We start from the raw sequence: 57,671 nt of genomic DNA on the forward strand, positions 1-57,671 counted from the left end.
CTACCGACAAATACTGACTGTAGCCTCCAGCGTCAAGAGGGAAGCCAATTAAACCCGCAACAGCATCTCCCACGGAGAGCTCTTCAACACCGGATCCAACAGAGACTATTTTTCCAGAGATGTCATAACCTGGGGTCCATGGCAAATTGTCTTTGTTGCTCTCTGCCGCCCAACCTAAGCCCGCTCGCGTTTTTACGTCGATTGGGTTTACTCCAGCAAAATAGACTTTAACTACGACCTGTCCTTCTTTAGGCTCAGGTATCGAGGTCGATTCTATGCTTAGTACTTCTGCGTCTCCAAACGTAGGGATAACCACCCTATAATTTTCTGTCATACAAATATCCCTATAGCTGGCAAAAAAAGGGATGCCGCAGCATCCCTTTGACTATAAACTATTTTGTCTAATTCTCAAATTAACCAGACCTCACTATGCGCTTTAACCTGCTAATGCTAACAAGATACCAGCCGCAACTGCAGAGCCAAGTACACCTGCAACGTTAGGTCCCATAGCATGCATCAGTAAGAAGTTTTGTGGATTAGCTTGTAACCCAACTTTATTCACTACTCGTGCCGCCATTGGTACAGCCGAAACACCCGCGGCACCAATTAATGGGTTAATATCTTCCTTCGAGTACTTGTTCAGAAGCTTAGCCATAAGAACACCCGCTGCGGTACCAATACTGAATGCCACAGCTCCAAGTGCCAAAATACCTAACGTTTCAACATTTAGGAATTTGTCAGCCTGCAATTTAGAACCGACACCCAAGCCAAGGAAAATGGTAACGATATTAATCAGCTCGTTTTGCGCCGTCTTAGATAAGCGATCAACAACACCAGCCTCACGCATTAAGTTACCAAGACAGAACATACCAACCAGAGGCGTTGCCGGTGGCAAGAACAGAATGGTCATTACCAATACCGCTAATGGGAAGAGTATTTTTTCTGTTTTACTCACATGCCTAAGTTGGGCCATTTTAATCTGGCGCTCTTCAGGTGACGTTAACGCTTTCATAATTGGTGGCTGAATAATCGGTACTAAGGCCATATAGCTATACGCAGCAACAGCAATAGCACCAAGCAGATCAGGAGATAGACGACTGGATAAAAATATCGCAGTAGGGCCATCAGCTCCACCAATGATTGCGATTGAAGAGGCATCAGCTAATGAGAACTCCATACCAGGGACATAGTTCAGCAATATCGCCCCAAATAGAGTAGCGAAAATACCAAACTGAGCAGCGGCGCCCAACCATAAGGTTTTAGGGTTAGCGATCAATGCACCAAAGTCTGTCATTGCCCCCACACCCATAAATATGAGCAGTGGGAAGACACCGGTTTCTATACCAACGTAATAGACATAGTAAAGTAGCCCGCCTTCGTCAGTGAAGCCTGCATTAGGGATGTTGGCCAAAATCGCACCAAAACCTATAGGCAACAATAACAGCGGCTCAAAGCCTTTTCTAATTGCAAGAAACAGCAGTACACACCCTACTGTGATCATACATATCTGACCAAACTCAAAGTTCGCGATGCCCGTTTCTTGCCATAGAATCAATAAACCTTCCATGATTCTCCCTTATGTAAGACTTAGAAGGGGCGCACCTACTGTTACAGCGTCTCCCTCTTTTACATGGATAGCGGCAACCGTGCCACCTTTTGCTGCTCGAACTTCCGTTTCCATCTTCATTGCTTCAAGAATAAGTAGAACGTCTCCTTCTGCAACTTGAGAGCCCACTTGAACATCGACCTTAAAAATAGTTCCAGCTAATGGTGCTGGTACATCTTCAGCTGCCCCAGCACTCGCAACAGGCGCTGGTGCGGCTTTCCCTTGAGCGTCACTTGGCGTAACAGAAGCTAGTTGACCTTGCGGACCAACCTCTACGTCGTAAACTTGACCATCAACTTTCACACTGTAGGTTTCAATGCCACCCGCAGCTGGTGCTGCAGCAACTGGCGCTTTAACTTCTGGCTCGGTACCTGGTGCAGGTTCAAACGCATCAGGGTTAGCACGGTTTTTCAAGAACTTAAGTCCCACTTGAGGGAATAGTGCGTAGGTTAATACATCGTCAACTGTATCTTTCGCCAACGAAATATCTTCCGCTTTCGCTTTCTCAAGCAGTTCTGCGGTTAGCTCGTCTAACTCATCTTTTAATAGATCAGCTGGACGGCACGTAATCGCTTCTCCACCATCAAGCACTTTCGCTTGCAGATCTTTATCTACATCGGCAGGAGCAGAACCGTACTCACCTTTCAGAATGCCTGCTGTTTCTTTGGTAATACTCTTATAACGTTCACCCGTTAGAACATTAATCACTGCCTGTGTACCAACGATTTGCGACGTTGGTGTAACCAGAGGAATATAACCTAACTCTTTACGTACGCGTGGGATCTCTTCCAATACTTCATCAAGTCTATCAGCTGCGCCTTGCTCTTTAAGCTGACCTTCCATATTGGTTAACATGCCACCAGGAACTTGTGCGATTAAAATTCGTGAATCAACGCCTTTAAGTTGTCCTTCCCATTTAGCGTATTTTTTACGCACCTCACGGAAATACGCTGCAATAGGTTCAATTTGATTAAGTTTTAAGCCGGTATCGCGTTCTGTACCTTCCAACATAGCAACAACCGTCTCTGTTGGTGTATGTCCGTATGTTTGGCTCATGGAAGAAATTGCGGTATCAAGAATATCTAAACCAGACTCAACCGCTTTAATTGCAGTTGCAGTAGAAAGGCCCGTTGTAGCATGACAGTGTAGAGCCAAAGGCACATCACAAGACTCTTTAATTCGCGTGACCAACTCTTCAGCTTCATAAGGTTTAAGCAGGCCGGACATATCTTTGATACAGAGAGAGTGACAACCAAGATCTTCTAGTCGCTTAGCCAGATCAACCCAAGTATCGGAATTGTGTACAGGGCTAGTAGTATATGACAGAGTACCTTGGGCATGAGCACCCACATCAACGGTTGCTTTCACTGCTTTTTGGAAGTTGCGTACATCATTCATTGCATCAAAAATACGGAATACATCCATACCGTTAACGTGTGCACGCTCTACAAATTTCTCTACCACATCATCAGCATAGTGACGATAGCCTAAAAGGTTCTGCCCTCTTAGTAACATCTGCATTGGTGTGTTGGGCATGGCTTTTTTCAGCTCACGTAAACGCTCCCAAGGATCTTCTCCCAAGAATCGGATACAAGAGTCAAACGTCGCGCCTCCCCATGTTTCTAATGACCAGTAGCCAACCTTGTCCAGTTCAGCTGCAATCGGCAACATATCTTCGATACGCATACGCGTAGCAAATAGAGATTGGTGGGCATCGCGTAGCACTACATCAGTAATAGCAAGTGGTTTAGACATGCTCTATAACTCCTTTTATTAAACTTTAACTACTATTTTGAAGCTGAATTTCGGTACTGATGTACCGCAGCAGAGATAGCTGCAACAACTTGCGGACTAACAGCAGATGATGTTTGAGTGTTTGAAATTTGCTTGGGTATAGCAGCAGCTAATGGCGCTTCCTCTGGGACCAGAGTCGACATTAACCTCACTATATAAATAAGAATGGTAAGAAAAACAAAAACCACAGCCATACCTGTGAACATCAGTGTGGCGGCTTGTTCTAATAAACTTCCAATATCTGTCATTATGATTCCTTTCTTTGTCACTAAGACAAGATGCCCGTTTCGAGATCCATTTAGCGAAACACGGCGTAGCTAAGGATTATCTCGATTGGAATATAATTGTCAATTCTGTTTGCGCAAGATAAATTCACGCCATTTGAACCACAAGTCATAACCACCTGATTTATATAAACAATCAAGCAGAAGACCACTAGATAAAGTTTCGATTTTTAATTTTTTCCGTACAGAATAACTTAAGCTAATCTAGATAAAATTACTGAGATATGGGTAAAAAAAAGAGGATTTAGAATCAAAAAAGAAAATGATGTAAACAGCATATTTATTACTTGTTAAATAAAGGTTAATAAACAAGTCGTAAGTTTCCACTCCCGTCACATTAATTATTTAAATTGGCCTTAGTGAACAATAGAAAATAATTAAGACATCTAACGTTAAGCAACAATTTCTCGCTATTTAACCTCAGATTGAAGCAATAAAATCAACTTAACCGATGCATTCAAGCAGAAACAAAAAAACCTCGCAAAGCGAGGTTTTTTTTAAAGATGGCGCGCTCGGAAGGATTCGAACCTTCGACCGCCTGGTTCGTAGCCAGGTACTCTATCCAGCTGAGCTACGAGCGCGCAATGTTTGGTGCTACAGTATTACAACTAACCAATACCGTTTTGTTACGACAATTATACTGATAATTACCGCTTAAATAATGGCGCGCTCGGAAGGATTCGAACCTTCGACCGCCTGGTTCGTAGCCAGGTACTCTATCCAGCTGAGCTACGAGCGCGCAATGTTTGGTGCTACAGTATTGCAAATAACCAATACCGTTTTGTTACGACAATTACACTGATAATTACCGCTTAAATAATGGCGCGCTCGGAAGGATTCGAACCTTCGACCGCCTGGTTCGTAGCCAGGTACTCTATCCAGCTGAGCTACGAGCGCGCAATGTTTGGTACTACAGTATTTAAACTTTCTAATACTGTTTTGTTACGACAATTACACTGATAATTACCGTTTAAATAATGGCGCGCTCGGAAGGATTCGAACCTTCGACCGCCTGGTTCGTAGCCAGGTACTCTATCCAGCTGAGCTACGAGCGCGCAATGTTTGGTGCTACAGTATTACAACTAACCAATACCGTTTTGTTACGACAATTATACTGATAATTACCGCTTAAATAATGGCGCGCTCGGAAGGATTCGAACCTTCGACCGCCTGGTTCGTAGCCAGGTACTCTATCCAGCTGAGCTACGAGCGCGCAATTCGTGAAATACATCACACTTCATTTCTGAGAAACGAAAAAAATGGTCGTTAGTGACCATTTATTACTAGAGACAAGTCGCTAGTAAATGGCGGTGAGGGAGGGATTCGAACCCTCGATACGGCTACAAACCGTATACTCCCTTAGCAGGGGAGCGCCTTCAGCCTCTCGGCCACCTCACCACATTTTTAGAAATGGCGCGCTCGGAAGGATTCGAACCTTCGACCGCCTGGTTCGTAGCCAGGTACTCTATCCAGCTGAGCTACGAGCGCGTATTTCTAACTAATCGCAAGAATGGCGGTGAGGGAGGGATTCGAACCCTCGATACGGCTACAAACCGTATACTCCCTTAGCAGGGGAGCGCCTTCAGCCTCTCGGCCACCTCACCGTCTTGCGGAGGCACATATTACGATTTACCAAAAATATGTCAAACACTTTCTGGGGTAAAACTTACAAAATATGTGTGATAGAACAGTATTCAACCAACAAGTTCTATTTTCATACTTTTTTATCGATAATATGCACAAAAATATCCATAAATGAATAGAAAGTTATTTAGCATTTTAGGATAAAAAAAGGCCAACGATTGTTAGCCTAATGTATTGCTTAGTAATTACCTGAAGAAGAGTTACCTGTACCTTTTTCCGCTTGAATTCTCATATATATTTCTTCACGATGCACAGACACTTCTTTTGGTGCATTAACACCAATTCTTACTTGGTTACCTTTAACACCTAATACCGTTACAGTAACTTCATCACCTATCATAAGGGTTTCGCCTACACGGCGAGTCAAAATTAGCATTCTTATGCTCCTTGAGTATTCTCTGAACTATCTCTTTATAAGGCTATTATCCAACAACATCATAAACAAGGTAAACTTAACCAAGTTAAGAAACCGCATATTTTTATTGCTGTTCAAGCGCTTCCTTAGAAACAATGTATTTATTATGAATAATATTTGCTGCTTCCTCTACATTAGCAGGGTTAAGCAGCAACAATGAATATTGCTCTCCAGTCGATGATGCAAAAACATCAATATTACAACTAGCAAGACATTCACATGAGTGCTCTACAATCCTTTTCGCTTTGCTACCCACACTGGTTAGCGAACTCACTTGCTCACTATTACGGATTTTATGCGTAAAAACCAGTCCTAACTTAGCATAAGCACTATGATTGATGACAACACCTGTTCGTTCTGTTTCCTCGATCACAGTCCACACTGCTATAGCTAATATCTGACACTGCTTGATTAACCCATCTAAATCCTCTTTGTCTACTTGAACAAAAATAAGGTCTCGTTGGATAGCAATGCCACAAATACCGTGTTGACACGTTTCCCCTTTCACCAGCGTACCGCTGTTTTCTGAGAAAGAAGAACGAACTCTTAATGGTATTTGGTTTCTCCATGCATCTTGAACACATGGCAAGTGAAGAACTTTCGCCCCTTTTCTTGCCATCTCTTCCATATTTGGAAAATCGATAGTTTGCAATTGTACTGCGTTTTTCACTACACGCGGATCACAGCTATAAATGCCATCCACGTCGGTAAATATTTGGCACTCGGCGGCATTCAGTGCACCCGCTAACGCTACCGCACTGGTATCTGAACCTCCGCGTCCCAAAGTTGTGATATCGCCATTACGGTTAACCCCTTGGAAACCCGCTACGATGACGATGTAATCGTCTTCTAACCAATGGCGAATATTGTCTGTTTTAATCTCTTGAATGGTCGCATCGTTATGCACATTATCAGTAACAATCTGCGCCTGCCCCCCTGTTAAAGAAGTAGCTAGGTAACCACGACGATTCAACTCCATGGCAAGAAGAGACATACTCACCTGCTCACCTGCAGTTAGAAGTACGTCCAACTCTCTTGCTGTCGGCACGGAGTCAATCTCTTGTGCCAGCCCCATCAATCGGTTTGTTTCACCAGACATAGCAGACACCACAACCACCAGTTGGTAGCCACTGTTCTTGCTAGCAATGATCCGCTCTGCAACCGCTCGTATGCGTTCAATAGAGCCGACTGATGTACCGCCAAATTTGAGTACGAGTAACGGTTTTTTCACCGGACTTCCCTTATCTGAGGCTAGGATCTATCGACCCTAATGACAACCCCAACAAAAAAAACCAACTAACAGACTATTAGTTGGCTTCATTTATATTATTACTATAAACGCTCTTCAAGCCATGCATTAACTGAGTTGAGTGCTGCAGGCAATGCAGAGGCGTCTGTGCCCCCAGCTTGAGCCATATCAGGACGACCGCCCCCTTTTCCACCCACTTGCTGAGCAACCATATTAACCAGCTCACCCGCTTTTACTTTATTGGTAAGATCTTTGGTAACGCCGGCAATAAGGCCAACTTTATCACCAGATACATTGCCTAGCATGATGATGCCACTGCCAATCTGATTCTTCAGCTCGTCAACCATGCCACGTAAAGCTTTGTTGTCTGCGCCATCAAGCTTGCTAACCAACACATTAATGCCATTAATTTGCACAACGTCGTTTGCTAAACTCGCACTCTCTTGTGACGCTAGCTTGTCTTTAAGTTGTTGAATTTCTTTTTCCAGCAACTTCGCCTTAGCGTGCATTTCGCTTACTTTAACTTGATGAGATTGATACTGTGAATCGAGCGTATCAAGAGCCGATTCACCTGTAACCGCTTCAATACGACGAATACCCGCAGCAATACCACCTTCTGAAGTAATCTTGAATAAACCTATGTCACCCGTGTTGTTAGCGTGAATACCACCACATAACTCGGTAGAAAATGCGCCCATCGAAAGTACGCGAACTTCATCATCGTATTTCTCACCAAACAGCGCCATAGCCCCTTTGGCTTTGGCGGATTCGATGTCCATAATATTGGTTTCGATACTATGGTTACGACGAATCTCAGCATTCACCATACGTTCAACTTGTTTTAACTCTTCAGGCTTCACCGCTTCTAGATGTGAAAAGTCAAAGCGAAGATGATCAGGTTTAACTAAGGAACCCTTCTGCATAACATGCTCACCCAAGACTCGGCGTAATGCTTCATGCAGTAAGTGCGTAGCAGAGTGATTAAGAGAGGTTGCCGCACGACGCTCTGCGTCCACGATGGTGGTAACAGGATCAGATGCCGCTAATACACCTTCAATTAACTCACCATGGTGCGCGATAGCATGACCTAGCTTGTGAGTATCATCGACTTTGAATACACCAGAGTCGCTCTTAATTACGCCAGTATCTCCACACTGACCGCCAGACTCGGCATAAAAGGTCGTTTCATCTAGAATCACGATCCCTTTATCACCCGCAGACAATGCCGACACTTCATCTCCAGCAACATAAAGCCCCATCACTGATGAGTTGCCTTTGGTAGCTTGATATCCATTAAATTCTGTTGAGCCATCCACCTTAATTACATCGTTGTAATCGGTGGTAAATTGACCTGCATCACGAGCGCGTTGACGTTGCGCTTCCATCGCTTTTTCAAAGCCAGCTTCATCAATAGATAGATCTCGCTCACGAGCGACATCATTGGTCAAATCAGCCGGGAAACCGTACGTATCGTAAAGCTTAAATACTGTTTCACCATCAAGGACTTTGCCATCTAGCTGATCTAATGCGTCGTTCAAAATGGCCATACCGCGCTCTAGTGTGCGGCCAAAGTTCTCTTCTTCAATGCGAAGTACTTTTTCAACGATCTGCTGTTGTTTTTTCAGTTCGCCACCTGCACTACCCATCACCTCGATCAATACACCGACTAGTTTATGGAAAAACGCACCTTGTGCTCCCAGCTTATTACCATGGCGTACAGCACGACGGATAATACGGCGAAGAACATAACCACGGCCTTCGTTTGAAGGCATGACACCATCGACAATCAAGAACGCACATGAACGAATATGGTCAGCAACAACGCGCAACGATTGATTGGAAAGATCTTGATGTCCGGTAACGTCAGCTACAGATTTAATGAGAGTTTGAAAAACATCAATTTCGTAGTTGGAGTGCACGCCTTGCATAATTGCAGCAATACGCTCGATGCCCATACCAGTATCAACAGCGGGTTTTGGCAGCGGTTCCATCGTCCCATCAGATTGACGATTGAACTGCATAAATACGTTGTTCCAAATCTCGATGAAACGGTCACCATCTTCTTCAGGCGTACCAGGACGGCCACCCCAAATATGATCACCATGATCGTAGAATATTTCGGTACACGGTCCACATGGACCGGTATCACCCATTTGCCAGAAGTTATCTGACTCATAAGGCTTTCCACCTTTCTTATCGCCAATACGAACGATACGATCAGCAGGAATACCGATGTTTTTGTTCCACAATTCGAACGCTTCATCATCAGTTTCATAAACCGTGACTAGCAGACGTTCTTGTGGCAACTGTAATACGTCAGTTAAAAATTCCCATGCATAGGCAATCGCGTCTTGTTTAAAGTAATCACCAAAACTAAAGTTACCCAACATTTCAAAGAAAGTATGGTGGCGTGCGGTAAAACCCACGTTTTCTAAATCATTATGTTTACCACCAGCACGTACACAACGCTGGGCGCTGGTTGCACGTGTATAGGCTCGTTTTTCAGAACCTAAGAAACAATCTTTAAACTGGTTCATACCTGCATTAGTAAATAGCAATGTTGGGTCATTGGCTGGAACTAATGATGAACTTTCTACAATTTGATGTCCTTTGCTTTCAAAGAACTCAAGAAACGCACGGCGTATCTCGTCGGTGCTCATGTACATGCGACTCTTCCTGAAACTTTCGGGATGAATTTCGGGCAAAAATTGCCCATAAATAGTTATTTGGCGGGTATTGTAAATCAAGGGAAGAAAATAGCCTAATTTTCTTAATAAAAGGGAGAGTGTTGTTGGTATGCTGGCTGTTATTTATTCTCTAGTGCGTAACTAATTTGCTCAAAATCGAAGCCACGATATTGCATAAAGCGAATTTGTTTGGCGTACATTTTTTGATCTTCGGCGGGCTCCCCTTTAAATTTCTTAAAGGCTACCTGCTTTGCTAATTCAAACCAATCTATCGCTTCTTCATCAAATGCGAATTCAATCTCCATGTCTGAGACTCGCTGCTGTTTCAGTGCCTGAAAAATCCTTAATTTTCCGTGCCCTTTAGTCACATGTTGTCTGATCTGACTTTTAGCATAACGGAGATCATCAAGATAGCCATGCTCAGCACAATAAGTCACTGCGAGTTCAACTTCGTCACTATCGTATCCTTTGTTAAGTAGTTTCTGAGTTAGCTCGTAGCGGCTATGGTCTCGACGACTTAACAAGTTTATAGCGCTTTCTCTTGCAGATAGTTTGATAGGGTAACGTGGTTTCATAATGTGTAATGTCAGTAAAACGAAAAAGCCTCGCGATTAAGGCGAGGCTTTTCAGTTAATCACATTTTATAACTCTTCTTGTGGCATCTCCTCGTTACTGTCCGCGTCATCTAATTGAACCGGAGCCAGTAGCATTTCACGTAGTTTAGTATCGATTTCCAAAGCGGCTTCAGGGTTTTCACGCATATATTTACCAGCGTTAGCTTTACCTTGACCGATCTTATCACCTTTGTAGCTATACCAAGCACCCGCTTTCTCAACCAGCTTATGCTTAACGCCTAGGTCTATTAGCTCACCTTCACGGTTGAAACCTTTGCCATACAAAATTTGAGTTTCTGCTTGTTTAAACGGTGCAGCAATCTTGTTTTTAACCACTTTAATACGAGTTTCATTACCAACAATCTCGTCGCCTTCTTTGATAGAACCAGTTCGACGGATATCAAGACGTACTGAAGCGTAGAATTTAAGTGCATTACCACCCGTAGTGGTTTCTGGGTTACCAAACATAACACCAATTTTCATACGAATTTGGTTAATGAAGATACACATACAGTTAGACTGCTTTAAGTTACCCGTTAACTTACGCATAGCTTGTGAAAGCATACGAGCTTGCAGACCCATATGGCTGTCACCCATTTCACCTTCAATTTCAGCTTTAGGTGTTAATGCAGCAACGGAGTCAACAACTAAGACATCAATCGCACCCGAACGCGCCAAAGCATCACAAATCTCTAAAGCTTGTTCACCCGTATCCGGCTGAGACACTAATAAAGAATCAATATCAACGCCTAGTTTCTTCGCATAAATAGGGTCTAATGCGTGTTCTGCATCAACGAAAGCACATGTTTTGCCAACGCGTTGTGCAGCGGCAATAAGTTCTAAAGTTAGCGTTGTTTTACCTGAACTTTCAGGGCCGTATACTTCAACGATACGTCCCATAGGTAAGCCACCAGCGCCTAAAGCAATATCGAGAGAAAGAGAACCTGTTGAAATGGTTTCCACATCCATGGTCCGGTTGTCACCAAGGCGCATAATTGACCCTTTACCGAACTGCTTTTCAATTTGACCAAGAGCGGCAGCTAATGCCTTTTGCTTATTCTCGTCCATTACTTTCTCCGACTTATTTCGCTGTCTTGTTATTTTTTGCTGAGCGGCTCTGCTATTGGAGCCATAGAACAGAACTCGCTGTTCTCAATCTCAAAGTGACCTGAGTATATACTGTTGATTCATACAGTGTCTATACCTGTATAACTATTTTTTTTATATTCGATCAACATCGCGGTCGAAATCGAATATGCTGTTCATAAGTGATACAGGAGTGCACATTAATATGGATATTAATTTTAGCCAGATACAGTTTTCCACTCATCGTTATAAAGTCGAAATACCGGATTGGACAATTCAATCAAATCAATCTTGGGCAGTATTCAGTACTGAAGGAGACATAGGTTCAGTACTTGGGGATCTTCTCTGTGGGGAAAGCACACCAGAGCAAGGAGAACTTGCCGGAGTCGATGAATCTGTCGCACAAGTTTCTTTACTAGAACAACAACGCCTATTGGAGATCGAGCTGTCTCAAGACGATAGCGACTTTTTAGATAGGATTGATACAGGAACCACAGTGGAAACACTTATCAAGCAAGTTTGTTCCAGCGAATCCTATGCCGAAAAACTGATCACCGATCTCGATCTTGAATTATTAAGAGACTCAGGATTTCGCATTCTCTCTACCGGTGAAACTCGACGGGTCATGCTAGCGAGAGCATTAGCCTCACAGCCTTCTCTACTGGTGCTTGATGAGCCTTACACTGGCTTGGATGTAGAACACCGAACTCAGCTTGAGAAGTTTTTGCACACTTTGTCACAGCAAATACAGTTATTGCTTATTGTTTCACGAGAAGATGAGATAGCCGACTGGGTTGATAATATCGCACTTTTTGATCAAGGAAAGTTAGTCGAGCAGATGGATAGAGAAAGTTGGCTTTGTCATCCGGTTATTGCGCAGATAAAATCCCAGTCGAAAAAACAGTCTGAGCAAATGGTTGATTTACTTCATAAACACCAACATATTTCTACTTTTCCAGATCCTCTTTTCGAATTAACCAACGGCAGGGTTGCCTACACAGATAAAGTCATTTTCTCGCAATTGAACTGGCGTATAAACAGTGGCGAACATTGGCAAATACGTGGCCCCAACGGATGTGGAAAAAGTACGTTATTGGGACTTATTTTTGGCGATCACCCACAGTGTTACAGCAACCAGATAGATATTTTTGGTAATAAGCGCGGCAGCGGCGAGACCATTTGGGATATTAAACAAAATATTGGCATGGTTTCTTCTGCACTGCATCTGCAATATCGAGTCAATTGCAGTGCTTTAGAGGTGGTACTTTCCGGCTTTTACGACTCTATTGGTTTGTATAATCAACCAAGTAAGAGAGAGATCAATGTCGCTAAAGAGTGGTTGACCATCCTCCATATGGACGCATTGACGAAAACGCCATTTAGACAACTTGAATATGGACAACAGCGTCTATTACTCATTGCTCGAGCTCTCGTCAAACAACCCGCATTATTGATTCTAGATGAACCCTATCAAGGTCTAGATTACCTTGGTCGACGTTTAGTGATGAACACGTTAGACATCATTGCTAAAGAAAACCTTAGCCAGCTACTTTATGTCTCTCATTATCAGGAAGATAGCTTGCAAGCAATTACTAACTACCTCGACTTTGTGAAACATGAAGAGAAAGATGAATATAGGGTTGAGATTTCTCGGCAATAGTAGTTACATCCCACTGAAAATAACTTTATAAACCCAAATAGAAAAGCCACTTCACATCATGAAGTGGCTTTTTAACTCGCTAAAGTAACTAACGATATCCGTTACAAGCTATTTTTCACCTGCTGATGCAACTCTTGAACAGAAATAACACTATTTCGGTCATCTGCCGTATGAGACATACAAGTTGCGAATGCTGCATTAAGAGTCGTTGTATAATTCACTTTCTCTTGTAATGCACCGCGACGTAGGACTTTTGAATCCTCAATAGCTTGGCGGCCAGCCGCAGTATTAATAATATAGCTATACTCATTATTTTTAATACGGTCCAAAATATGTGGACGACCTTCATGCACTTTATTGACTAATCTTGGATTAATACCTGCTTCACCAAGAATCACGGCCGTCCCATGGGTAGCATCTAATTGATAACCAAGCTTGGTCAGTTTAGAAGCTAAATCCACAACGCGTTGTTTGTCATCATTACGCACAGACAGTAGAGCTCTTCCGCCTTCTGGGTACTCTTTACCACAACCCAGTTCCGCTTTGGCAAACGCTTCAGCAAATGAAGCACCAACCCCCATCACCTCACCGGTAGAGCGCATTTCAGGCCCAAGTAGTGGGTCAACACCAGGGAACTTATCAAACGGAAGCACAACCTCTTTAACCGAATAGTAAGGCGGTATAATCTCTTTGGTAAACCCTTGCGAATCCAACGATTGACCGGCCATTACCCGCGCAGCAATTTTTGCCAGCGGAGCACCCGTTGCTTTTGAAACAAACGGAACGGTACGAGCAGCCCTTGGGTTCACTTCAATCAAATAAACCTCATTATCTTTTACCGCAAATTGAGTATTCATTAAGCCACGAACCCCAAGTTCGAACGCCAGTTTCTCAACTTGAGTTCGCATTACATCTTGTATCTCTTGACTTAGTGTATAGGCCGGTAATGAACATGCTGAGTCGCCAGAGTGCACACCCGCTTGCTCGATATGCTCCATAATGCCACCGATGACAACACGTTCACCATCGCAAATAGCATCAATATCCACTTCAACCGCATCATCAAGGAATCTATCCAGCAACACTGGCGACTCATTAGAGACACTTACCGCTTCATTGAAGTAACGGCGCAGATCTGTTTCATCATAAACAATCTCCATCGCTCTTCCGCCTAGAACATAGGATGGACGAACAACTAACGGGAAACCAATGTCTTTCGATTTCTCAATCGCTTGTTCCATGGTCGTGACGGTAGCATTGTCTGGTTGCTTAAGAGAAAGTCTCTCAACAGCAGCCTGAAAACGTTCACGGTCTTCGGCTCTATCAATGGCATCTGGGCTGGTACCAATGATAGGCACACCTGCTGCTTCAAGTTCACGAGCCAGTTTAAGTGGCGTCTGCCCACCATATTGAACAATCACGCCTTTTGGCTTTTCAATTCTAACAATGGCCAGAACATCTTCTAAAGTTACAGGCTCAAAGTAGAGACGATCAGACGTGTCGTAGTCAGTAGAAACGGTTTCTGGGTTACAGTTCACCATAATGGTTTCATAACCATCTTCACGAAGCGCTAAAGAGGCATGCACACAGCAATAGTCAAACTCAATACCTTGACCTATTCGGTTAGGTCCGCCGCCCAGCACCATGATTTTGTCTTTATCTGTCGGGTTAGCTTCACACTCTTCGTCATATGACGAATACATATAAGCGGTATCTGAGGAGAACTCCGCCGCACAGGTGTCAACTCGTTTGTAAACAGGATGGATATCATATTGATCACGTAGACGACGAATTTCTGTCTCAGCAACACCAAGTAGAGAAGAGAGACGAGCATCAGCAAAACCTTTACGCTTCGCCAGCATGAGCTGCTCTTTGTTGAGTCCTGCAAAACCACCTTTTTTGATGGCTTCTTCCTGCTTCACAAGGTCTTCAATTTGAACCAAGAACCAACGGTCTATCGCGGTTAGATTGAAAACACCGTCTACCGATAATCCCGCACGGAAAGCATCTGCTATATACCATATACGGTCAGAGCCCGCTTCTTTTAGCTCATGGCGAATTTGAGTTAGTGCATCGGGTGCGTCCAAGTCCACCATTTCATCAAAACCATTAACGCCAACTTCTAAGCCACGCAACGCTTTTTGTAACGACTCTTGTTGATTACGGCCGATAGCCATTACTTCACCAACTGACTTCATCTGTGTGGTTAGACGATCGTTAGCACCAGCGAATTTTTCAAAGTTAAAGCGTGGAATTTTGGTAACAACGTAATCAATGGTCGGCTCGAACGAAGCTGGTGTAGCACCACCGGTAATATCATTCATCAGCTCATCCAGTGTGTAACCGATGGCGAGCTTAGCGGCGACCTTAGCAATAGGGAAACCTGTCGCTTTAGATGCCAATGCAGAAGAACGCGAAACCCTTGGGTTCATCTCAATAATAACCATACGACCATCTTGAGGGTTAATACCAAACTGCACGTTTGATCCGCCGGTTTCTACACCAATTTCTCGCAATACCGCCAGAGAAGCATTTCTCATTAGCTGATATTCTTTATCTGTCAGTGTTTGAGCAGGAGCAACAGTAATCGAGTCACCGGTATGTATTCCCATCGGGTCGAAGTTTTCAATAGAGCAGACAATAATGCAGTTGTCGTTTTTATCACGAACCACTTCCATCTCATACTCTTTCCAACCAATTAACGATTCATCAATTAACAGTTCATTTGTAGGAGATAAGTCCAGACCACGGCGGCAAATTTCTTCAAACTCTTCTTTGTTATATGCGATACCACCTCCAGTTCCGCCCATCGTAAATGAAGGGCGAATAATGCAGGGGAAGCCAACCATATCGAGTACTTTATACGCCTCTTCCATGGTTTTCGCAGTGTCAGCTCTTGGACACTCTAATCCAATGGACTTCATCGCTTTATCAAAACGAGAGCGATCTTCTGCTTTATCAATGGCGTCGGCCGTGGCACCAATCATTTCGACATTAAACTCAGCCAGTACTCCGTACTTTTCCAAATCCAATGCACAATTAAGCGCGGTCTGCCCCCCCATGGTTGGTAACACGGCATCAGGGCGCTCTTTTTCAATAATTTTACGCACCACTTCCCAATGAATCGGCTCGATATAAGTTGCATCCGCCATTTCTGGATCAGTCATTATGGTGGCAGGGTTAGAGTTAACCAAAATAACTCGATACCCTTCTTCTCGGAGCGCTTTACAAGCTTGAGCACCGGAATAATCAAACTCACAAGCCTGTCCAATCACAATTGGGCCAGCCCCTAGGATTAGAACACTTTTTAAATCATTACGTTTTGGCATTCTCGTCAACTCCAATTATGCAGTGTGTTGTTTGATTAAATCGATGAAATGGTCAAACAGCGGCGCGGCATCATGTGGTCCAGGGCTCGCTTCAGGGTGACCTTGAAAACTAAATGCAGGCTTATCTGTTCGATGGATACCTTGTAAGGAACCATCAAATAGCGATTTGTGCGTTGCGCGTAAATTGTCAGGCAAGCCAGACTCATCTACAGCAAAACCATGGTTTTGTGACGTTATCATCACCACATCTCTATCAAGATCTTTTACTGGGTGGTTAGCACCGTGATGACCAAATTTCATTTTTACCGTTTGTGCTCCAGATGCCAGCGCCAAAATCTGATGCCCTAAGCAGATACCAAAAATCGGCACACCTTTATCTAAAAATGTTTTAGTTGCTTCTATGGCATAATGACATGGCTCTGGATCGCCCGGGCCATTAGAAAGAAAGACACCATTCGGCTTGAGAGCCAGCACGTCTTCGGCTGGAGTTTGTGCAGGCACCACAGTTAAACGGCAGCCTCTATCAACCAACATTCGCAAAATATTTCTCTTCGCACCAAAATCATAGGCAACAACATGATAAGGTAATTCTTGGTCTTGTTTTGCTTCAGGAAGCCCGTCGGTCAATGTCCAAGATCCTTGTTTCCATGGATATGCTTCTTTAGTTGTTACTTCCTTCGCCAAATCCATCCCCTTTAAACCTGGGAACTCTTTGGCTTTCATCAGTGCCAGATCTGCATCTAAATGATTTCCAGCCACAATACAGCCATTTTGCGCACCTTTTTCTCGCAGAATTCTGGTTAACTTACGAGTATCTATATCCGCTATACCAACAATATTCTGTGCTGCTAAGTATGCCGATAAAGATTGTTCACTGCGGAAGTTAGAAGCAAGTAGAGGTAAATCTCGAATAACAAGCCCTTGAGCATGAATAGAGCTCGATTCTTCATCTTCTGAGTTAGTACCGGTATTGCCAATATGAGGATAGGTGAGTGTCACGATTTGCTGAGAATAGGAAGGGTCGGTGAGGATTTCTTGGTACCCCGTCATTGAGGTATTAAAAACGACTTCTCCAACAGAACAACCATCCGATCCGATAGATAGCCCGTGGAAAACTGTCCCATCTTCTAGGACAAGCATTGCTGACTTTTTCAAGACAACCTCCAGAATAAAAATGCATTAATAGTGTATTAATTTGCAATTCTACCTTCCTTTCAGCCGATTACAACAGCTTAGTGGAATTTAGACAAATTGGCGATATTCTAGAGATGAGTGTGATATGTGTCAATAATAACCAAGCCACAATAGTGCAATTTACTCCAACAACAGTAGCTTTATTGCCTGTAACCGATGTAATACACAAAAAAGTTAGTAAAAAACGATGATAAGTAATAGAAAAACTTTTACCCCACCATAAATCTTATTTTTTTAATGCTTAAAAAAACAAATTCAAATAGCAAACGATTAACCACGAAGTAAACAGGCAAAAACGGAGCTTTTAATTAAAAACCACATTACATAGTGTTATTTTAACTGTTAAGTTGAGGGGATTTGACAATTTAGAGGAAGAAAATAAAAAAGTGATAAAACGGAAAAGTTATGCACCGGACAGAACCAATGCATAACTATTTACTTATAGATCATTGAGGCCTAGAACATCGGTCATAGTAAAAAAGCCTGAAGGGCTATCATCTAACCATACCGCAGCTTTTACGGCACCATTGGCAAAGGTCATTCGATCGGTGGCTTTATGGGTAATTTCAACACGCTCACCAAGGTCGGCAAACATTGCTGTGTGCTCACCGACAATATCACCGGCACGTATGGTAGCAAAACCAATCTCATCTTTTGTTCGCTCACCAGTAATCCCTTCTCTCGCATATACGGCAACGTCGTTTAGAGAGTTCCCCATCGCGCCAGCAATCGCCTCTCCCATTCCAATGGCAGTACCAGAAGGTGCATCAATCTTATGTCTATGGTGTGCTTCGACTATTTCAACGTCGCAATAATCACCCATAACTTTGGCTGCTTTTTCCAGCAACTTAAACACTAAATTAACACCAACGCTGTAGTTTGGTGCCATCACTATAGGGACTTGCTGTGCAGCTTTCTCAATAGAGGCTCTTTCTTCATCAGAAAAACCCGTCGTACCAATAACTATTTTCTTACCATACTTTTGACAAAGCTCTATGTTGGCTAATGTGCTTTGAGGAACGGTGAAGTCGATAACAACATCAAAATCATCAATCCTTTTTTCCAGATCATCGACTAGTGCTATATCAAAATGGCCTTCACTGCACAGTTCTCCAACATCAACACCAATTAATGAGGACTCAGAGCGCTCAGACGCAGCGCCTACTGACGCCATAGCATTGTGATGTGTTGCTTTAACTAGGTTGCGGCCCATACGGCCAGCTGCTCCTGCAATCGCAATTCGAACCATTGCGTCTATCTCCATTTTGTAAGGGAAATTCAATGTAACCGAAACGGTTAACCGCTTCAATGGTTTTCAATATTTGCTTATCGTTAACCAAGTGATCTTAAGATCGGGGTTAAATATCATTTGGATATAAGCTCGGATCTCTGCTTCTGTACCATTTCTAATACGGGCAAATTCGCTTCTGGAAATGAGTAATGTTTAAGCTGATCAATGGCTACCCACTCACCTTGTTGTCCCTCTTTGCCATAAGGTTCGTTATTAAATTCTTCAACAGCATAAAAATCGAATGTTAATGACTTATCAGGATAGTCATAATCAAGATGCGCATAGTGACTGAGCTTTACGACCTTTATATCTATCTCTTCAAACAGCTCTCGACAAATGGCTTGCTCAGTCTCTTCATCTTGCTCTACTTTACCTCCCGGAAACTCCCAAAACCCACCTTTATGTAGGTGATCGGGTCTTTTAGTAATGTAAATCTTGTCTTTGTCGCGGTTGTATATAATCGCGGCAACAATATGAACTCGTTTCATGTACAACTCCTTGTTTGGCTATCGCTCTGCTCATCGCTAATCAGGTAAAAAAAAGAGCTGCAACCGCAACTCTTTATTCGTTTTATGTGTCAGGAAAAATTAATCAATTTTACCGTGGCACTGCTTATATTTTTTACCCGAGCCGCATGGGCAAGGTTCATTTCGGCCAACTTTTCTACCGTCACGTACGACTGGTTGTTGAGAGCCATCTTGTTCTTCATCACCATCTGCTAGCTGATTCTCAGCCGACTGGTGTTGGAACTGTTGTCTGCGAGCGGCTTCTTCTGCTTGAAGACGACGCTGCTCTTCCATTCGCTCTACTTCTTCTTGCTGTTGCACTCGCACTTTACTTAAAATCATTACCACATCAGATTTAAGTGCATCGAGTAAATTCTCAAACAGTTCAAAAGATTCACGTTTGTACTCTTGTTTCGGGTTCTTTTGAGCATAGCCACGCAAGTGAATCCCTTGTCGTAGGTGATCCATCGCCGCCAAATGCTCTTTCCATAAGTTATCAAGAGTCTGCAACATCACGGATTTTTCAAAGTTACGTAGAACTTGTTCACCTACGGTCTCTTCTTTCGACTTATAAACTTCAACAGCAGTATCGATAATTCGTTCACGTAACGTCTCTTCATACAGCTTATCATCTGCATCTAGCCACGCTTGAATATCAACATCGAGATCAAAATCATTTTTCAATCGTTCTTGCAAGCCTGCAATATCCCACATATCTTCTAGCGACTGTGGTGGAATATATTCGTTCATAATATCTGTGAACACGTCTTGGCGATTCTGCTCAATCATTTCACTGATATCATCAACGTTCATCAGCTCATCACGTAGCTCATAAACCACTTTACGCTGGTCATTAGCCACATCATCATAATCTAGTAGCTGTTTACGTATATCGAAGTTACGACCTTCTACTTTACGTTGTGCTTTCTCTATAGAACGAGAAAGCATACGACTTTCGATCGCTTCCCCTTCATCCATACCACTTTGAATCAATCCAGCCATACGGTCGGAAGTAAAGATACGCAGTAATGAATCTTCCATCGACAAGTAGAAGCGTGAAGAACCTGCATCCCCTTGACGACCAGAACGTCCACGTAACTGGTTATCGATACGACGTGATTCATGACGCTCTGTACCAATGATATGCAAACCACCAGACTCAAGGACTTGGTCATGGACAACTTGCCAGTTCTGTTTAATCTTTTCGATCTGCTCTTCTGTTGGGTTATCCAGTTTTGCAACTTCTGCTTGCCAACTACCACCCAAAACAATATCCGTACCACGTCCGGCCATATTGGTTGCGATAGTGACGGCAGACGGCGCCCCAGCGAAAGCGACAATATCGGCTTCTTTTTCGTGGAACTTAGCATTAAGAACATTGTGTTTAATCTTAGATTGCTTTAATGCATTTGACAGTAATTCTGACTTCTCAATCGAAACGGTACCAACAAGAATCGGTTGGCCTTTTTCTACACGCTCTTTGATGTCTTCAATAATGGCATTAAACTTCTCAAGCTCAGTACGATAAACCACATCCGGCATATCATCGCGGATCATCGGTTTATTGGTTGGAATGACCACTGTCTCCAAACCATAGATAGATTGGAACTCAAAAGCTTCAGTATCCGCCGTTCCCGTCATACCTGACAGTTTTTCGTATAGACGGAAAAAGTTCTGGAAGGTAATAGATGCTAACGTTTGGTTTTCATTCTGAATTTTAACACCTTCTTTTGCTTCAACAGCTTGGTGTAACCCTTCAGACCAACGACGTCCCGGCATGGTTCGGCCGGTATGCTCATCAACAATGATTATCTCGTCGTTTTGAACAATATAGTCAACGTCTCTTTCAAACAGTACGTGTGCGCGCAATGCAGCATTAACGTGATGAAGTAGGCTAATATTGGTTGGTGAATAAAGCGTATCGCCCTCTTCCATCAATCCAGACTTAACTAACAGCTCTTCAACAAACTCTTGGCCATTTTCAGTAAGATGAACCTGCTTAGATTTTTCATCAAGCGTATAGTGACCATCACCGCGATACTCTTCTGTATCTTCTTCGGCTTGTCTTTCTAAAGAAGGAATTAAAGTGTTGATTCGTGTATACAGCTCAGAGCTGTCTTCTGCAGGACCAGAGATGATCAGAGGCGTTCGGGCTTCATCAATTAAGATGGAATCCACTTCATCCACAACGGCAAAGTAGCGTTCACGCTGAACTCTGTCTTCGTTTCTGAATGCCATATTGTCACGCAAATAATCAAAACCAAATTCGTTATTTGTACCGTATAAAATATCGCATAGATAAGCTTGTTTCTTCTCCGGTGGCGCCATATTTGGAATATTAACGCCAACAGTCATACCCAAGAATTCGAATAGAGCACGGTTAGTTTCAGCATCACGAGCCGCCAAGTAGTCATTGACGGTTACAATATGAACACCTTTGCCAGGAAGGGCATTAAGGTAGGCTGACAACGTTGCCGTCAAAGTTTTACCTTCACCGGTTCTCATCTCAGCGATCTGACCTGAGTTAAGCACCATACCACCAATAAGCTGCACATCGAAATGGCGCATACCAAATACACGCTTTGATGCTTCACGTACGGTTGCAAATGCTTCAGGAAGAAGCTGGTCTAAAGACGCACCTTGTTCAAGGCGTTCACGAAACTCAACTGTTTTCGCTTTAAGCTCTTCGTCCGATAAGGCTTCAAACTCAGGCTCGTAGTTATTAATCTGTTTTACAATCTTTCCTAATCGACGCAAAGTTCGATCATTGCGACTGCCAACAACTTTTGTCAGTAGCTTAGTTATCATTTCTCGTGGATCTCATGTTGTTAGGCGCTCTGCCTAGCTGATACTTGAATTCATGTCTCTAACCACCAATACGATGAGACGGAACCATCTGCATACTACATTGTGGCGAATCTTTTATTTTTCAAGTCGATTAATAAAGGATCTCAGTATATTAAGCGATTATTTTCCTTAGCTCCATTAAGATCAAAGTTTGTTTGAACTGATCGCTATTTTTTTTGTAAATTGCCTAATAAGAAAGCAATTTATTCGCCATCAGCTCAGCCATTTCATTTTGGTTCCCCTATTTGACTTTAACTCAAACAAACAAATCTGAACGCTCCCATAGCAAAACAGCTAGGCAATATCACTCAGAGTGGCAATTTCAAATAGAGCGTACGATATAAATATGAGTGAGTAACAACACCAATAGGTGGATTTTTAGGCATAAAAAAACCAGACTGATTAGTCTGGTTTTCTGTAACTGATTTGAATGGCTAAATTATGCTAACACCATATTAGGTTCTGCATAAGCCACAGGAGAGCCAACTTCTTCTTCAAATGTTGCCCATTCCCAAGCTTCTTGATCTGCCAATACCGCTCTTAATAACTGATTATTTAAAGCATGACCCGATTTATACGCACGAAGCTCACCAACAATACTGTGACCACACATGTAAAGGTCACCAATAGCGTCGAGTACTTTATGGCTGACAAATTCGTTTTCAAATCGCAGACCTTCTTCATTTAGGATGCGATACTCATCTAATACTATCGCGCAGTCAAAACTGCCACCCAAACATAGGTTTTGTGATTGTAAATACTCGATATCTCGCATGAAACCAAAAGTTCTTGCACGAGAAATATCTTTTACAAATGCACTAGAAGAGAAATCGAACAGCATATGTTGTTCGTCAATTTCTATCGCTGGATGATTAAATTCGATAGCGAAATCCATGCGGAATCCGTTATAAGGAACCAACTCGGCCCACTTATCACCATCTTCAAAACGAACTGGCTTCTTAATCCGAATAAAACGCTTAGGGGCATTTAAGGTTTCAATACCAGCCGATTGCAATAGAAAAACGAATGGGCTTGCGCTTCCATCCATAATCGGAATTTCAGGCGCATCCACTTCAACAATAACATTATCCACACCCATACCAGCTAAAGCAGCATTTAGATGTTCAACCGTTGAGATTCGGACGCCTTCATCATTAACCAAGGCTGTACATAACATGGTGTCGCGTACTGATGCAGGATCAGCAGGAAAATCAACAGCAGGACTTAAATCGGTTCTTCTATAAATGATACCGGTGTTGGCCGCCGCAGGACGCAAAGTAAGCGTAACTTTACGGCCAGAGTGTAAACCTACACCTGTCGTTTTCACGATCTCTTTTAGAGTACGCTGTCTTATCATTTACTTTGCCTCATGTTACTTATCAAAAATCACGGTCAATGTTAAAACCGACCGCGAATCCTACCACAAATTTAACAACTGTCAAATTTATCAGCTATTTCTAGTCCGCTTGGCGACGAAGAAATGCTGGAATATCTAAATAACCGCTCTCTTTGTCCGCCTTAGGTGCCGCACTTTGGCTAGTTGTTGCCGCTGCATGACCAGAATTTGACGGTGTTGCAGGTTGTGGCTTTGCCTCTTCATTTTTATGCAAAGGCTGTGCCGTTTTTGACTCAACTTTTGCAGCAGCAGGTTGTGCTGGTGTTGATGCTACCGGAGCCGGCTTCGGCTTTGCAGCAGAACCCGCAACCAATGTGATTTCCGGTTTCTTCTCGCTACCTATACCTGTCGCAACAACCGTTACTCGGAATTCATCAGACATATCAGGGTCTAGTGATGTACCAATAACTACCGTTGCGTTGTCAGATGCGAATGCTTTAACTGTATTACCTACTGTTTCAAACTCATCTAGGCGCATATCTAAACCAGCAGTAATGTTCACTAGAACACCACGAGCACCCGCTAAATCAATGTCTTCTAACAGTGGCGATGAAATGGCAGCTTCTGCCGCTTCTTCAGCTCGCTCTTCACCTTTAGCAACACCACTACCCATCATTGCATGACCCATCTCAGACATTACCGTTCTAACATCAGCAAAGTCGACGTTAATCATGCCTGGGCGAGTAATCAGCTCAGCAATACCTTGTACCGCATTTTTTAATACGTCATTCGCGTATCCAAATGCTTCTAACAAAGTCACGCTACGGCCATACACTTTTAGTAGCTTCTCATTTGGAATGGTAATTAAAGAGTCCACATGTTTAGATAACTCTTCAATTCCTTGGTCAGCAAACGCTAAGCGCTTCTTACCTTCGAATCCAAATGGTTTTGTTACTACAGCGACTGTTAGAATATTTAATTCTTTAGCAACTTCTGCAATAACAGGAGCAGCACCAGTACCTGTTCCACCACCCATTCCTGCGGCGATGAATACCATATCGGCACCAGTAATACTTTCTTTAATTTTTTCTCGATCTTCGAGAGCTGAGTCACGTCCTACTTGAGGGTTTGCACCTGCACCAAGTCCTTTCGTGATATCACCGCCTATTTGAATGACACTATTTACGCTGGTTTTTCTCAGTGCTTGTGCGTCTGTATTTACGCTAATAAACTCAACACCTTCGATGGATTCGCGAACCATGTGTTCTACAGCGTTACCGCCACCACCACCAACTCCAACAACCTTAATTACAGCATCGTCAGACATTTCCATCATTGGCTCAAACATGTGTTTTCTCCGTTTTTCCTGCTCTCAGGTTAAAACTCTTTTTGTATCCAATTACGCATTCTACTAAAAACTGAGCCAATAGAGGAACGTTTTGGTTCACTATATTCGCCATCGTCATTAATTTGGCTATCTTTTGCGTAATGAAGTAATCCAACTGCCGTAGAATGATACGGCTCTTTAACATAATCAGTAAGTCCACTCACTTCTAACGGCTTACCAACCCTGACTCGATTTGCGCCAAATACGCGCTCTGCGCATTCAACTAAACCTTCAATTTGAGCAGCACCGCCAGTTAAGACGACACCCGCTGCAAGATGATGTTTAATACCATCATCCCTTAACTTTGCTTGAACAGAGTTAACTGATTGATTAATAAAACCCATTAGTTCTGCATAACGAGCTTCTATAACACCGGATAACTCTTGTCTCTTTAATATTCTTGATGGACGACCGCCTACACTTGGGACATTAACCGTATCATCTTTACTGACTAGTTCACTAAGAGCACAGCCATATTTCACTTTTATCTCTTCTGCATCTCCTACTGGAGTACCAAAAGCAAAAGCGATGTCACTTGTTACTGCGTTGCCAGCATAAGAGAATACTTCTGTGTGTCTTAACGCTCCACCTGTCCAGATAGAGACGTCCATCGTACCTGCACCGATATCAACGACGCAAACACCAAGTTCTCGTTCATCTTCAGTAATGACAGCATTACTTGAAGCTAAACCAGAGAAAACCAGTTGCTCTACTTTTAAACCGCAACGTTCAACTGCTTTAATAATATTCTTAGCCATATCATTATGGCAAGAGATAAGATGAACGCTTACTTCCATACGCACACCAGATAAACCAAGTGGGTTTTTAATCCCTTCTTGATAATCAATGGTAAATTCCTGTGGAATAACATGCAGAATTCGCTGTTCTTCGCCAATTTTTATTGACTTAGCAGTATGAATAGCACGGTCCATATCATCTTGCGACACCTCTTCATCAGAGATGGCACCCATGCCTTTTTCTATTCGGCTAGCAATATGTTGACCAGAAAGAGAGATGAAAACGTTACTTATTTTACATTCCGCCATTAACTCTGCTTGATCAACTGCACGTTGCACAGACTTAACTACAGACTCAAGATCGTTAACTCCCCCTTTATCCATCCCACGGGACGGACTACTACCGGCACCAATAATGTTTATCTGGCCATCGGGTAGAAGTTCTCCAACTAAAGCAGACACGCTGGCAGTACCAATATCAAGACCAACAATAATGTTGTCGTCTGCGGTTTTAGTCATTTATGCTCTCTTGTTCTATTTCTTGTTCTGGAAACCAACCCACTGCGGCCCCAGTGTCATACCGTAAATCGATATAACTAATCTTTTCTGTCTTACTTCCCAATCGATAATATAAAGAAATAAAACGCTCAATTCTTTCCGTTAATGACTCTTTACCTAACTCTAAGCGGATGCCATTGTCGAGTATAATTTGCCAAGCACGGCGATCATTTAATACTAATGAATCAATGGATAAACCCAGTGGCGCAAATAGAGGATTTGATGCTCTCCATGTTGCCAGTACATCCTTACTGCTTTTTTCAGGACCGTATAGTTTAACCTTTTCTTCTGTTAATTGTGCAACATCTCCGTTGAATATATCACCGGTGTCATTTAACAGTGTAGTTCCATTCCAAATAGCAGAGGCTTTATGCTCAACTAAATAGACTTTAATAATATCAGGCCACTGTTTTCTAATGGACGCTTGAAATACCCAAGGAAGTTGGATGAGCGCTTGTTGCAACTCATCCACATCTTGGGACATAAAGGTACCAATATGTTCCACTTTACCTAATGCACGTTGTACATCTTGGTCGGATGTATAGGCTAACTCCCCTTGTATAACAACCTTAGAGAGAGGCAAACGCTGTTCATCTAACATCCAGCTTACTGTTGAATATAACAAATAACTGATAGAAACAAATACGAAACAGAAAAACAAACTTCCAATCACGTGTTTTTTTGTCATTTTTGACGTGACATTAAAAGTTGGAAAATTAACCGTAGTATTCATAAACCCAATGTTATTCGCCCCAGTAATTAATAGCACAATTATTTTAATTTAAGAATTATACTTAGCCGAGGCAAAGTATCTAGTCCCATAAGCCGATAATTCGATCTGAAAAGTCGAAAAACTGCGTTTTCCTACTTTTTACACAGAATATTAACCGTTTTGCATATTTGCTACGTTCAATTTAAGCTGTTCTAGCTGACGAGCGACTTTTCCTATATCACCCGCACCTTGAGTTAATATCAAATCATTATCTTGCATAATATTAGCTAAAACCGACGGTAATGATTTTGCATCGGGAACAAATACAGGATCTATTTTGCCTCTCGCTCTTATCGTTCGACAAAGAGAACGTCCATCTGCGCCTTGAATAGGTTTTTCTCCCGCAGAATAGACATCAAGCATAATCAGCAGATCAACTTTTTCGAGTACATTAGCAAAATCATCATATAAGTCACGAGTTCGGCTATAGCGATGGGGTTGGAATATCATCACCAATCGCTTGTCTTCCCAGCCAGCTCTTGCCGCTTGGATAGTGACATCAACCTCGCTTGGGTGATGACCATAATCATCCACCAACATAACCTTGCCATGGCCAGTATCAAACTCACCTAAATGTTCAAATCGTCGGCCTGTTCCTTCTGTACCAGCCATTGCATTTAAAATAGCCTCATCACTGATATCATCTTCTGTCGCCACCGCAATCGCAGCTGATGCGTTGAGCGCATTATGACGGCCAGGAATGTTCAGAGTAATATCTAATGCAGCTTTGCCTTGGCGAATAACCGTAAATTTCCCTTGCTGCCCTTGCTGTCGATAATTCTCAATTCGAACATCGGCATCATCTGAAAATCCATAAGTAATAACTTGGCGACTTACTTTGGGTATCAACTCTCTCACAACTGGGTCATCAATACACATTATTGCCTGCCCGTAGAATGGTAAATTGTGCAGAAAATCAATAAACGTCTGCTTTAGTATCTCAAAATCACCACCATAGGTATCCATATGATCTGCTTCAATATTTGTAACAATACTGACCATTGGCTGCAGATGTAAAAAAGAGGCATCACTTTCATCGGCTTCAGCGATCAAAATTCGGCTTGAACCCAGTCGAGCATTTGTGCCCGCACTCTTAACTAAACCACCATTAACAAAAGTCGGATCTAATCCCGCTTCTGAGTATATCTGCGTGACTAATGCAGTAGTAGTGGTTTTACCATGGGTGCCAGCAACTGCGATGCCGTGTCGAAAACGCATCAGCTCTGCTAACATTTCCGCCCGACGAACCACGGGTATACGCTTCTCTTTAGCAGCAACTAACTCAGGGTTATCTGTTTTTATTGCGGTAGATACCACGACCACACTGGCCTTCTCTATATTCCCGGCATCATGACCAAAATAGATCTCTGCGCCTTTACTGCTTAACCTTTCAGTAACGGCATTCTCAGAAAGATCTGATCCAGAGATCTGATAACCTTCATTAAGCAATACTTCTGCAATACCACTCATGCCAGCACCACCAATGCCAACAAAGTGAATGCACTTTACTCTGCGCATTTCCGGTACTACCGCTCTGATTTGCGATATATTTTGAGTAGGATCTATAGTCATTCAGTTATTCTCATTTCTCAGTCAAGGCAACAATGGCCTTTGCTACAATTTTGTCTGCATCCAATTTGGCTGCTGATTTAGACTTGTTCGCCATTTCTAGCATATCTTGCCGTGATAGGTGCGAAATCATTTCTGCTAGCTTATCAGCAGTTAGGTCCGGCTGTTCTATCATTTTTGCAGCACCCACTTCAACAAGGTGATCTGCATTCAATGCTTGCTGGCGATCTTTATGCATGAACGGGATAAAAATAGCGCCTAGTCCTGCAGCAGACACTTCGGAAACCGTTAGTGCACCAGATCGACATACTATGATATCCGCCCAATGATAAGCTTGAGCAACATCATCAATAAACTCCGTTACAATGGCACTGTTTATACCATGTTGCTTGTAACTGCTCTGCACATCATCTGCGTTACCTTTGCCTGCTTGATGCTTTATTACATAGCCATCCTGCAGCTTTTCCATTACCTCAGGCAGAGTATTATTGAGTATTTGGGCTCCCTGACTGCCTCCCATAAGCAAGATACGTATATCACCATCTCGCTCAGCAAAACGTTGCTGCGGCTCAGGTAAACACGCTACGTCTTGTCGAACAGGGTTGCCAACAACCTCTGCTGATGGAAAAGCACCAGGAAACGCCTGAAACACTTTTTTGGCAATCTTGGCAAGCCAGTTATTGGTTAATCCAGCAACCGCATTCTGCTCATGAAGTACAACCGGGATACCGAGCAACCATGCCGCGATGCCACCGGGTCCACTAACGTAGCCACCCATACCTAATACCACATCAGGTTGCCACTGCTTAATATGCTTTTTGGCTTGAATTATCGCATTCAAAATCTGAAAAGGAGCTTTAAGTAATTTAGCAATACCTTGGCCACGTAAGCCTTTTACTTTAATAAAATCGATCTCAATACCGTGCTGAGGAACCAAATCGGCTTCCATTCGATCAGCCGTTCCTAACCAACGGATCTCCCAGCCCTGCTGCTGTAACTGCTTTGCTACCGCTAATCCGGGGAATACATGCCCACCAGTGCCACCAGCCATAACTAATAAACGTTTATTTTTCTTCATCTTCGTTCTTTTCAATATCTTCTTGTTGAAAATCGGAGCTATCTTCTGTCATTAAGCCCACTTGCTTCAGTCGACACTCATGATCAATTCGCAGCAATATAGAGACAGCGATCGTCATAATAATCAAGCTCGATCCACCATAACTGATTAATGGCAAAGTTAAGCCTTTTGTTGGAACAATTCCCGCCGCTGCACCGACATTGACTAGTGACTGAAACGCAAACCAAACACCAATACCAAAAGCCAAGTAACCACCAAACTGCTCACCAGATTCTAGTGCTTTCTTGCCAATATATATCGCTTTTAGAACTAAAGAAAAAATCAGTATCAAAATGAGCGACACACCAACAAAACCAAGCTCTTCTGCTATTACAGCGAAGACAAAATCGGTATGAGCTTCAGGCAGGTACTCCAGTTTTTGAATAGAGTTACCTAGCCCTTGGCCAAACCACTCTCCTCGGCCAAAAGCCATCAGCGATTGAGTGAGCTGATAGCCGCTGCCGAAAGGATCTTCCCAAGGGTCTAAAAATGACGTCACTCTTCGCATTCGGTATGGTTCGATTAAGATCAGTACAATAACCCCAGCAATACCCACCATCATAAGAGCAATAAACTGCCATAGCTTCGCTCCGGCGATAAATAGCATTGCGAACAAGGTGACCAGCATAACGACCACAGTTCCCAAGTCTGGTTGACCCAATAACAAGCCTGCAAATAGAGCAAAAATGAAGATAGGCTTCATAAAGCCGCCAAAGAACGTTTCTCTTACTTCATCGGCTTTTCTGACCAGGTAACCCGCCATAAAAATAAAGAGAGATAATTTGGCCACTTCTGCGGGTTGTAAATTGAACAATCCAAGTGGAATCCAGCGAGAGGCACCATTTACAGATTTCCCGGCAAACAGCACAAACACCAGCATTAAGAATGAGAGAGTAAGAAGAACAGTACTAAATTGTAGCCATTTCTTTAATGGTACTTGTAAAACCATCGCTGACGTTATCAACGCTAAGGTGATAAAAATGGCATGCCTGAACATAAAATGGAATGGCTGGCCGGTTAAACGAGTACTAATAGGAAAAGAGGCAGATGTGACCATAACTAGCCCTGTGAACATGAGTCCAAGAGCAATCCAAACCAATTGACGGTCAAATAAAACATAAGGAGCAGATGTGCTGCTCCAATCAAAAAAAGTCTCTTTTACCCGACCAATTCTGCTCATCTTTAACTCACCTTAAGCAAATTTCTTCGCAAGTGCGGTAAATGCATCACCTCTTGCCATAAAATTGCTAAATTGATCAAAACTGGCACACGCCGGAGAGAGCATAACAAGATCACCCGCAGAAACACTCTCTGCTAACGATTTAATGATCTCTTCAATGTCTGTCCAACGAGTAGCAGATGGATGAAGTGTCATAAACTCCTCACCATCTTCACCATAGCAATACAGCTTCACATTTAGTCGTTCTAATGCTGGTCTAAGTTCTGAGAAATCAGCACCTTTTCCTTTTCCGCCAACCAACAAATGTAATGTCCCCGATAACTGTAACCCAGACAAGGCCGCCAAAGTACTCGCTACATTTGTCGCTTTGGAATCATTGACCCATTTAACTCCGCTTTTATCTTCAACAACCTGACATCGGTGAGTAAGACCGTTATATGAGGTCAAAGTACTCAACAGCGGCAAGCAATTAACATCCAGACAGTGAAGCAGTGCAAGCACAGTGAGCACATTGGTAAAATTATGTTTCCCTACCAATTTTAACTGCGACGTTGGCAAAATTAGCTGTTCAGAAAAAGAGAGGTACTCCACCCCATCAATAAGGGTAAAACCAAACTCAGATGCATCATTACCAAAAGTGACGAGATTACCCTTTGGTGCGACATCACCATGGGTCATATCATGACAACAATCAGAATCCGGATAAGTGGCCATATCTTCGCGATTAACCACCAGTGATTCTGCATGACGAAATATTCTTAACTTAGCTTGACGGTATGATTCCATATCATCATAGCGATCCATATGGTCTTCAGATAAGTTCAGAAATGCCGCGACTTTAACAGACAGTGACGACGTCGTTTCCAGTTGAAAACTGGATAATTCTAACACATAGATATCAGCAGGATCATTTAACAGCTCAAGTGCCGGAACACCAATATTGCCACCTACACCCACTTTCATACCAGCAGCTTTCAGCATCTCACCGGTTAAATCGGTAACGGTACTTTTTCCATTGGAGCCAGTAATCGCAACAACAGGTGCATCGGTAGCCCAAGCAAACAGTTCTATATCCCCAACAACAGGGATACCTTTAGCAATCACAGCTTGAATTTCCGTCGTACTCAATGCAATACCGGGATTGGTCACCACCAAATCGGCAGACAACAACCAGTTGTTATTCCAACTCCCTGAATGAAGCGGTATATCTTGATTGAGTTCATCTACGCCGGGAGGGTGCAGACGCGTATCTATCACTTTAATTGATAAATTAAGATCCAATTTCTGTAAGTGCTTAACGACAGAGAGCCCGGTAACACCGAGCCCTACGACAACCACTTGTTGAATATTATTCCAGTGACTCATTAATTATCGAACCTTCAAGGTCGCCAATCCAATCAAAACTAACACAATAGAGATAATCCAGAAGCGCACAATTACTCGCGGTTCTGGCCAGCCTTTAAGTTCGTAATGGTGGTGAATCGGTGCCATTCTAAACACTCGCTGACCACGTAATTTATAAGAGCCAACCTGAAGAATAACCGACAAAGTCTCTATAACAAAAACCCCACCCATAATAACCAAGATAAACTCTTGTCTTACTAAAACAGCAATAATACCTAGAGCACCACCCAGTGCTAACGAGCCAACATCGCCCATAAATACTTGAGCAGGATAGGTGTTAAACCATAAGAAGCCGAGACCCGCACCCACCATTGCGGTACAAACAATAACCAGCTCACTGGTTAAGGGAATATATGGGATGTGTAAGTACTGGGCAAAATTAACATTGCCTGTTGCCCAAGCAATAGCAGCAAAGCCGGCAGACACAAGAACCGTCGGCATGATGGCTAATCCATCTAACCCATCCGTTAGGTTTACCGCATTGCTGGTTCCAACAATAACAAAATAACTGAGTACTATGTAAAACAGACCTAGTTGCGGCATGATCTCTTTAAAAAATGGCACCACTAATTGAGTAGCAGCGGTATCTTTACCATGAATATAGAGCGCAAATGCGACAACTAAAGCGATGGCAGATTGCCAAAAGTATTTCCAGCGAGCGATTAAACCTGCGGTATCTTTTCTCACCACTTTACGATAATCGTCAACAAATCCAACGGCGCCATAGCCAACAAGAACCGCCAGAACTGCCCATACATAGACATTGCGTAAGTCTGCCCACAAAAACACAGTAATAATAATAGAGGCTAATATCATTAAGCCCCCCATTGTAGGAGTACCGCGTTTGCTGAAATGGGATTCGGGACCATCATTACGCACAACTTGACCAATTTGCATCAGTTGCAGACGTTGAATCAATTTCGGGCCGATCCAAAGAGAGAATCCAAGAGCAGTAATGACACTTACTATTGCTCTGAATGAGAGATATTCAAATAACCTAAAAAATGAGAAATAAGGCTGTAATAACTCTGCTAACCAGATAATCATTTATGCTTCTCCTTTAAAGCTTCAGCCACAAGACTCATTCGGGCGCTATTTGCCCCTTTAACCAATACAGTATGATTTTGAACTGAGGACTGTTGTAACTGTTGTTCGATATAGCGAATCAACTCAGCATGGGTTTCAAAGTGAAGCCCACCACATACTTCACTTATGATTTTGCTATCATCACCATAAGTCAGTACATATTCAAATTTAAACGGGGCAGCATAATCCCCGAGTTGTTGATGAAGTGCAAGAGTTTCACTGCCCAATTCGGCCATATATCCTAAAATTAACCAACGCGTTCCAGAATATGTCGATAAAAGGTCTACTGCCGCCTTCATAGCAGGCATACTTGCATTATAACTGTCATCAATCAAGCGTAGGCTATCGGTTAGCTGCTTAACCTCAACTCTCCCCTTCACATTTTCTACTTTTGCTAGCCCTTTAACAATGTCATCCAAACTGCAATCACATTGAATAGCCAAAGCGGCAGCGGCCAAAGCGTTAGCAACATTATGCCTGCCAACTACCGCTAAAGAGATGTTCTGAACACCAATTGGGGTATGCATATTGAAAGTTGCATTACCTTGCTGATCAAGGCTTATATCACTGGCATAAATATCTGCTTGGTCATTTTCAATGGAGAAAGAGATCAATTTTTTGTCCGCTAATACCTCATTCCACGCCTCTTCACCATGGCTATCAAGGTTCACTATTGCACTATCACCAGCCTGTAAACCTTGATAAATTTCCCCTTTCGCGACTTTAACCCCATCTAACGAGCCAAACCCTTCCAAATGCGCTGCAGCAACGTTGTTCACTAACGCAACACTTGGTTTCACTAAGTGGGTGGTATAAGCAATTTCACCGATATGATTAGCACCCAACTCTATCACTGCATAATCATCATCGACTTCAGAACGCAGTAACGTTAATGGCACACCAATATCATTGTTAAAATTGCCAGCGGTAAATAGAACTTTTCCTTTATTTGCTAAAATCGAAGAGACCATCTCTTTAACTGTGGTTTTGCCACAACTACCGGTTATAGCGAGGGTTTTACTGTTGCTTTGCTGATGTACCCATGCCGCCATTAAACCCAATGCAATTCGTGTGTCGTTCACTATTAATTGTGGAAGAGCAACATCTAATGGTCGCTCAACCAACAGTGCTGTTGCCCCATTCTGCTCAGCATCATGACAGAAGTTATGAGCATCAAATCGCTCACCAACCAGAGCAATAAAAAGTGCGCCAGCCCCTATCGTTCGAGTGTCTGTAGACACACTCTCTATCTGACAGTCTGAACCTTGCAGCTCACCTTCAACGATGCCCGCAAGTTGACTTAGTGATGTCGTGATCATAACTCGATACCTAGCAACGTCGCCGCCGATTCTCGATCCGAATAATGAATGGTTTCATCATTCAGTACTTGATAGTCTTCATGCCCTTTGCCTGCCACTAAAATAATATCCGTGCTATCGGCAGCGCTAAATGCTTCACTCATGGCCGAGAACCTATCATGTATCTTATCCGCCAACTGAGGTGCACTCATACCATCGAGCATATCAGCAAAAATGACATCTGCGTCTTCACTGCGAGGGTTATCATCGGTCAGTATCACTTTATCCGCCAGCTTCTCTGCAATGGCTGACATCATAGGTCTTTTACCCATATCTCTGTCACCACCACAACCAAAAATAGCCCACAACTTTCCTTTGCAATGCACTCTTAATGCCAGCAAAACTTTTTCTAATGCGTCCGGAGTATGAGCATAATCGACTACGACTTTTGCTTTGCCTTGAACCTGAAACAGTTCCATTCTACCAATTACAGGTTTTAGCTTACTGGCGGTCGAGACAAGGGCTTGTTTATCAAAGTTGAGAGACAGTAACGTTGCCAGCGCTAACATAATATTTGACGCATTAAATGCACCAATTAGCGGCACTTGAAGCTCGCCTTTCCCCCAGTAACCATCGAAAGAGATGTTAATACCGCTCTCTGAATAGTCTACCGAGTCAGCCCAAAGCGCACGTTTATGGTTTAACGGTTTTTCAATCGATACTGCTACGGCGTCTGGCAATAGCTGCAACCATTTCTCACCCACTTTGTCATCGGCATTAATCATCGCCTGTTGGCATTTATGCTGAGTAAAAAGGGTTAACTTTGCTTCTTCATAAGCTTCCATTGAACCGTGGTAATCAAGATGGTCTCGGCTTAAATTGGTAAATATACCCGCTTGAAAAGAGAGATCACTCACCCTCCCTTGCACTAAGCCATGCGAAGAGACCTCTAAAGCGGCATAGTTTGCCCCTTTATCATCAAGTTGAGCCAATGTTTTCCGTATATCAATAGCATTGCCAGTGGTGTTAGCTGTGACTTGCAAATCATCAAGAAAACCATTACCTGTAGTTCCCATTACAGCCGCTTTCTTTCCTAATAAGTCGATCCACTGAGCAATAAGTTGGGTAATAGTTGTTTTACCGTTGGTCCCTGTTACACCAACAAGTTTTGGGCTAGAAGCATAAAGTCGTCCAGCTAATTCCGACAAGTTAATATTAAGATCATTAAGATACACAATCGGACAGCCATTTTTATACTCAATCGTGCCATGATTGTGCTGAGTACAAGCTTGAGCGATAACCGCATTCGCACCATTTTTGGTCGCTTTATCTATGTATTGTCTTCCATCTAATGCATGACCAATAATGGCAACAAACGTATCACCTTGTTGCAATTGTCGGCTATCCAATTCAAGAGCCTGAACGTTTATTTCATTTAATGCAGAGTCATTGAACTCTATCCATGGGGAGAGTAATGACGCTAAACTCTGAGGAATCACCATTAAGTTCTATCCTTTATTTTATTTTGCATCTGGAGCAATATTTAATATTTGTAAAGTCGACTTCATAATATCGGCAAACACTGGGCCGGCAACTGAACCACCATAATATTGATCACCTTGCGGTTCATTAACAATAACGACCATGGCCACTTTGGGTTTACTCACTGGAGCAACCCCCGCAACAACCGCTACGTATTCATCACTATAGCCACCAGCGGTTGCTTTTCGAGACGTACCCGTTTTTGCCGCAATACGATAACCCGGTACTGCTGCTCGTGTTGCTGTACCGCCTTTTTGTGTTACTTTCTCAAGCATTTCTAACACATTTCTTGCGTGTTTTTTATCGACAACCTGTTTCGCATTTTCACTGTGGTTGCCCTCGATAATATGTAACGGTCGATACATTCCATAACTTCCCAGCGTTGCGTAAGCGTGGGCCAGTTGAATGGGAGTGACTGAAATACCATAACCAAACGATAGTGTCGCAATTTCAAATTTTGACCAGCGACGTCTATTGGGGAAGATCCCTTCTGTCTCACCCACTAGGTTGACACCAGTCGTCGCACCAAAACCAACCGAATTATACATACCCAGCAATGCTTCTAACGGCATACCCAATGCTAAATTGGCCACCCCAATGTTACTGGATTTCTTTAGAATCGTTCCCAGATCGGCCTTACCCACTTTGGAGGTATCCCTAACTCGACTCCCCCCAATTTGCATCACACCATTACCGGTATCAATAATGGTTTTGTCATCGGCAGTACCGTTCTCTAATGCCGCCAACACCACAAAGGGCTTCATTGTTGAGCCCGGCTCTAACGAATCGGTAATGGTCCGGTTTCGCATCTTAAAACTTTGTAGCTGTTGCCGGTTATTGGGGTTGTATGAAGGAGCATTGACCATCGCCAATACTTCTCCGCTATCGACATCCAAAATGACGACAGACCCTGATGTCGCCCGGTAATCAGCAACAGCCTGTTTGATAGCGCGATAGGCGATGGCTTGTAATCTTTGGTCAACGGTTAGCTGCAGCGGCTTGCCTTCTTTGCTATCACTTAACGCGATGTTCTCTACCACTCGTCCATAGCGATCTTTACGTATGGTTTTCTTTCCTGCTTCACCCGTTAACCATGAATCATAACTGCGCTCAACACCTTCTAATCCATGATCATCAATGCCTGTCACACCAACAAGGTGAGCACTTACTTCCCCAGAAGGGTAGTAACGTCTTGATTCATTATTGAGCCCAATCCCGGTTAGCTTTAACTCTTTTACATAGTTAGCCATGGCTGAGCCGACTTGACGTTGCAGATAAATAAACCGGCGCTTGCTGTTTTTCTCTATTTTCTTCAGCAAAACATCTCGCTTTATGCCAAGAACATCAGCAAGTGCGTGCCAGCGATCCAGTTCAGAAAAACCGCCCGCTTTAAAAATCGCGACAGGATCAGCCCATATCGCTTGTACTGGTACACTTACCGCTAACTGCTCACCATTTCGATCAGAGATAATCCCTCGAGCAGTAGGAATCGATTTCACTCGGACAGATCGCATATCACCTTCGCGAATCAGATTATCCGGTTCAATAACTTGAATGTAGGCAACTCGGCCTATTAAGGTCGCAACGACTAAGAAAACAAAAGAAACAAGCACATAAAAACGCCAAGGAATAAGCAAGGAGTCTGGCTTTTTCTCCACGCGTTTATTGGCATTTTTATTATTTTTAACCGCTTTCGCAGCTCTTAACGGTTTCTTAGTTGTCATTGGGCAGAAATCACAACCTCTTTATCAGCGTCAGGCCGCTTCATCTCTAACTCATCCACCGCCATTTTGTGCACTCGACTATGCTCAGCTAATGCGTTCTCTTCTAAAATGAGGTTACGCCATTCACTGTCCAGTATTTCGCGCTCAACCAAAGCACGATCTTTTTCGGTAATGGCTAGACGAGTCTCATGAGTGCTGAATACGATGCCCATTGCGGTAGCAAAAATACAAAACAGCAGCAACAAAGGTAGCAAACCGACCTTAAATAGGTCAGTTACTATTAACTTGGTCAGATTCGGCGACTTGGCTGTCATAGTTTCTCAGCAATACGCAGCATAGAGCTTCTGGAACGAGTATTCACTTCTACTTCATTCACTGAGGGTTTGATTGCTTTACCTACTGTTTTCAGTGCAGCACTTCCAAGCGCTCTGATTTGCTCTTCTGTTAGTGGGATACCATGAGGAACTTGAGGACCACGGCTTTCTTTGCGCATAAAGCGTTTAACCATTCGATCTTCTAAGGAGTGAAAACTGATCACAGAGAGACGCCCTTCTGGCGCTAATATGCTCAACGCTCCTTTTAGCGCCACATCAATCTCTTCCAGCTCACTGTTAATATAAATACGAAAGGCTTGGAAAGCCCGAGTAGCAGGGTGTTTTTTCTCTTTAAAACTTTTAGGTGCCGCGTCTGAGATCAGTTTAGCCAACTGCCCTGTACGGGTAAGTGGCTCTTTCTCTTCATCATCTCGGTGAGCGATAATCGCCTTGGCAATTCTGCGGGCATGTTTGTCTTCACCAAACTCTCGAATTACCCAAGTAATATCGTCTAAATCCGCTTCCAATAGCCATTGAGAGACAGGCATTCCCGATGTGGGATCCATTCTCATATCCAAAGGACCATCTTTCATAAAGCTAAAACCGCGTTCAGCATCATCAAGCTGTGGAGAGGAAACACCAAGATCTAATAAAACACCATCTACTTTTCCATCAATACCATGCAGTTTTGCGTAATCCGCCATTCCTGAAAATGGTCCATGGATAATGGTAAATCGCTCATCATCAATTTTATTGGCTTCAGCAATCGCAGTAGGATCTCTGTCGATACTATATAACCGACCATTTTCGCCTAACTTGGACAAAATAGTGCGGCTATGCCCTCCTCGCCCAAATGTTCCATCAATATAAATACCGTCGGACTTTATGGCTAATCCATCAATAGATTCATTGAGTAAAACAGAGATATGCTGGAAAGATTCGGTCATGATAGAGGCTCGTATTCCTTGGGGAATTAAATATGGTTAATAGTGTACCGAAATGCAATAAACTCGCTAGTATCAATCTGAGGAATCTGACGAATTCCAAACAAAAATCACTTATTCAGCACATGATTTTCTGTAAAAAGTAAAAAACCCACCGCTCTCGCAGTGGGTCTTAAGTTGGGGAGTCGACTTATAAGCCGGGTTCTGTGCCGCTTTCGCGGTGATAGCCATTCCTCTAGGCCAGCAATCGCTCACTGGCTCCAGCAACCTACCCGCTTCCAAACGCGAGCAGCGCCATATGGAAGCCTATTTGGTCTTGCTCCGGGTGGAGTTTACCTTGCTACGAACTGTTGCCAGCCGCACGGTGCGCTCTTACCGCACCCTTTCACCCTTACCTGTGCTGTCTCTTCTCTAACGAAAAAAGAAGCCATCGGCGGTTTTCTCTCTGCTGCACTTGTCGTGGGCTTGCGCCCCCCAGGCGTTACCTGGCACCCTGCTCTATGGAGCCCGGACTTTCCTCCCCTCCGTCAGTCTCCACAGGATTAACCGTAGGACATCAACGAAGCAGCGACTATCCAGTCAACTCCGGCGCGGATTGTAACTAAGCAATATTAAGATGTCTAGCTTTATACTCAATTACTCTAGGTGCTCCAATCCCCACTTATACAGCGCATTTTTTTTCATGCTATGCAGTTCAGCAACAATGGCTGCGGCTTTTTTCAGCGGTAGCTCTTTCACCAACATAGTCAGTAAACGGATAGCATCTGCTGGGAATTCTTCACTTTCGCTTTCTCGATAACCGTGAATAAGAATCACCATCTCTCCACGCTTGCGGTTATCATCCTCTTCAATCCAAGCAATTAGCTCTCCCAACGGCAGACCTTTTATCGTCTCAAAGGTTTTTGTCAGCTCTCGGGCAAGTACAACTTCTCTCTCTGGACCTAACACTTCAAGCATATCTTTTAGTGAATCCATAATCCGATGAGGAGATTCATAAAAAATACAGGTACGTTCTGCTTGTTCAATCTCTCTGATTCTATCTTGTCTTCCTTTACTTTTGGCAGGAAGAAAACCTTCAAAACTAAATCGATCAGACGGTAATCCAGAAGCACTTAACGCAGTAACAAAAGCACACGCTCCCGGTAATGGGACAACATTGACACCCGCTTGACGACATTTATTTACTAAATGGTATCCTGGATCACTAATTAATGGCGTACCAGCATCGGAAACTAGTGCAATAGACTGGCCTTGCTGCAATTTTTCAACCAATACTTGCGCTTTCTGCTGTTCATTGTGATCATGCAACGCATAGGTTTTAGTTTGAATATTAAAATGGGATAATAACTTACCAGTATGGCGAGTATCTTCGGCGGCAATAAGGTCAACGAGAGATAATATTTCTATTGCTCGCTGAGTAATATCCCCTAAATTGCCTATTGGAGTTGGTACAATATAGAGAGTTGGGATCTCTGACGGGAATCTTTTATTATCTGTCATTTGTTTACCATCACTTCAGCGATTAATATAGTACTTAATTTTACACACAATTGAATAAGAACTCATGGCTAGAATGAACCACAAGCGAACCAGTGTACCACGCCTTCTCACTCCAATTGCACTAGCAATTACTCTTGCGGCCTGTTCATCTATGCCTCAAGCGCCACAAAGCTTGGATATTACCTCTGAGCCGACCTTAAGTTCACACAGCTATTTAATCAAAGCCGACACCATTGAAGGCAACGAACAGAATAACTGGTTGATCATGGCACTCAAAGCCGCCGTTGATGAAGGAAAGCTAAATCAAGCTTCACTACTCATTCAGCGAATAGGTCAATTACCTTTATCTGAAATGCAACAAGCGGAGTGGCAACTGGCTCGCGCTGAATATCTAAACTTAAGAGAGCAACCCGACGAAGCACTAAAAGAGCTAAACTTCCCTCGTTGGTGGCGAATTCCAGATGAGCAATGGAAAGATTATCATCAATTGAAAGCGGATCTTTATCTAAGCTTACTTGACCACCTTAACGCGACGCGTGAGCTTATACAGTTATCCCAGTACGTAGCAGAAGATCAGCGTCAGCAACTGACGAATGACATCTGGCAAACCATCAGCCTCTACTCCACTCTCGATATAACCGAGTTTGCTATTGAAGATGATGAGAAAGATCTAGAAGCGTGGCTTCAATTAGCCGTGTATATGAAAACCCTTAATGGCCATATTGGTAAGCTAAAGAGTGCCATCGAAGGTTGGATGATTGAGTATCCATACCATGCAGCCGCTATTTATCCTCCAATCGAAATTCAGAATATTCTGGCACTAGAAATTGTTGAGGCCAAAAATACTGCCCTATTGCTACCACTAACCGGAAAGTATCAAAAACAAGCGGAACTGATCAGAGACGGTTTCATGCTGGCGATGATGGACGACTACAACCGTAAAGATGATGAAAGCCTTACTATTATCAACAGCAGTGTTTTGGATGAAGAGGCACTAGCGGAAAAAATTCAAAACAACAGTATCGATTTCATTGTTGGCCCATTAGTGAAAGACAATATAGAAGTGGTTCAAAACATTCAGTTAGCACAACAGAAGCAAGTCCCTATGCTAGCACTTAACCTGCCTGACGATATCAACCCAGAAGTCAACAGTTGTTACCTTGCCCTGTCTCCTGAACAAGAAGTACAGCAGGCCGCAAAACATCTCTTCTCTCAAGGGTTCCAGTATCCACTCATTCTTGCACCTAAAGGCGCTTTAGGTGAACGTGTAGCAATAGCATTCCAAAATGAGTGGAAGAAGTTTAGTCGCAATAAAGCATCAGTCAGTTACTTTGGTAATAAATCTCAACTTCAGCAAAATATTAATACCGTCTTTGGCATCAACGCCAGCAAAGCCAGAAATGCTCAGATGGATAAGCTATTAAATATGGAGTTAGAGAACCAAGCGAGAAGCCGACGAGATATAGATGCTGTATACATTGTAGCGAAAAGCTCAGAACTCACTTTGATAAAACCGTTTATCGAGGTCATCATCAACCCGGAAACAACACCACCGACATTATTTGCTAATTCACGCAGCAATAGCGGAAGCAAAAGGCAGTTTGAAGATCTTTCTGGCGTAATTTTCAGTGACATACCGCTACTGACGGAACAAAACAGCAGATTAGATAATCAAATGAAAACCTTGTGGCCAGATTACGGTAATAATGAAAAACGCCTGCAAGCTCTAGGAATGGATGCTTATAAACTGGTCAAAGAGCTACCTCAAATGAAAGTTGACCCTAACTATCATGTACAAGGAAAAACTGGCGTTCTTTCTCTAAGCCCGCAATGTGTGGTGCAGAGAGAAATTAGCTGGATAGAGCATGAAGCTCTTTAGCAAAAAAGAGATAGGTAACCAATACGAACAAGTTGCTAAGAGATACTTGTTGGATCATGGGTTAACGTTTATAGAAAATAATTTCTGCTGCAAATTAGGTGAGATAGACCTAATTATGCAGCATAAGCAAAGCATTGTTTTTGTGGAAGTGAAGTATAGAAAGCACCTCAGCTACGGACACGCCGCTGAGTTTGTCACCAAAAACAAAGCGAGCAAGCTAATAAAAGCGGCTCATATTTGGTTAAAGAAAAACAAATTATCACCCATTTCTACCGAATTTCGATTTGATGTCGTCGCAATTCATCAACATGGAAACGACATCAATTGGATAAAAAACGCGATCACCGAAGGATAAACATGCAAGACATCATTAAAGCCAGTTTTACTGAAAGTATTCAGATCCAAATTGCAGCCGCTGAGGCGTTACCGGACGCCATTACTCACGCAGCACAAGCGATGGTTGCCACTCTTCTAAATGGCAACAAAATTCTTTGCTGTGGGAATGGTGGATCTGCGGCAAACTCTCAGCAATTTGTCTCCTGTTTACTTAATCATTTTGAAACTGAAAGACCCAGTCTGCCCGCGATGGCATTAACCGCGGACAATACCACCCTTACTGCGGTAGCAAACGATTATGACTATCAACAAATCTTTTCTAAGCAAGTAAGGGCGCTTGGCCAAGAAGGAGACATACTTCTCGCCATATCCACCAGTGGTAATAGCCAAAACATTGTCAAAGCGATGGAAGCGGCTGTAAGCAGAGATATGACCATTATTGCGTTAACAGGAAAAGATGGTGGCGAAATGGCAGGGCTACTTGGTGAACATGATGTAGAAATCCGTATCCCTTCTCTAAGAACAGCACGTATTCACGAAGTCCATATGGTCACCTTGCACTGCTTGTGTGACCTTATTGATCAAGTTCTATTTCCCTCGCACGAGGAGTAATGATGAAAAACAAATTTAAAATTATATTGGTCTCTTTTTTCTCACTCTACCTAACAGGTTGTGCTGGTGTTCTTGTGGTAGGCGCTGGTGCAGCAACCGCCGCCTACTTCGTTACAGATCCACGAAGCAGCTCTGAGCTTTTGCATGATCAAGATATTTCCTTACAAATAAACGCACTTGGTAATAAAGCACCGTTTAAGACTAATGTGCGTGTCACCGCAAGTACCTTTAAAGGAAATACTCTACTTATGGGACAAGCCATAAGCCAAGATTACAAAGATTCATTAGAGAGCGAAGTGCGGAAAATATCGGGAGTTAAAGTTGTCTATAACCAGCTAAAGGTAAAACCGTTACTCTCTATCACCGATGTTAGCAACGACACTTGGATTACCACCAAGGTTAAATCCGCGTTGATCGCAGACTCTGAACTTCGAGACCTTAAGATATCGGTATTCACTGAAGATAGTGAAGTCTTCTTAGTTGGGTCTGTGTCTCCTTATCACGCAGAGAAAGCGGTTGAAGTCGCAAGAAATATCTCTGGAGTTAAAAAGGTAGTTAAAGCCTTTTATTACGGGGAAGCAGACAAGAAAGAGAAAGAGAGCCCAGACAGCTCTCAACCAGCACCAACAGAATCTGTTACCAAATCAGAGGCAACCGAAGAGGTTATTCCTTATATCGAGCCAGAAGAAGTTGACGGGCTATAAGCCTGATATCCAAGCATAAAAAAAGCAGCCATTGGCTGCTTTTTTTTATTTGACTACTTTAAGGCTAGGTCGGCCTTTCGGTTTTGGTGGTGCTTCATCTGATACTTCTTCAGTTGTATCATCAGCCACCGTTAACCCAAATGTCGTGACAGGCGTAATCGCGTCTTCATCCACCAATTCCTCGTAATCCACCATATAAGCATCTTCAGGTTCAAACATTGTACCAGCACCATTTTCACGGGCATAGATAGCTTGAATAGCATATAAAGGAACAATTACAGAATGAGGCTGACCGCCAAAACGAGCACTAAAAGTAACCGTCTCATTCCCCATTTCAAAATTGCCCACCGCTCGAGGGGCAACATTAAGAATAATTTGTCCATCTTGAACAAACTGATCCGGAACTCGCACTCCAGGCAAATCCGCATCAACCACCAAATGAGGGGTTAAATCATTATCAACCAACCACTCATAATGGGCTCTTAATAAATAGGGACGACGTGGTGTCATATCATTCATTTCCATGATTTAACGAACCAAACGCATCTCACGTTCTGCTTCTGTTAAAGATGCAAGGAATGAATCACGTTCGAACACACGGTTCATGTAAATTTTCAGCTCTTTTGAACCCGGTCCAACCAACTCAATACCAAATGTCGGTAAACGCCATAATAGCGGAGCTAGGTAACAATCAATAAGGCTAAACTCTTCACTCATAAAGTATTCGTATTCTGCAAATACAGGAGCTAAAGTTAGAAGATCATTGCGTAACTTCTGACGAGCAGATTCAGCTTCTTCAACAGAGCCTTCTACGATTTTTTTCGCAAGGGTATACCAGTTACGTTCAATGCGGTAAATCATTAAACGGCTGTTACCACGAGCAACAGGGTAAACAGGCATTAGCGGCGGATGCGGGAAACGCTCATCCAAGTACTCCATAATGATTTTAGAGTCGTATAACGCAAGCTCACGATCAATTAGAGTAGGCACTGACTTATAAGGATTAAGCTCAATCAACTCATTAGGCAAATTGGCATCATCAACCAATTCCACTTCAACACTTACGCCTTTTTCCGCTAAAACAATACGCACCTGGTGACTGTATAAGTCAGAGGCACTTGAAAAAAGAGTCATTACAGAACGTTTATTGGCAGCTACAGCCATTGAGCCCTCCAGTACACTTACAAACAAAAAAACAATGGAGGCTAGTTGCCTCCATTGCATACAAATTAGCACCGAATGATAGCATATTTAATGCACATCACGCCAATACTCTTTCTTCAACAGTACAAAAACAATCGTGAGTAAAACTAAGAAAGCCATTACCCACCAACCCAGTGCTTCACGCTCTAGTTTGACTGGATCTCCGGAGTATTCTAGGAAGTTCACTAAGTCACGAACTGCCATATCATACTCTTTGCTACTTAACTCACCACTGCCATCCGTCTCTATACCAACAACAACCGTTTTCTCTACACCATCAACTACCTGAACTTCAGTAATTGGCGTAGGAATACCTTGCAGCTCTTCAAGAACATGCGGCATACCAACACTTGGGAAAACAATGTTATTTACGCCAAATGTTTTACTTGGATCAGTATAGAAAGTTCGTAGATACATATACAGCCAATCCGCGCCACGCACTCTTGCAACCAGAGTCAAATCAGGCGGTGGAGCACCAAACCATTTAGCCGCTTCTTCATCTGGAATGGCATTTTCCATTAATTGGCCGATCTTCGCTTCAGGGTCAAACACCAAGTGCTCTTTCATCAGGTCCAACGGAATATCAAGATCCGTCGCCACTCGTTGAAAGCGCTGATACTGGGTTGAGTGACAACCAAAGCAGTAGTTCATGAATAATTTGGCGCCGTTTTGCAACGATGCTTTATCACTTAAGTCATTATTCGCACTGTCTAAATGTACGTTACCGCCGGCAGCAAATGCCAATGAAGGTAACATAGTAAATAGTATTACAATCCACTTTTTCATTTGAATGTCACCCTCTCTGGTAATGGTTTTGTTTTTTCATATTTGCTGTAAATAAACAACAGCACAAAGAACATGAAATAACCTAAGCTAAAGAGACGAGCTAGCCATGTATACAAATCTGTTGCTGGCAGTGCACCTAGAACACCCAGTGCAATAAAGCTCACGGTGAATTGAACAATGTTAATTAAGTGAAGCTTGCTACGATAACGATATGAACGTACGTTGCAGCGATCCAACCAAGGAAGTAGGAACAACACAACAATTGCACCACCCATAGCGACAACACCTAATAGCTTATCAGGCACGGCACGTAAGATGGCATAGAATGGCGTAAAGTACCAAACCGGCGCAATATGTTCAGGTGTTTTCAGCGGGTTTGCTGCTTCAAAGTTTGGTGGCTCTAGGAAATAGCCTCCCATTTCTGGATTGAAGAATAACACGTAACAGAACAAGAATAAGAAGCCTGCAACACCAACCAGATCTTTTACCGTTCCATAAGGATGGAAAGGAATAGAATCGATGATGTCATACTTCTTGGTGTAGTATTTATGGAACTTAAATTGCGGCTCATAATCATCACCCATGCTACCTTTTGGCAGCTTGGTTTCGATACCATCAGGGTTATTTGATCCGACTTCATGCAGTGCCAATATGTGTAAAACCACAAGAAGCAACAACACAATAGGCAGGGCTACAACGTGTAATGCAAAGAAGCGGTTGAGTGTCGCTCCAGAGATAACATAGTCGCCACGAATCCATAATGTCAGGTCATCACCGATAACAGGGATGGCACCAAATAAGGAGATAATTACCTGCGCTCCCCAGTATGACATTTGTCCCCATGGTAATAGATAGCCCATAAACGCTTCAGCCATCAGCACCAAGAAGATCAACATACCAAAGATCCACAGCAGCTCACGAGGTTTTTGGTATGAACCGTAAATAAAGCCACGGAACATATGCAGATACACCACAACAAAGAACGCTGACGCGCCTGTTGAGTGCATGTAACGAAGCAACCATCCATACTCTACATCACGCATGATGTACTCTACAGATGCGAATGCGCCATCACCAGACGGTTCATAGCTCATCGTTAACCAAACACCAGTCAACAGTTGGTTAACCAGTACTAGCATCGCTAACGAGCCAAATAAATACCAAAAGTTAAAGTTCTTCGGCATTGGGTATTCTGATAAATGCTTTTTATAAGCATTCATCATGGGCAGACGTTTTTCAAACCATTCAGCTAGAGCTTGCATTAGGCTTCTCCCTCTTCATCTACACCAATCACAATTCTTGTATCACTCAAATACATGTGTTTTGGTATAACCAAGTTCAAAGGTGCAGGTACACCCTGGAACACACGGCCTGCCATATCAAATTTAGAGCCATGACATGGGCAGAAGAAACCAGACTTAACACCTTGAACCTGTTCATTAAAACTGTCAGGTAAATAGGTTGGTGAACAACCAAGGTGGGTACAAATACCAACAGCAACAAAGTACTCTGGTTTAATTGAACGATACGCATTTTGTGCGTAAAGGGGTTGTTGCTCTTCAGAAGATGACGGATCACGTAGTTCACCATCAATCTCATTCAGCGCATTCACTATTGATTCAGCTCGACGAACGACCCAAACAGGTTTACCACGCCATTCGACGCGAACCATTTGACCTTCTTCTAGCTTACTGATATCGACTTCAACGGGGGCACCCGCTGCTTTCGCTTTCTCACTTGGGTTCCAAGATTTAATAAAAGGAACAGCGACAGCGACAGCTCCTAAACCCCCAACAACCGCAGTTGTGGCAGTTAAGAAGCGCCTACGTCCACTGTTTAAAGGCGCATTGCTCATCCAACATATCTCCCATTTGCTCTGCTTTATTTTTTTCTATTCACAGGGCATGGCTAACAAAACTAATTTTATTCTACTTTTAGCGGTGAATAATAAGTAAAAAGACACCTTTTGTTAACATTTATAACAAAAATTCGTTCAGCGCTTCACAAAAACACTTATAGGATGAAAATAATGTCGCCCAAAACGGAGTAATCTTTTGATTCTGAATAATTAGCTTGATCAAATAAATATGTAAAAAAGGTGGGATTGTTACAAAATGTTCTGATATTTAGATACAAAAAAGCTCGGTATAAACCGAGCTTTTGATTCCACAATCCAGCAATAAAGCTGAAACGTAATCTTTGAAAAGATTAACGCTTAGAGAATTGTGGGCGACGACGTGCTTTACGTAGACCAACTTTCTTACGTTCTACTTGACGTGCGTCACGAGTAACGTATCCAGCTGCGCGTAGAGCAGGGCGTAGTGTTTCATCGTACTCCATAAGAGCGCGAGTGATACCGTGGCGGATCGCACCAGCTTGACCAGAAATACCACCACCTTTAACAGTGATGTATAGGTCTAGTTTTTCTAACATTTCAACTAACTCAAGTGGTTGACGAACAACCATACGAGAAGTTTCACGTCCAAAGTAAACATCAAGGCTACGCTTGTTGATTACGATGTTACCACTGCCTGGTTTAATGAAAACGCGAGCAGCTGAGCTTTTGCGACGACCAGTGCCGTAGTATTGATTCTCTGCCATTGTCATAATCCCCGATTAGATGTCTAGTACTGTTGGTTGTTGAGCAATATGGTTATGCTCAGCACCAGCGTAAACTTTAAGCTTACGGTACATTGCACGGCCTAGAGGACCACGTGGTAACATACCTTTAACAGCAAGCTCAAGAACCATCTCTGGTTTCTTATCAATTAGTTTTTCAAACGTAATTGATTTAAGACCACCAGGGAACTCAGAGTGACGGTAATACACTTTACCTTTAGCCTTGTTACCTGTTACAGCAACTTTCTCAGCATTGATAACGATGATGTAATCACCAGTGTCAACGTGAGGAGTGTATTCAGCTTTATGTTTGCCACGTAGGCGAGATGCAATTTCACTTGCTAGACGGCCAAGAGTTTTACCTTCAGCGTCTACAACATACCAGTCACGTTTTACTGTAGCTGGTTTAGCAACGAAAGTTTTCATGCTAATAATAACCCGTTAATTTAATTTTACACTTAAGGAGCTTTCGCTCCCACTGTCTAAGAGCCCATATCATCACCCCTTCGAGTGTTGGCACTCTCGGTCATATTTAAAAAAATAGACCTGCAGTAACGGTGGGTCGCAGGATTATAGAGAAGTGTGAGGGAAAAATCATCTATTTTTTAAGGAAATTTATAAATAATTCATTCTAAGAATTCACATCGAGTCCTTGAGTATAAAGGAGTGGACAGATGTCTCCGGGCAGAGTCACCAAGGAGAGCTAACCATCACCAAGTTAACTCCCCTTCTCTCGATAATTAGGCGAGGTGCTCTTTAGCCAAATACTCGTGACTTTGCATTTCAACCAAGCGAGACAGACAACGCTTAAACTCAAACGTAAGTCCACCTTGATCATAAAGCTCTTGCACCGCAACTTCAGCCGAAATAATCAACTTAACATTTCGTTCGTAAAACTCATCCACTAAGGCGATAAAACGACGAGCTGCATCATCTTGTGTCGCTGTCATCTGAATCACATCGGATAAAAGTACCGTATGGTACAGGCGAGAGATCTCAATATAGTCATTTTGGCTACGGGCCGTTTGACAGAGCTGAGCAAACGTCGCGTACAAAACCCCATCACACGCTTTGTTAATGGCAATATCTCGATGATTGATCTCGATTGAATGAGCAACGACTTTGCACTCACTAGTCAGTTGAGAGTAGTATTTATCCAGGTTTTCTGTAGCGGATTGATCCAAAGGAGAGTGGTAAATTTCTGCTTGCTCTAATGTTCTTAAACGATAATCAACGCCACCATCAACATTGATCACTTGGCAGTGCTGCTCTATAAGTTCAATCGCAGGTAAAAAACGTGCCCTTTGCAAACCATTTCGATACAGATCCTTCGGCGGAATATTCGACGTTGCAACAAGTACAATTCCTCGTTGAAATAGTGCTTGGAACAACGTCCCCAGTATCATGGCATCCGTTATATCTGAAACAAAAAACTCATCAAAACAGATAATGTCGGCTTCAGCAGTAAATATATCTGCTATATGTTCCAACGGGTCTGAAACTTCGCCAACGGTTTTTAGCTCATCATGCACTCTAAACATAAAGCGATGAAAATGTACCCGCATAACACGGCTATTCGGTAAGGTTTCGCAAAACGTATCCATTAAGTAGGTTTTACCACGCCCTACTCCACCCCACATATAAATCCCTTGAGGCAAGGTAGCTTGCTCCACTTTTTTTCCAAGCAGCTTCTGCATGGTGGATAGCTTTGCCACAGGGGCATCCAGATACGCTTTATAAGCGTGATAAAGCGCATCTAAAGCGGTTACTGCATTTTTTTGAGCAGTATCGATTTGAAAATTAAATTCACGTAGATCGCTTTCGTACTTTCTTAATGGTGTCATTACTAAATACCCAAGTTCCCTCTAACACATTTCCCGTTAACACATTTTTTCACTAACACATTGGTCGAATCTGTTACGTAATATCTTTATCAGATTGCTCAGTCATAGTAACATGCGCAAGAAACATGTGGTAAACAACATGTTAACCGACTCTATAATTAAGGAGCTTTTATGCCTTGGATTTTTGGATTATCAGGCTTATTAGTAGGCGCAATATTCGGCATTATTATTGCCCGCATTAAAACCCCTCAGTACAAAAAGCACCAACAGATGAAAAAAGAGCTGGAAACAGCCAAGTTTGAATTAGAACAACAACGACAAGAATTAACCGATCATTTCTCACAAACAGCAGAGATGCTCGATGTACTTGGAAAAGATTACACTAAGCTGTATCAACATCTGGCTAAGACATCTTCGGAGCTATTACCTAATCTTCCAGAGCAGGATAAGCCGTTTTCTAAAATCGTCACGCCACAAGAAGAACAAACGGAAGATCTTAACCTGCAACCTAAGGATTACGCGAATGGCGCGACTGGGTTGTTAACCCCTGAGAAGAAAGAGATCATCAAAGCACCTGACGTTGTAAAAACAGCATAAGTAAAAAAATTTGAACTAGATATAGGTTTTTTAGTCATATTCATCATGAGTAAAACGAGGAACATATGATGAAAAAACCTATGCTTGCATTCACTGCATTAGCGCTAAGTCTCAGTACAACACTAGCGCCGATGCCTGCAACCGCAGCTCTTCCCCTAAGCGTCGACAGTCAACAACTTCCAAGTTTAGCCCCAATGCTTGAGCAAGTTACACCCGCCGTAGTTAGCATTGCGGTAGAAGGCAAACACGTATCAAAACAACGTATTCCCGAAGCATTTCGCTATTTCTTTGGCCCAGACATGCCAGCAGAACAGACTCAAGAAAGACCATTTAGAGGTTTGGGCTCTGGTGTAATCATTAATGCTGACAAAGGACATATTGTCACGAACTACCACGTCATTAATGGTGCCGACAAAATCAAAGTACAGCTTCATGATGGTCGTGAATATGATGCAGAGTTGATAGGTGGCGATCAGATGTCTGATATCGCCTTACTAAAACTTGAGCAAGCCAAAAACTTAACCGCGATTAAACTTGCAGACTCAGATTCCATTCGCGTCGGCGACTTTAGCGTTGCTATTGGTAACCCATTCGGTCTAGGACAGACAGTCACATCAGGTATCGTTTCAGCATTAGGCAGAAGTGGCCTCAATATAGAGAATTTTGAAAACTTCATCCAAACCGATGCCGCCATTAACAGTGGTAACTCCGGTGGTGCGCTTGTCAACTTACGTGGTGAATTAATCGGTATTAACACCGCCATACTTGGGCCTAATGGCGGCAACATAGGAATTGGATTCGCTATTCCATCAAACATGATGAAAAACTTAACGGAACAAATTGTTGAGTTTGGAGAAGTCAAACGCGGGATGTTAGGCGTGCAAGGTGGTGAAGTCACCTCCGAGCTAGCAGAAGCTCTTGGCTACGAAGCGAGCAAAGGTGCCTTTGTTAGCCAAGTCGTAGCCGATAGTGCCGCAGATAAAGCTGGATTAGCCGCTGGAGACATCATTGTTTCCATCAACAAAAAAGAGATTGCGACATTTGGTGAGCTTAGAGCCAAAATTGCCACTCTAGGTGCAGGCAAGAAAGTCGCCATAGGTATTGTGAGAGACGGCAAGGCGATGAGCTTTGATGTGGTGTTAGGTGAAGCGGGTGACAGCAAAACCAAAGCAGATAAACTGCATGATGGCCTACAAGGAGCAGAGCTCAGCAATACGACTTCAGAAGATGAAGCTGAAGGTATTAAGGTAACCAACATAGAAAAAGGCTCTGCCGCAGAAGCGTATCAGCTGCAAAGTGGCGATATTATTCTTGGAGTGAATCGTAAGCGCGTCCGTAATCTTGGCGAGTTAAGAGCGATTCTGGAAGATAAGCCGAGCGTGTTAGCATTAAATGTACAACGAGATGGCAGAACCATTTATTTAGTTGTTCGTTAACTGTAAAACATTGATCACAAAAAGGAGCACGTATATATTCATTTATACGTGCTCTTTTTTGTCATTGGTATTAAAAAAAGCAAAATGGTATCCTTATCTGTTATATACACCAAACGATACTTTTCTGTTCTCCAGCATTGAGGAATACATGCTGAATTTTTTATTACGCTCAATTGGTTTAGGATTGCTCACCGCATTAGTCGTGCTGCTGGCATTCCCCTCTTTACGCTCAAATATTCTTCCCAACAATATTAACCCAACAGCAAACAACATTAGCGAACTGCAGATCTCATTCAACAATGCAGTAAGGCTTGCAGCACCTGCTGTGGTGAATATCTACAGTAGAAAATACACCTCTGAAGGGCAAAAAAACCTTCAAGTTCAAGGGCTGGGCTCTGGCGTTATTGTTAGTGATAAAGGCTATATCATTACTAACTTTCATGTGATTGCTCAAGCAGATGAGATTACGGTCGCCCTTCAGGATGGCAGAATTGCCAGCGGGCAACTGGTTGGTAAAGATCAACGCACAGACATTGCTGTATTGAGAATAGAAGAAAGCAACTTACCGACCATTCCATTGGATCCTAACTATAAAGCCAAAGTTGGTGATGTTGTTTTGGCCATAGGTAACCCATATAACTTAGGACAAACCACAACATTTGGCATTATCTCCGCCACAAGCCGTTCATCCATTAGCGCAGGCGGCCGCCAAGCGTTTATTCAAACAGATGCGGCAATTAACCAAGGAAACTCTGGGGGCGCACTGGTCAACACACAAGGTCAATTAGTCGGCATTAATACGGCTTCCTTCCAACAAGCGACCGATCTAGAAACTTACGGTATCTCGTTTGCGATTCCCTATGCATTAGCAAATAAAATCATGAACAAGATTATCGCTGATGGACGAGTGATTAGAGGCTATATCGGCGTTGATGGACAAGACGTCACCGCAATGACATCACGAATGTTAGGTGGCGACTATATTGGCGCAATTATCGTTTTAGGTATTGATGAGCAAGGCCCTGCAGCGTTAGCCGGATTCCAAAAAAACGATGTTATTATCAAAATAAATGGTCATAAAATTAGTGGCCGACAAAGCGTCATGGATACCGTCACCGATCTTCGTCCCGGCACAACGGTGGACGTCGATATTGTTCGTGATGGAAAAAGTATGACCTTGCCGGTTACCGTTGCAGAACTGCCTAACCCATAAAAAAGCCTACAAAAATCCCGACTCATTGGTCGGGATTTTTTATTATCTAGTTAAATAAATACCGTTCAGTACTTACTCATCTTCTGGCTCTTCTTTGCTCGCAACACTCGCCTGTTCAATTTCAATACTGGTCACGCGCTGTAACCCTCTTGGCAGCAATCCACCACGACGTCCGCGCTCACCTCTAAAGTTATCCAGATCAGCCGGTTTAAGCCCAAGTTTACGCTTACCTGCAAACAGAGTCACTGACGCTCCTTGAGGAATGGACAATAGGTGACAAACCATCTCTTCCCGGGCCTTAGATTTTGCTGCCGGAATATTAATGATCTTGTTACCTTTACCTTTACTCAATTGAGGTAGATCTTTGATTGGGAACAGCAACATCCGGCCAAGATTTGTTATAGCCAAAATCTCGTCATTATCTAAGTCTGCAATAGGGTTAGGTGTAATAACTGAGGAGTTCTCAGGTAAATTCACTAATGCCTTACCGCTGCGATTTTTCGACAGTAAGTCACCACCTTTACAAACAAAGCCATAACCTGCATCGGAGCCAACAAGCCACAGTTGAGTCTCCTCTCCCATAATAACCTGTCTTACATTCGTCCCTTCAGCGATGTTTAAGCGGCCTGTTATTGGCTCTCCTTGGCTTCTTGCCGACGGTAAAGAGTGAGACTCTAAAGAGTAACTTCGTCCATCAGAACCTAAGAAAACCGCTTGCTGATTACTCTTACCACACGCATGAGCAAGATAACCATCACCCGACTTATAGTTTAAGGAAGAGGCATCAACATCATGGCCTTTCGCATGACGAATCCAACCTTTTTCGGAAAGAACCACGGTGATCGCTTCACTTGGGATCAGATCTCGCTCAGTCAGTGCTTTGGCTTCACTTCGCTCAACCAATGGTGAACGACGGTCATCACCATATTTTTCCGCATCAGCTTTAATCTCTTTCTTGAGCAATGTATTCATGCGACGCTCAGAACCTAGCAGCAGTTCCAGCTTGTTGCGCTCTTTCTCTAATTCTGACTGTTCGCCACGAATCTTCATCTCTTCTAATTTAGCAAGATTACGAAGTTTGGTGTCTAAAATAGCATCCGCTTGAATGTCACTGATACCAAAGCGCTCCATCAAAACAGCTTTAGGGTCATCTTCGGTACGAATAATTTCAATCACTTCATCTAGGTTAAGATAAGCGATCAACAAACCTTCTAAAATATGTAACCGTGCTAGGATCTTATCTAGACGATATTGAACACGACGACGAACGGTTGCACGTCTAAACTCAATCCACTCAGATAAAATCTTTACCAAGCCTTTTACTTGAGGACGGTTATCTAGGCCAATCATATTGATATTGACCCTGAAACTTTTCTCTAGATCCGTTGAGGCGAACAGGTGATTCATCAACTGCTCACAATCCACACGGTTTGAACGGGCAACTACGACAATTCTGGTTGGGTTTTCGTGATCAGATTCATCACGAAGGTCATCAACCATCGGCAGTTTCTTCGCTCGCATTTGTGCGGCTATCTGTTCCAATAACTTAGCACCGGAAACTTGATGAGGCAGCGCGGTAATCACAATGTCATTACCTTCTTTATGCCATACCGCACGGGCTTTAATGCTTCCTCGGCCCGTTCTATATATTTTTTCCAGTTCTGATTTTGGTGAAATTATCTCAGCTTCAGTTGGGTAATCAGGCCCTTGAACATAGTTCAAAATATCAGGCAGTTGAGCCGATGGATGATCAATCAGATGAATGGTCGCTTCTGCCACTTCACGAATATTATGAGGTGGAATGTCTGTTGCCATACCAACGGCAATACCGGTAATACCATTCAGCAATATATGTGGTAAACGTGCCGGCAACATTTGTGGCTCTTTCATAGTGCCATCAAAGTTGGGTTGCCATTCAACCGTTCCTTGGCCTAGTTCACCAAGCAGCACCTCGGCAAACTTAGAAAGCTTGGCTTCGGTATAACGCATTGCCGCGAATGACTTAGGATCATCTGGCGCCCCCCAGTTACCTTGTCCATCGACAAGAGGGTAGCGATAAGAAAATGGTTGAGCCATTAATACCATGGCTTCATAACACGCTGAGTCGCCATGTGGGTGGTACTTACCCAGAACATCACCAACCGTACGAGCAGATTTCTTATATTTGGCCGCAGCAGAAAGACCAAGCTCAGACATAGCGTAAATAATACGGCGCTGAACCGGTTTTAAACCATCACCAATATAAGGTAACGCCCTATCCATAATTACGTACATAGAGTAATTAAGGTAAGCGTCTTCGGTAAATTTTCTTAGTGGCAGCTGTTCAACACCATCAAATGACATTTCTGTAGACATCAATTAAACCTCTGCTAAATCGCCGTTTGTTTGTAACCACGTCCGTCTATCATCGGCACGTTTCTTACCTAACAACATATCCATCATTTCATTAGTCAATTCACAATCATCAATGGTTAGTTGTACTAAACGACGAGTATTAGGATCCATAGTAGTTTCGCGCAATTGCAGTGGGTTCATCTCACCCAAACCTTTAAATCGCTGAACATTTATTTTCGCTTTCTTCTTACTCAAGCGTTCCAGTACCCCTTCTTTTTCTTCTTCATCGAGGGCATAGAAAACTTCTTTTCCACAATCAATTCTAAATAGTGGTGGCATAGCGACATAAACATGTCCCGCCTCAACCAGAGCTCTAAAGTGTTTAACAAATAGGGCGCAAAGAAGCGTAGCGATATGCAAACCATCGGAGTCCGCATCCGCGAGTATACAAACTTTTCCGTAACGTAAACTTTCTAGATCATCACTATCCGGATCAATACCCAGCGCAACCGAGATATTGTGCACTTCCTGAGACGCTAACACCTGATCGGCAGACACTTCCCATGTATTTAGGATCTTACCGCGCAGCGGCATAATAGCTTGGAACTCGCGGTCTCTCGCTTGTTTCGCTGAGCCGCCCGCCGAATCCCCTTCCACTAAGAACAGTTCTGTTCGGTTTAAATCTTGTACTGAACAATCCGTCAGCTTTCCTGGTAATGCAGGGCCTGATGCGATTTTCTTACGCACCACTTTCTTACTGGCTCGCATGCGTCGATGAGCATTGGCAATACACATCTCAGCCATCAATTCAGCGATTTGTGGTCTTTCATTTAGCCACAAGCTAAAGGCATCTTTCACCACACCCGACACAAATGCAGCACATTGACGAGACGATAAACGCTCTTTTGTCTGCCCAGCAAACTGAGGATCTTGCATTTTAATCGACAAAACATAAGAACAGCGGTCAAAAACATCATCCCCTGTTAGCTTAACGCCACGAGGCAGCAAGTTACGGAACTCACAAAACTCTCGCATGGCATCTAGCAAGCCTTGTCTCAAGCCATTTACATGTGTGCCACCAAGAGCAGTAGGTATCAAGTTAACGTAGCTTTCTGTAATCAGCTCGCCACCTTCCGGCTGCCAGATAATGGCCCAGTTGGCCGCTTCTGTTTCTGCTTTAAACTCACCCGTAAATGGCTGTTCTGGCAGTACGGTATAACCTTTTACACCTTCAGCTAAGTAGTCTTTTAAACCATCTTCATAAAGCCATTTATGTTCATTACCATTCACTTTATCGGTAAAAACAATCTCTAAACCGGGGCATAGAACAGCTTTTGCTCTCAAATTATTGATTAAGCGCGAAACAGAAAACTTAGCTGAGTCGAAATACTTGGCTTCTGGCCAGAAATGAACACTGGTACCTTTGTTGCGACG

General features: G+C 43.0%; 47 protein-coding genes, 8 tRNA genes and 1 other RNA gene (2 of these 56 only partly in view). 8 read left to right on the forward strand and 48 right to left on the reverse strand.

From position 1 onward, the window contains the following. The 17 genes from CHJ_RS12130 to recA form a co-directional block, all read right to left on the reverse strand. Positions 1–334 carry the beginning of an NADP-dependent oxidoreductase gene (locus CHJ_RS12130; protein ID WP_317917773.1) on the reverse strand. It extends 620 nt beyond the left edge of the window, so 334 of the gene's 954 nt are visible here — the first part of the coding sequence; its start codon is at positions 332–334; its stop codon lies beyond the left edge, outside the window. A gap of 102 nt (positions 335–436) precedes the next feature. Next, positions 437–1,567 carry a sodium ion-translocating decarboxylase subunit beta gene (locus tag CHJ_RS12135; RefSeq protein ID WP_171752683.1) on the reverse strand — a complete coding sequence of 377 codons (1,131 nt, stop codon included), beginning with the start codon at positions 1,565–1,567 and terminating at the stop codon, positions 437–439. Between the two features lie 9 nt (positions 1,568–1,576). Then, a complete protein-coding gene (gene oadA, locus CHJ_RS12140) occupies positions 1,577–3,361 on the reverse strand; it encodes a sodium-extruding oxaloacetate decarboxylase subunit alpha (protein ID WP_171752682.1) in 1,785 nt (594 codons plus the stop codon). Between the two features lie 32 nt (positions 3,362–3,393). Next, positions 3,394–3,648: an oxaloacetate decarboxylase subunit gamma gene (locus CHJ_RS12145; RefSeq protein ID WP_171752681.1), complete on the reverse strand. Its 255-nt coding sequence runs from the start codon at positions 3,646–3,648 to the stop codon at positions 3,394–3,396. A gap of 540 nt (positions 3,649–4,188) precedes the next feature. Next, positions 4,189–4,265 (reverse strand) — tRNA-Arg (locus CHJ_RS12150). Positions 4,266–4,346: 81 nt separating this feature from the next. Then, positions 4,347–4,423, reverse strand: a tRNA-Arg gene (locus tag CHJ_RS12155). 81 nt (positions 4,424–4,504) lie between these two features. Then, positions 4,505–4,581: transfer RNA gene (locus CHJ_RS12160), tRNA-Arg, on the reverse strand. 81 nt (positions 4,582–4,662) lie between these two features. Continuing rightward, a tRNA-Arg gene (locus CHJ_RS12165) sits at positions 4,663–4,739 on the reverse strand. A gap of 81 nt (positions 4,740–4,820) precedes the next feature. Then, positions 4,821–4,897 (reverse strand) — tRNA-Arg (locus CHJ_RS12170). A gap of 92 nt (positions 4,898–4,989) precedes the next feature. Next, positions 4,990–5,082 (reverse strand) — tRNA-Ser (locus tag CHJ_RS12175). A 13-nt stretch (positions 5,083–5,095) separates the two neighbouring features. After that, positions 5,096–5,172 (reverse strand) — tRNA-Arg (locus tag CHJ_RS12180). A 23-nt stretch (positions 5,173–5,195) separates the two neighbouring features. Then, a tRNA-Ser gene (locus CHJ_RS12185) sits at positions 5,196–5,288 on the reverse strand. 218 nt (positions 5,289–5,506) lie between these two features. Continuing rightward, entirely contained in the window at positions 5,507–5,704 is a 198-nt protein-coding gene (csrA, locus tag CHJ_RS12190) for a carbon storage regulator CsrA (RefSeq protein ID WP_171752680.1), read from the reverse strand. A gap of 103 nt (positions 5,705–5,807) precedes the next feature. Further along, positions 5,808–6,974: an aspartate kinase gene (locus tag CHJ_RS12195; RefSeq protein ID WP_317917774.1), complete on the reverse strand. Its 1,167-nt coding sequence runs from the start codon at positions 6,972–6,974 to the stop codon at positions 5,808–5,810. A 101-nt stretch (positions 6,975–7,075) separates the two neighbouring features. Further along, positions 7,076–9,658 carry an alanine--tRNA ligase gene (alaS, locus tag CHJ_RS12200; RefSeq protein WP_317917775.1) on the reverse strand — a complete coding sequence of 861 codons (2,583 nt, stop codon included), beginning with the start codon at positions 9,656–9,658 and terminating at the stop codon, positions 7,076–7,078. Between the two features lie 140 nt (positions 9,659–9,798). After that, positions 9,799–10,254, reverse strand: coding sequence for a recombination regulator RecX (gene recX / locus CHJ_RS12205; RefSeq protein ID WP_317917776.1), 456 nt, complete (start codon positions 10,252–10,254; stop codon positions 9,799–9,801). A gap of 66 nt (positions 10,255–10,320) precedes the next feature. Continuing rightward, entirely contained in the window at positions 10,321–11,361 is a 1,041-nt protein-coding gene (recA, locus tag CHJ_RS12210; RefSeq protein ID WP_171752676.1) for a recombinase RecA, read from the reverse strand. A 223-nt stretch (positions 11,362–11,584) separates the two neighbouring features. Here recA and modF point away from each other — a divergent pair, with 223 nt between their 5' ends. Next, the gene (gene modF / locus CHJ_RS12215) at positions 11,585–13,039 is read left to right on the forward strand and encodes a molybdate ABC transporter ATP-binding protein ModF (protein ID WP_317917777.1); all 1,455 of its coding nucleotides are present in this window, start codon (positions 11,585–11,587) and stop codon (positions 13,037–13,039) included. A 101-nt stretch (positions 13,040–13,140) separates the two neighbouring features. Here the strand turns inward: modF and carB are convergent, their stop codons facing one another. The 21 genes from carB to rsmI all read right to left on the reverse strand — a co-directional run bounded on the left by carB (position 13,141) and on the right by rsmI (position 40,674). Further along, positions 13,141–16,368, reverse strand: a complete 3,228-nt coding sequence (carB, locus tag CHJ_RS12220; RefSeq protein WP_317917778.1) for a carbamoyl-phosphate synthase large subunit — start codon at positions 16,366–16,368, stop codon at positions 13,141–13,143. Between the two features lie 15 nt (positions 16,369–16,383). Then, positions 16,384–17,523 (reverse strand): glutamine-hydrolyzing carbamoyl-phosphate synthase small subunit, encoded by a 1,140-nt coding sequence (carA, locus tag CHJ_RS12225; protein WP_317917779.1) that lies wholly within the window; start codon positions 17,521–17,523, stop codon positions 16,384–16,386. Positions 17,524–18,001: 478 nt separating this feature from the next. Continuing rightward, on the reverse strand, positions 18,002–18,811 hold the full coding sequence (dapB, locus tag CHJ_RS12230) for a 4-hydroxy-tetrahydrodipicolinate reductase (RefSeq protein WP_171752672.1): 810 nt from the start codon (positions 18,809–18,811) through the stop codon (positions 18,002–18,004). Positions 18,812–18,927: 116 nt separating this feature from the next. Then, positions 18,928–19,341 (reverse strand): 8-oxo-dGTP diphosphatase MutT, encoded by a 414-nt coding sequence (mutT, locus tag CHJ_RS12235; protein WP_171752671.1) that lies wholly within the window; start codon positions 19,339–19,341, stop codon positions 18,928–18,930. A gap of 99 nt (positions 19,342–19,440) precedes the next feature. After that, positions 19,441–22,167 (reverse strand): preprotein translocase subunit SecA, encoded by a 2,727-nt coding sequence (gene secA / locus CHJ_RS12240; protein ID WP_171752670.1) that lies wholly within the window; start codon positions 22,165–22,167, stop codon positions 19,441–19,443. A gap of 478 nt (positions 22,168–22,645) precedes the next feature. Beyond that, positions 22,646–23,563 (reverse strand): UDP-3-O-acyl-N-acetylglucosamine deacetylase, encoded by a 918-nt coding sequence (lpxC, locus tag CHJ_RS12245; protein WP_171752669.1) that lies wholly within the window; start codon positions 23,561–23,563, stop codon positions 22,646–22,648. Positions 23,564–23,663: 100 nt separating this feature from the next. After that, the gene (gene ftsZ, locus CHJ_RS12250) at positions 23,664–24,890 is read right to left on the reverse strand and encodes a cell division protein FtsZ (protein ID WP_171752668.1); all 1,227 of its coding nucleotides are present in this window, start codon (positions 24,888–24,890) and stop codon (positions 23,664–23,666) included. Positions 24,891–24,919: 29 nt separating this feature from the next. After that, positions 24,920–26,185, reverse strand: coding sequence for a cell division protein FtsA (ftsA, locus tag CHJ_RS12255; protein WP_171752667.1), 1,266 nt, complete (start codon positions 26,183–26,185; stop codon positions 24,920–24,922). Then, positions 26,178–26,957 (reverse strand): cell division protein FtsQ/DivIB, encoded by a 780-nt coding sequence (locus CHJ_RS12260; protein WP_171752666.1) that lies wholly within the window; start codon positions 26,955–26,957, stop codon positions 26,178–26,180. The genes ftsA and CHJ_RS12260 overlap by 8 nt, the downstream gene beginning before the upstream one ends. Positions 26,958–27,107: 150 nt before the next feature. Next, on the reverse strand, positions 27,108–28,568 hold the full coding sequence (gene murC / locus CHJ_RS12265) for a UDP-N-acetylmuramate--L-alanine ligase (protein WP_317917780.1): 1,461 nt from the start codon (positions 28,566–28,568) through the stop codon (positions 27,108–27,110). A gap of 10 nt (positions 28,569–28,578) precedes the next feature. Then, a complete protein-coding gene (murG, locus tag CHJ_RS12270; RefSeq protein WP_317917781.1) occupies positions 28,579–29,643 on the reverse strand; it encodes an undecaprenyldiphospho-muramoylpentapeptide beta-N-acetylglucosaminyltransferase in 1,065 nt (354 codons plus the stop codon). Further along, the gene (gene ftsW / locus CHJ_RS12275) at positions 29,630–30,862 is read right to left on the reverse strand and encodes a cell division protein FtsW (protein WP_171752663.1); all 1,233 of its coding nucleotides are present in this window, start codon (positions 30,860–30,862) and stop codon (positions 29,630–29,632) included. The genes murG and ftsW overlap by 14 nt, the downstream gene beginning before the upstream one ends. Positions 30,863–30,874: 12 nt before the next feature. Continuing rightward, positions 30,875–32,227 (reverse strand): UDP-N-acetylmuramoyl-L-alanine--D-glutamate ligase, encoded by a 1,353-nt coding sequence (gene murD, locus CHJ_RS12280; protein WP_317917782.1) that lies wholly within the window; start codon positions 32,225–32,227, stop codon positions 30,875–30,877. 3 nt (positions 32,228–32,230) lie between these two features. Further along, a complete protein-coding gene (mraY, locus tag CHJ_RS12285; protein ID WP_171752661.1) occupies positions 32,231–33,313 on the reverse strand; it encodes a phospho-N-acetylmuramoyl-pentapeptide-transferase in 1,083 nt (360 codons plus the stop codon). Then, positions 33,310–34,671 carry a UDP-N-acetylmuramoyl-tripeptide--D-alanyl-D-alanine ligase gene (locus CHJ_RS12290; RefSeq protein ID WP_317917784.1) on the reverse strand — a complete coding sequence of 454 codons (1,362 nt, stop codon included), beginning with the start codon at positions 34,669–34,671 and terminating at the stop codon, positions 33,310–33,312. Before CHJ_RS12290 ends, mraY begins: the two co-directional genes overlap by 4 nt. Further along, positions 34,668–36,152, reverse strand: a complete 1,485-nt coding sequence (gene murE / locus CHJ_RS12295) for a UDP-N-acetylmuramoyl-L-alanyl-D-glutamate--2,6-diaminopimelate ligase (protein WP_317917785.1) — start codon at positions 36,150–36,152, stop codon at positions 34,668–34,670. The genes CHJ_RS12290 and murE overlap by 4 nt, the downstream gene beginning before the upstream one ends. 18 nt (positions 36,153–36,170) lie before the next feature. Further along, entirely contained in the window at positions 36,171–37,916 is a 1,746-nt protein-coding gene (locus CHJ_RS12300; protein ID WP_171752658.1) for a penicillin-binding transpeptidase domain-containing protein, read from the reverse strand. Next, a complete protein-coding gene (gene ftsL, locus CHJ_RS12305) occupies positions 37,913–38,230 on the reverse strand; it encodes a cell division protein FtsL (RefSeq protein ID WP_317917786.1) in 318 nt (105 codons plus the stop codon). Before ftsL ends, CHJ_RS12300 begins: the two co-directional genes overlap by 4 nt. Then, positions 38,227–39,177 carry a 16S rRNA (cytosine(1402)-N(4))-methyltransferase RsmH gene (rsmH, locus tag CHJ_RS12310; RefSeq protein ID WP_317917787.1) on the reverse strand — a complete coding sequence of 317 codons (951 nt, stop codon included), beginning with the start codon at positions 39,175–39,177 and terminating at the stop codon, positions 38,227–38,229. The genes ftsL and rsmH overlap by 4 nt, the downstream gene beginning before the upstream one ends. Before the next feature lie 174 nt (positions 39,178–39,351). Next, positions 39,352–39,761, reverse strand: an RNA gene (gene rnpB / locus CHJ_RS12315) — RNase P RNA component class A. A 49-nt stretch (positions 39,762–39,810) separates the two neighbouring features. Further along, on the reverse strand, positions 39,811–40,674 hold the full coding sequence (gene rsmI / locus CHJ_RS12320; RefSeq protein ID WP_171752655.1) for a 16S rRNA (cytidine(1402)-2'-O)-methyltransferase: 864 nt from the start codon (positions 40,672–40,674) through the stop codon (positions 39,811–39,813). Between the two features lie 64 nt (positions 40,675–40,738). Between rsmI and CHJ_RS12325 the strand changes: the two genes are divergently transcribed. The 4 genes from CHJ_RS12325 to CHJ_RS12340 are packed head-to-tail and all read left to right on the forward strand — an operon-like array spanning position 40,739 to position 44,205. Then, positions 40,739–42,553, forward strand: a complete 1,815-nt coding sequence (locus CHJ_RS12325) for a penicillin-binding protein activator (protein WP_317917788.1) — start codon at positions 40,739–40,741, stop codon at positions 42,551–42,553. Continuing rightward, the gene (locus CHJ_RS12330) at positions 42,540–42,908 is read left to right on the forward strand and encodes a YraN family protein (protein ID WP_171752653.1); all 369 of its coding nucleotides are present in this window, start codon (positions 42,540–42,542) and stop codon (positions 42,906–42,908) included. The genes CHJ_RS12325 and CHJ_RS12330 overlap by 14 nt, the downstream gene beginning before the upstream one ends. A 2-nt stretch (positions 42,909–42,910) precedes the next feature. Then, complete coding sequence (locus CHJ_RS12335; protein WP_171752652.1) at positions 42,911–43,501, forward strand: phosphoheptose isomerase; 591 nt, start codon at positions 42,911–42,913, stop codon at positions 43,499–43,501. Then, positions 43,501–44,205: a BON domain-containing protein gene (locus CHJ_RS12340; protein WP_317917789.1), complete on the forward strand. Its 705-nt coding sequence runs from the start codon at positions 43,501–43,503 to the stop codon at positions 44,203–44,205. The genes CHJ_RS12335 and CHJ_RS12340 overlap by 1 nt, the downstream gene beginning before the upstream one ends. Before the next feature lie 45 nt (positions 44,206–44,250). Here CHJ_RS12340 and sspB read toward each other — a convergent pair whose 3' ends face one another. The 8 genes from sspB to zapE form a co-directional block, all read right to left on the reverse strand. Further along, positions 44,251–44,730: a ClpXP protease specificity-enhancing factor gene (sspB, locus tag CHJ_RS12345; protein ID WP_317917790.1), complete on the reverse strand. Its 480-nt coding sequence runs from the start codon at positions 44,728–44,730 to the stop codon at positions 44,251–44,253. A gap of 3 nt (positions 44,731–44,733) precedes the next feature. Continuing rightward, on the reverse strand, positions 44,734–45,369 hold the full coding sequence (gene sspA / locus CHJ_RS12350; protein ID WP_171752649.1) for a stringent starvation protein SspA: 636 nt from the start codon (positions 45,367–45,369) through the stop codon (positions 44,734–44,736). An 87-nt stretch (positions 45,370–45,456) separates the two neighbouring features. Further along, entirely contained in the window at positions 45,457–46,194 is a 738-nt protein-coding gene (locus tag CHJ_RS12355; RefSeq protein WP_317917791.1) for a cytochrome c1, read from the reverse strand. Continuing rightward, a complete protein-coding gene (locus CHJ_RS12360) occupies positions 46,191–47,456 on the reverse strand; it encodes a cytochrome b (RefSeq protein ID WP_171752647.1) in 1,266 nt (421 codons plus the stop codon). Before CHJ_RS12360 ends, CHJ_RS12355 begins: the two co-directional genes overlap by 4 nt. Further along, complete coding sequence (gene petA / locus CHJ_RS12365; RefSeq protein WP_171752646.1) at positions 47,456–48,049, reverse strand: ubiquinol-cytochrome c reductase iron-sulfur subunit; 594 nt, start codon at positions 48,047–48,049, stop codon at positions 47,456–47,458. Before petA ends, CHJ_RS12360 begins: the two co-directional genes overlap by 1 nt. 353 nt (positions 48,050–48,402) lie before the next feature. Beyond that, positions 48,403–48,795, reverse strand: a complete 393-nt coding sequence (rpsI, locus tag CHJ_RS12370; RefSeq protein WP_171752645.1) for a 30S ribosomal protein S9 — start codon at positions 48,793–48,795, stop codon at positions 48,403–48,405. Positions 48,796–48,810: 15 nt separating this feature from the next. Further along, positions 48,811–49,239, reverse strand: a complete 429-nt coding sequence (gene rplM, locus CHJ_RS12375) for a 50S ribosomal protein L13 (RefSeq protein WP_171752644.1) — start codon at positions 49,237–49,239, stop codon at positions 48,811–48,813. A gap of 314 nt (positions 49,240–49,553) precedes the next feature. Then, positions 49,554–50,657, reverse strand: a complete 1,104-nt coding sequence (gene zapE, locus CHJ_RS12380; protein ID WP_317917792.1) for a cell division protein ZapE — start codon at positions 50,655–50,657, stop codon at positions 49,554–49,556. A gap of 171 nt (positions 50,658–50,828) precedes the next feature. Here zapE and zapG point away from each other — a divergent pair, with 171 nt between their 5' ends. The 3 genes from zapG to degS all read left to right on the forward strand — a co-directional run bounded on the left by zapG (position 50,829) and on the right by degS (position 53,903). After that, a complete protein-coding gene (gene zapG, locus CHJ_RS12385; RefSeq protein WP_171752642.1) occupies positions 50,829–51,254 on the forward strand; it encodes a Z-ring associated protein ZapG in 426 nt (141 codons plus the stop codon). A gap of 68 nt (positions 51,255–51,322) precedes the next feature. Further along, complete coding sequence (locus tag CHJ_RS12390; RefSeq protein WP_171752641.1) at positions 51,323–52,690, forward strand: Do family serine endopeptidase; 1,368 nt, start codon at positions 51,323–51,325, stop codon at positions 52,688–52,690. 148 nt (positions 52,691–52,838) lie between these two features. Next, complete coding sequence (gene degS / locus CHJ_RS12395; protein WP_317917793.1) at positions 52,839–53,903, forward strand: outer membrane-stress sensor serine endopeptidase DegS; 1,065 nt, start codon at positions 52,839–52,841, stop codon at positions 53,901–53,903. Positions 53,904–53,975: 72 nt separating this feature from the next. Here the strand turns inward: degS and parC are convergent, their stop codons facing one another. Then, entirely contained in the window at positions 53,976–56,258 is a 2,283-nt protein-coding gene (gene parC / locus CHJ_RS12400) for a DNA topoisomerase IV subunit A (protein WP_171752639.1), read from the reverse strand. Positions 56,259–56,261: 3 nt separating this feature from the next. Next, positions 56,262–57,671: the 3' portion of a DNA topoisomerase IV subunit B gene (gene parE, locus CHJ_RS12405; protein ID WP_317917794.1), read on the reverse strand. 471 nt of this gene lie beyond the right edge of the window; only the last 1,410 of its 1,881 coding nucleotides appear in the window; its start codon lies beyond the right edge, outside the window; it ends in the stop codon at positions 56,262–56,264.

This window comes from Vibrio sp. MACH09, from assembly GCF_033238805.1.
Classification (GTDB): domain Bacteria; phylum Pseudomonadota; class Gammaproteobacteria; order Enterobacterales; family Vibrionaceae; genus Vibrio.

What these genes read in the sequence shown, in the direction of transcription:
- CHJ_RS12340 (WP_317917789.1), top strand. Translation starts at nt 43,501, where the DNA reads ATGATGAAAAACAAATTTAAAATTATATTGGTCTCTTTTTTCTCACTC.
- CHJ_RS12290 (WP_317917784.1), bottom strand. Translation starts at nt 34,671, where the DNA reads ATGATCACGACATCACTAAGTCAACTTGCGGGCATCGTTGAAGGTGAG.
- murG (WP_317917781.1), bottom strand. Translation starts at nt 29,643, where the DNA reads ATGAAGAAAAATAAACGTTTATTAGTTATGGCTGGTGGCACTGGTGGG.
- CHJ_RS12335 (WP_171752652.1), top strand. Translation starts at nt 42,911, where the DNA reads ATGCAAGACATCATTAAAGCCAGTTTTACTGAAAGTATTCAGATCCAA.
- mraY (WP_171752661.1), bottom strand. Translation starts at nt 33,313, where the DNA reads ATGATTATCTGGTTAGCAGAGTTATTACAGCCTTATTTCTCATTTTTT.
- CHJ_RS12300 (WP_171752658.1), bottom strand. Translation starts at nt 37,916, where the DNA reads ATGACAACTAAGAAACCGTTAAGAGCTGCGAAAGCGGTTAAAAATAAT.
- ftsW (WP_171752663.1), bottom strand. Translation starts at nt 30,862, where the DNA reads ATGAGCAGAATTGGTCGGGTAAAAGAGACTTTTTTTGATTGGAGCAGC.
- CHJ_RS12390 (WP_171752641.1), top strand. Translation starts at nt 51,323, where the DNA reads ATGAAAAAACCTATGCTTGCATTCACTGCATTAGCGCTAAGTCTCAGT.
- CHJ_RS12260 (WP_171752666.1), bottom strand. Translation starts at nt 26,957, where the DNA reads ATGAATACTACGGTTAATTTTCCAACTTTTAATGTCACGTCAAAAATG.
- carB (WP_317917778.1), bottom strand. Translation starts at nt 16,368, where the DNA reads ATGCCAAAACGTAATGATTTAAAAAGTGTTCTAATCCTAGGGGCTGGC.
- rplM (WP_171752644.1), bottom strand. Translation starts at nt 49,239, where the DNA reads ATGAAAACTTTCGTTGCTAAACCAGCTACAGTAAAACGTGACTGGTAT.
- recA (WP_171752676.1), bottom strand. Translation starts at nt 11,361, where the DNA reads ATGGACGAGAATAAGCAAAAGGCATTAGCTGCCGCTCTTGGTCAAATT.
- CHJ_RS12355 (WP_317917791.1), bottom strand. Translation starts at nt 46,194, where the DNA reads ATGAAAAAGTGGATTGTAATACTATTTACTATGTTACCTTCATTGGCA.
- modF (WP_317917777.1), top strand. Translation starts at nt 11,585, where the DNA reads ATGGATATTAATTTTAGCCAGATACAGTTTTCCACTCATCGTTATAAA.
- zapG (WP_171752642.1), top strand. Translation starts at nt 50,829, where the DNA reads ATGCCTTGGATTTTTGGATTATCAGGCTTATTAGTAGGCGCAATATTC.
- CHJ_RS12360 (WP_171752647.1), bottom strand. Translation starts at nt 47,456, where the DNA reads ATGCAAGCTCTAGCTGAATGGTTTGAAAAACGTCTGCCCATGATGAAT.
- ftsL (WP_317917786.1), bottom strand. Translation starts at nt 38,230, where the DNA reads ATGACAGCCAAGTCGCCGAATCTGACCAAGTTAATAGTAACTGACCTA.
- sspA (WP_171752649.1), bottom strand. Translation starts at nt 45,369, where the DNA reads ATGGCTGTAGCTGCCAATAAACGTTCTGTAATGACTCTTTTTTCAAGT.
- CHJ_RS12330 (WP_171752653.1), top strand. Translation starts at nt 42,540, where the DNA reads ATGAAGCTCTTTAGCAAAAAAGAGATAGGTAACCAATACGAACAAGTT.
- CHJ_RS12325 (WP_317917788.1), top strand. Translation starts at nt 40,739, where the DNA reads ATGGCTAGAATGAACCACAAGCGAACCAGTGTACCACGCCTTCTCACT.
- lpxC (WP_171752669.1), bottom strand. Translation starts at nt 23,563, where the DNA reads ATGATAAGACAGCGTACTCTAAAAGAGATCGTGAAAACGACAGGTGTA.
- oadA (WP_171752682.1), bottom strand. Translation starts at nt 3,361, where the DNA reads ATGTCTAAACCACTTGCTATTACTGATGTAGTGCTACGCGATGCCCAC.
- ftsA (WP_171752667.1), bottom strand. Translation starts at nt 26,185, where the DNA reads ATGACTAAAACCGCAGACGACAACATTATTGTTGGTCTTGATATTGGT.
- recX (WP_317917776.1), bottom strand. Translation starts at nt 10,254, where the DNA reads ATGAAACCACGTTACCCTATCAAACTATCTGCAAGAGAAAGCGCTATA.
- secA (WP_171752670.1), bottom strand. Translation starts at nt 22,167, where the DNA reads ATGATAACTAAGCTACTGACAAAAGTTGTTGGCAGTCGCAATGATCGA.
- sspB (WP_317917790.1), bottom strand. Translation starts at nt 44,730, where the DNA reads ATGGAAATGAATGATATGACACCACGTCGTCCCTATTTATTAAGAGCC.
- parC (WP_171752639.1), bottom strand. Translation starts at nt 56,258, where the DNA reads ATGTCTACAGAAATGTCATTTGATGGTGTTGAACAGCTGCCACTAAGA.
- CHJ_RS12135 (WP_171752683.1), bottom strand. Translation starts at nt 1,567, where the DNA reads ATGGAAGGTTTATTGATTCTATGGCAAGAAACGGGCATCGCGAACTTT.
- zapE (WP_317917792.1), bottom strand. Translation starts at nt 50,657, where the DNA reads ATGACACCATTAAGAAAGTACGAAAGCGATCTACGTGAATTTAATTTT.
- mutT (WP_171752671.1), bottom strand. Translation starts at nt 19,341, where the DNA reads ATGAAACGAGTTCATATTGTTGCCGCGATTATATACAACCGCGACAAA.
- murE (WP_317917785.1), bottom strand. Translation starts at nt 36,152, where the DNA reads ATGGTGATTCCTCAGAGTTTAGCGTCATTACTCTCCCCATGGATAGAG.
- rpsI (WP_171752645.1), bottom strand. Translation starts at nt 48,795, where the DNA reads ATGGCAGAGAATCAATACTACGGCACTGGTCGTCGCAAAAGCTCAGCT.
- alaS (WP_317917775.1), bottom strand. Translation starts at nt 9,658, where the DNA reads ATGTACATGAGCACCGACGAGATACGCCGTGCGTTTCTTGAGTTCTTT.
- ftsZ (WP_171752668.1), bottom strand. Translation starts at nt 24,890, where the DNA reads ATGTTTGAGCCAATGATGGAAATGTCTGACGATGCTGTAATTAAGGTT.
- rsmH (WP_317917787.1), bottom strand. Translation starts at nt 39,177, where the DNA reads ATGACCGAATCTTTCCAGCATATCTCTGTTTTACTCAATGAATCTATT.
- rsmI (WP_171752655.1), bottom strand. Translation starts at nt 40,674, where the DNA reads ATGACAGATAATAAAAGATTCCCGTCAGAGATCCCAACTCTCTATATT.
- murC (WP_317917780.1), bottom strand. Translation starts at nt 28,568, where the DNA reads ATGACTATAGATCCTACTCAAAATATATCGCAAATCAGAGCGGTAGTA.
- dapB (WP_171752672.1), bottom strand. Translation starts at nt 18,811, where the DNA reads ATGGTTCGAATTGCGATTGCAGGAGCAGCTGGCCGTATGGGCCGCAAC.
- petA (WP_171752646.1), bottom strand. Translation starts at nt 48,049, where the DNA reads ATGAGCAATGCGCCTTTAAACAGTGGACGTAGGCGCTTCTTAACTGCC.
- murD (WP_317917782.1), bottom strand. Translation starts at nt 32,227, where the DNA reads ATGAGTCACTGGAATAATATTCAACAAGTGGTTGTCGTAGGGCTCGGT.
- CHJ_RS12145 (WP_171752681.1), bottom strand. Translation starts at nt 3,648, where the DNA reads ATGACAGATATTGGAAGTTTATTAGAACAAGCCGCCACACTGATGTTC.
- csrA (WP_171752680.1), bottom strand. Translation starts at nt 5,704, where the DNA reads ATGCTAATTTTGACTCGCCGTGTAGGCGAAACCCTTATGATAGGTGAT.
- degS (WP_317917793.1), top strand. Translation starts at nt 52,839, where the DNA reads ATGCTGAATTTTTTATTACGCTCAATTGGTTTAGGATTGCTCACCGCA.